The organism is Microbacterium sp., from assembly GCF_017305435.1.
GTDB lineage: Bacteria > Actinomycetota > Actinomycetes > Actinomycetales > Microbacteriaceae > Microbacterium.
In genome coordinates, this window is the sequence record NZ_JAFKIP010000007.1 from 225,522 (window position 1) to 282,696 (window position 57,175).

General features: G+C 71.1%; 50 protein-coding genes (2 of these 50 only partly in view). 25 read left to right on the forward strand and 25 right to left on the reverse strand.

Translation table 11 applies throughout. The features are described from left to right. The 8 genes from J0I43_RS13970 to J0I43_RS14005 all read left to right on the forward strand — a co-directional run. Positions 1–240, forward strand: the end of a protein-coding gene (locus J0I43_RS13970; protein WP_292865074.1) for an alpha/beta hydrolase. The gene continues 696 nt to the left of window position 1, outside the view; only the last 240 of its 936 coding nucleotides appear in the window; its start codon lies beyond the left edge, outside the window; it ends in the stop codon at positions 238–240. A 167-nt stretch (positions 241–407) separates the two neighbouring features. Further along, complete coding sequence (locus J0I43_RS13975) at positions 408–1,916, forward strand: ABC transporter substrate-binding protein (protein ID WP_292865077.1); 1,509 nt, start codon at positions 408–410, stop codon at positions 1,914–1,916. A gap of 12 nt (positions 1,917–1,928) precedes the next feature. Next, on the forward strand, positions 1,929–2,879 hold the full coding sequence (locus tag J0I43_RS13980) for an ABC transporter permease (protein ID WP_292865080.1): 951 nt from the start codon (positions 1,929–1,931) through the stop codon (positions 2,877–2,879). Beyond that, the gene (locus J0I43_RS13985; protein ID WP_292865083.1) at positions 2,876–3,757 is read left to right on the forward strand and encodes an ABC transporter permease; all 882 of its coding nucleotides are present in this window, start codon (positions 2,876–2,878) and stop codon (positions 3,755–3,757) included. Before J0I43_RS13980 ends, J0I43_RS13985 begins: the two co-directional genes overlap by 4 nt. After that, a complete protein-coding gene (locus J0I43_RS13990) occupies positions 3,754–4,563 on the forward strand; it encodes an ABC transporter ATP-binding protein (RefSeq protein WP_292865086.1) in 810 nt (269 codons plus the stop codon). Before J0I43_RS13985 ends, J0I43_RS13990 begins: the two co-directional genes overlap by 4 nt. Next, entirely contained in the window at positions 4,518–5,357 is an 840-nt protein-coding gene (locus J0I43_RS13995; protein WP_292865089.1) for an ATP-binding cassette domain-containing protein, read from the forward strand. Before J0I43_RS13990 ends, J0I43_RS13995 begins: the two co-directional genes overlap by 46 nt. A gap of 89 nt (positions 5,358–5,446) precedes the next feature. Then, entirely contained in the window at positions 5,447–6,505 is a 1,059-nt protein-coding gene (locus J0I43_RS14000) for a M4 family metallopeptidase (RefSeq protein WP_292865092.1), read from the forward strand. Beyond that, a complete protein-coding gene (locus tag J0I43_RS14005; protein ID WP_292865095.1) occupies positions 6,489–6,821 on the forward strand; it encodes a protealysin inhibitor emfourin in 333 nt (110 codons plus the stop codon). Before J0I43_RS14000 ends, J0I43_RS14005 begins: the two co-directional genes overlap by 17 nt. Here J0I43_RS14005 and J0I43_RS14010 read toward each other — a convergent pair. The 3 genes from J0I43_RS14010 to J0I43_RS14020 are packed head-to-tail and all read right to left on the reverse strand — an operon-like array spanning position 6,784 to position 8,614. After that, entirely contained in the window at positions 6,784–7,392 is a 609-nt protein-coding gene (locus J0I43_RS14010; RefSeq protein WP_292865098.1) for a GNAT family N-acetyltransferase, read from the reverse strand. The genes J0I43_RS14005 and J0I43_RS14010 overlap by 38 nt on opposite strands. 5 nt (positions 7,393–7,397) lie before the next feature. Continuing rightward, entirely contained in the window at positions 7,398–8,087 is a 690-nt protein-coding gene (locus tag J0I43_RS14015) for a uracil-DNA glycosylase (RefSeq protein WP_292865101.1), read from the reverse strand. Beyond that, complete coding sequence (locus J0I43_RS14020) at positions 8,087–8,614, reverse strand: phosphoribosyltransferase (RefSeq protein WP_292865104.1); 528 nt, start codon at positions 8,612–8,614, stop codon at positions 8,087–8,089. Before J0I43_RS14020 ends, J0I43_RS14015 begins: the two co-directional genes overlap by 1 nt. Before the next feature lie 32 nt (positions 8,615–8,646). On the opposite strand from J0I43_RS14020, the gene J0I43_RS14025 reads away from it, so the two are divergent. After that, positions 8,647–10,131: an MFS transporter gene (locus J0I43_RS14025; protein ID WP_292865349.1), complete on the forward strand. Its 1,485-nt coding sequence runs from the start codon at positions 8,647–8,649 to the stop codon at positions 10,129–10,131. A gap of 244 nt (positions 10,132–10,375) precedes the next feature. On the opposite strand, the gene J0I43_RS14030 is transcribed toward J0I43_RS14025, so the two are convergent. After that, a complete protein-coding gene (locus J0I43_RS14030; protein ID WP_292865107.1) occupies positions 10,376–11,179 on the reverse strand; it encodes an SDR family oxidoreductase in 804 nt (267 codons plus the stop codon). A 173-nt stretch (positions 11,180–11,352) separates the two neighbouring features. Between J0I43_RS14030 and J0I43_RS14035 the strand changes: the two genes are divergently transcribed. Both J0I43_RS14035 and J0I43_RS14040 read left to right on the forward strand, forming a co-directional pair. After that, positions 11,353–12,675 (forward strand): bifunctional o-acetylhomoserine/o-acetylserine sulfhydrylase, encoded by a 1,323-nt coding sequence (locus tag J0I43_RS14035; protein WP_292865110.1) that lies wholly within the window; start codon positions 11,353–11,355, stop codon positions 12,673–12,675. Positions 12,676–12,807: 132 nt separating this feature from the next. Beyond that, positions 12,808–14,010 (forward strand): homoserine O-acetyltransferase, encoded by a 1,203-nt coding sequence (locus J0I43_RS14040; protein ID WP_292865113.1) that lies wholly within the window; start codon positions 12,808–12,810, stop codon positions 14,008–14,010. A gap of 44 nt (positions 14,011–14,054) precedes the next feature. Here the strand turns inward: J0I43_RS14040 and J0I43_RS14045 are convergent, their stop codons facing one another. From J0I43_RS14045 to J0I43_RS14065, 5 genes are all read right to left on the reverse strand, one after another. Then, a complete protein-coding gene (locus J0I43_RS14045) occupies positions 14,055–15,284 on the reverse strand; it encodes an MFS transporter (RefSeq protein ID WP_292865116.1) in 1,230 nt (409 codons plus the stop codon). 113 nt (positions 15,285–15,397) lie between these two features. Beyond that, positions 15,398–19,951 carry a family 43 glycosylhydrolase gene (locus J0I43_RS14050; protein ID WP_292865120.1) on the reverse strand — a complete coding sequence of 1,518 codons (4,554 nt, stop codon included), beginning with the start codon at positions 19,949–19,951 and terminating at the stop codon, positions 15,398–15,400. A 159-nt stretch (positions 19,952–20,110) separates the two neighbouring features. Then, on the reverse strand, positions 20,111–20,482 hold the full coding sequence (locus J0I43_RS14055; protein ID WP_292865123.1) for a thiamine-binding protein: 372 nt from the start codon (positions 20,480–20,482) through the stop codon (positions 20,111–20,113). A gap of 34 nt (positions 20,483–20,516) precedes the next feature. Beyond that, complete coding sequence (locus J0I43_RS14060) at positions 20,517–21,773, reverse strand: hypothetical protein (protein WP_292865126.1); 1,257 nt, start codon at positions 21,771–21,773, stop codon at positions 20,517–20,519. 29 nt (positions 21,774–21,802) lie between these two features. Continuing rightward, entirely contained in the window at positions 21,803–22,642 is an 840-nt protein-coding gene (locus J0I43_RS14065; RefSeq protein WP_292865129.1) for an ADP/ATP-dependent (S)-NAD(P)H-hydrate dehydratase, read from the reverse strand. A gap of 73 nt (positions 22,643–22,715) precedes the next feature. Here J0I43_RS14065 and J0I43_RS14070 point away from each other — a divergent pair, with 73 nt between their 5' ends. Next, positions 22,716–23,795 carry an NADH:flavin oxidoreductase/NADH oxidase gene (locus tag J0I43_RS14070; RefSeq protein WP_292865132.1) on the forward strand — a complete coding sequence of 360 codons (1,080 nt, stop codon included), beginning with the start codon at positions 22,716–22,718 and terminating at the stop codon, positions 23,793–23,795. A gap of 105 nt (positions 23,796–23,900) precedes the next feature. Here J0I43_RS14070 and J0I43_RS14075 read toward each other — a convergent pair whose 3' ends face one another. The 3 genes from J0I43_RS14075 to J0I43_RS14085 form a co-directional block, all read right to left on the reverse strand. Beyond that, complete coding sequence (locus tag J0I43_RS14075) at positions 23,901–24,956, reverse strand: hemolysin family protein (RefSeq protein ID WP_292865135.1); 1,056 nt, start codon at positions 24,954–24,956, stop codon at positions 23,901–23,903. Continuing rightward, positions 24,953–26,335, reverse strand: a complete 1,383-nt coding sequence (locus J0I43_RS14080) for a hemolysin family protein (protein ID WP_292865138.1) — start codon at positions 26,333–26,335, stop codon at positions 24,953–24,955. The genes J0I43_RS14075 and J0I43_RS14080 overlap by 4 nt, the downstream gene beginning before the upstream one ends. Positions 26,336–26,746: 411 nt before the next feature. After that, complete coding sequence (locus tag J0I43_RS14085) at positions 26,747–28,216, reverse strand: GuaB1 family IMP dehydrogenase-related protein (protein WP_292865141.1); 1,470 nt, start codon at positions 28,214–28,216, stop codon at positions 26,747–26,749. Positions 28,217–28,326: 110 nt separating this feature from the next. Between J0I43_RS14085 and J0I43_RS14090 the strand changes: the two genes are divergently transcribed. Beyond that, the gene (locus J0I43_RS14090; protein ID WP_292865144.1) at positions 28,327–32,058 is read left to right on the forward strand and encodes a multifunctional oxoglutarate decarboxylase/oxoglutarate dehydrogenase thiamine pyrophosphate-binding subunit/dihydrolipoyllysine-residue succinyltransferase subunit; all 3,732 of its coding nucleotides are present in this window, start codon (positions 28,327–28,329) and stop codon (positions 32,056–32,058) included. A 126-nt stretch (positions 32,059–32,184) separates the two neighbouring features. Here the strand turns inward: J0I43_RS14090 and J0I43_RS14095 are convergent, their stop codons facing one another. Both J0I43_RS14095 and J0I43_RS14100 read right to left on the reverse strand, forming a co-directional pair. Further along, complete coding sequence (locus tag J0I43_RS14095) at positions 32,185–33,759, reverse strand: glycerol-3-phosphate dehydrogenase/oxidase (RefSeq protein WP_292865147.1); 1,575 nt, start codon at positions 33,757–33,759, stop codon at positions 32,185–32,187. After that, positions 33,756–34,328, reverse strand: a complete 573-nt coding sequence (locus J0I43_RS14100; protein WP_292865150.1) for a TetR/AcrR family transcriptional regulator — start codon at positions 34,326–34,328, stop codon at positions 33,756–33,758. Before J0I43_RS14100 ends, J0I43_RS14095 begins: the two co-directional genes overlap by 4 nt. Positions 34,329–34,362: 34 nt before the next feature. Here J0I43_RS14100 and J0I43_RS14105 point away from each other — a divergent pair, with 34 nt between their 5' ends. Next, the gene (locus J0I43_RS14105) at positions 34,363–36,039 is read left to right on the forward strand and encodes an FAD-binding oxidoreductase (protein WP_292865153.1); all 1,677 of its coding nucleotides are present in this window, start codon (positions 34,363–34,365) and stop codon (positions 36,037–36,039) included. A gap of 51 nt (positions 36,040–36,090) precedes the next feature. Further along, entirely contained in the window at positions 36,091–36,993 is a 903-nt protein-coding gene (locus tag J0I43_RS14110; protein WP_292865156.1) for a diacylglycerol kinase, read from the forward strand. Between the two features lie 24 nt (positions 36,994–37,017). Here the strand turns inward: J0I43_RS14110 and J0I43_RS14115 are convergent, their stop codons facing one another. Together J0I43_RS14115 and J0I43_RS14120 are read right to left on the reverse strand one after the other, a co-directional pair. Continuing rightward, positions 37,018–37,263: a zf-HC2 domain-containing protein gene (locus J0I43_RS14115; protein ID WP_292865159.1), complete on the reverse strand. Its 246-nt coding sequence runs from the start codon at positions 37,261–37,263 to the stop codon at positions 37,018–37,020. Then, positions 37,260–37,904, reverse strand: a complete 645-nt coding sequence (locus J0I43_RS14120; protein ID WP_292865162.1) for a sigma-70 family RNA polymerase sigma factor — start codon at positions 37,902–37,904, stop codon at positions 37,260–37,262. The genes J0I43_RS14115 and J0I43_RS14120 overlap by 4 nt, the downstream gene beginning before the upstream one ends. Before the next feature lie 109 nt (positions 37,905–38,013). Here J0I43_RS14120 and aroA point away from each other — a divergent pair, with 109 nt between their 5' ends. Genes aroA through bcp form a run of 3 tightly spaced genes read left to right on the forward strand, consistent with a single transcriptional unit; the run spans position 38,014 to position 40,941 of the window. After that, complete coding sequence (gene aroA / locus J0I43_RS14125; protein ID WP_292865165.1) at positions 38,014–39,369, forward strand: 3-phosphoshikimate 1-carboxyvinyltransferase; 1,356 nt, start codon at positions 38,014–38,016, stop codon at positions 39,367–39,369. Positions 39,370–39,393: 24 nt separating this feature from the next. Then, entirely contained in the window at positions 39,394–40,431 is a 1,038-nt protein-coding gene (rsgA, locus tag J0I43_RS14130) for a ribosome small subunit-dependent GTPase A (RefSeq protein ID WP_292865168.1), read from the forward strand. Between the two features lie 42 nt (positions 40,432–40,473). After that, positions 40,474–40,941, forward strand: coding sequence for a thioredoxin-dependent thiol peroxidase (gene bcp / locus J0I43_RS14135; protein ID WP_292865171.1), 468 nt, complete (start codon positions 40,474–40,476; stop codon positions 40,939–40,941). Positions 40,942–40,943: 2 nt separating this feature from the next. Here bcp and J0I43_RS14140 read toward each other — a convergent pair whose 3' ends face one another. After that, positions 40,944–41,324 carry a histidine kinase gene (locus J0I43_RS14140; RefSeq protein ID WP_292865174.1) on the reverse strand — a complete coding sequence of 127 codons (381 nt, stop codon included), beginning with the start codon at positions 41,322–41,324 and terminating at the stop codon, positions 40,944–40,946. 245 nt (positions 41,325–41,569) lie between these two features. On the opposite strand from J0I43_RS14140, the gene J0I43_RS14145 reads away from it, so the two are divergent. Further along, positions 41,570–41,818, forward strand: coding sequence for a WhiB family transcriptional regulator (locus J0I43_RS14145; protein WP_191718336.1), 249 nt, complete (start codon positions 41,570–41,572; stop codon positions 41,816–41,818). A gap of 6 nt (positions 41,819–41,824) precedes the next feature. On the opposite strand, the gene J0I43_RS14150 is transcribed toward J0I43_RS14145, so the two are convergent. From J0I43_RS14150 to J0I43_RS14160, 3 genes are read right to left on the reverse strand one after another with little or no spacing between them, the layout of a single operon-like run. After that, positions 41,825–43,312 (reverse strand): sensor histidine kinase, encoded by a 1,488-nt coding sequence (locus tag J0I43_RS14150; RefSeq protein WP_292865181.1) that lies wholly within the window; start codon positions 43,310–43,312, stop codon positions 41,825–41,827. 23 nt (positions 43,313–43,335) lie between these two features. Next, on the reverse strand, positions 43,336–44,661 hold the full coding sequence (locus J0I43_RS14155; RefSeq protein WP_292865183.1) for a P-loop NTPase: 1,326 nt from the start codon (positions 44,659–44,661) through the stop codon (positions 43,336–43,338). Next, positions 44,658–45,287: an SAF domain-containing protein gene (locus tag J0I43_RS14160; RefSeq protein WP_292865186.1), complete on the reverse strand. Its 630-nt coding sequence runs from the start codon at positions 45,285–45,287 to the stop codon at positions 44,658–44,660. Before J0I43_RS14160 ends, J0I43_RS14155 begins: the two co-directional genes overlap by 4 nt. A 96-nt stretch (positions 45,288–45,383) precedes the next feature. On the opposite strand from J0I43_RS14160, the gene J0I43_RS14165 reads away from it, so the two are divergent. Next, complete coding sequence (locus J0I43_RS14165; RefSeq protein WP_292865189.1) at positions 45,384–45,695, forward strand: helix-turn-helix domain-containing protein; 312 nt, start codon at positions 45,384–45,386, stop codon at positions 45,693–45,695. Position 45,696: 1 nt separating this feature from the next. Here J0I43_RS14165 and J0I43_RS14170 read toward each other — a convergent pair whose 3' ends face one another. After that, on the reverse strand, positions 45,697–46,305 hold the full coding sequence (locus tag J0I43_RS14170) for a hypothetical protein (RefSeq protein ID WP_292865192.1): 609 nt from the start codon (positions 46,303–46,305) through the stop codon (positions 45,697–45,699). Positions 46,306–46,458: 153 nt separating this feature from the next. Here J0I43_RS14170 and J0I43_RS14175 point away from each other — a divergent pair, with 153 nt between their 5' ends. Then, a complete protein-coding gene (locus J0I43_RS14175; protein ID WP_292865195.1) occupies positions 46,459–46,899 on the forward strand; it encodes an Rv3235 family protein in 441 nt (146 codons plus the stop codon). 193 nt (positions 46,900–47,092) lie between these two features. On the opposite strand, the gene J0I43_RS14180 is transcribed toward J0I43_RS14175, so the two are convergent. Further along, positions 47,093–48,316 (reverse strand): pyridoxal phosphate-dependent aminotransferase, encoded by a 1,224-nt coding sequence (locus J0I43_RS14180; protein ID WP_292865198.1) that lies wholly within the window; start codon positions 48,314–48,316, stop codon positions 47,093–47,095. A gap of 148 nt (positions 48,317–48,464) precedes the next feature. Further along, positions 48,465–51,263, reverse strand: a complete 2,799-nt coding sequence (gene secA, locus J0I43_RS14185; protein WP_292865201.1) for a preprotein translocase subunit SecA — start codon at positions 51,261–51,263, stop codon at positions 48,465–48,467. Positions 51,264–51,492: 229 nt separating this feature from the next. Here secA and J0I43_RS14190 point away from each other — a divergent pair, with 229 nt between their 5' ends. From J0I43_RS14190 to J0I43_RS14205, 4 genes are all read left to right on the forward strand, one after another. Further along, complete coding sequence (locus J0I43_RS14190) at positions 51,493–52,815, forward strand: hypothetical protein (RefSeq protein ID WP_292865204.1); 1,323 nt, start codon at positions 51,493–51,495, stop codon at positions 52,813–52,815. A gap of 104 nt (positions 52,816–52,919) precedes the next feature. Continuing rightward, positions 52,920–53,846: an efflux RND transporter periplasmic adaptor subunit gene (locus J0I43_RS14195; protein WP_292865206.1), complete on the forward strand. Its 927-nt coding sequence runs from the start codon at positions 52,920–52,922 to the stop codon at positions 53,844–53,846. Continuing rightward, the gene (locus tag J0I43_RS14200) at positions 53,843–54,595 is read left to right on the forward strand and encodes an ABC transporter ATP-binding protein (protein ID WP_292865209.1); all 753 of its coding nucleotides are present in this window, start codon (positions 53,843–53,845) and stop codon (positions 54,593–54,595) included. Before J0I43_RS14195 ends, J0I43_RS14200 begins: the two co-directional genes overlap by 4 nt. Continuing rightward, complete coding sequence (locus J0I43_RS14205; RefSeq protein ID WP_292865211.1) at positions 54,592–55,809, forward strand: ABC transporter permease; 1,218 nt, start codon at positions 54,592–54,594, stop codon at positions 55,807–55,809. The genes J0I43_RS14200 and J0I43_RS14205 overlap by 4 nt, the downstream gene beginning before the upstream one ends. A 142-nt stretch (positions 55,810–55,951) precedes the next feature. Here the strand turns inward: J0I43_RS14205 and raiA are convergent, their stop codons facing one another. Then, a complete protein-coding gene (raiA, locus tag J0I43_RS14210; RefSeq protein ID WP_292865214.1) occupies positions 55,952–56,620 on the reverse strand; it encodes a ribosome-associated translation inhibitor RaiA in 669 nt (222 codons plus the stop codon). 89 nt (positions 56,621–56,709) lie between these two features. Then, positions 56,710–57,175, reverse strand: partial view of a ComF family protein gene (locus J0I43_RS14215; protein ID WP_292865217.1) — the 3' portion only. The gene runs 269 nt beyond the window's last position; the window shows 466 of its 735 coding nt (coding positions 270–735); its start codon lies beyond the right edge, outside the window; the stop codon is at positions 56,710–56,712.

Sequence of the window (57,175 nt, forward strand, 5' to 3'; positions counted from 1 at the left end):
GCGCAGCAGTCCGCGATCCGGGGCGCCCTCACGGCATTCGGCTGGGACGACCTCGCCGACGTCACCGCCCCGATCACGCTCGTGCGGGGCGAACGCGGCTTCGTGACGCCGGCGGATGCCGCCGAGTTCCGCCGGCGTGTCCCGGCGGCCACGCTCGTCGACGCGCCGAGCGGGCACAACGTGCAGGAGGAGGCGCCCGTTCTCCTCGCGGCCCTCATCGGCGACATCGCCCGCAGCTGAAGCGACGCCCGGAGCGCCCGGAACGCCCGGGACGGCGTTCATGACGGCGGATGACCGGCGCGGGGCCTCGCACACGCCGGCCAGAGCCTAGGCTGTAACGCGCACCGAGTCCACGGACGCGCCACACAGCACCCGAACGCGCGCGCCCCTGCGAAAGGAACCCCCACATGCTCCGCCGCACCACCGTCGCTGCAGCCGCCCTCCTCGCGGCCGGCGCGCTGCTGCTCAGCGCCTGCACCGGCAGCTCCGCACCGTCCCCGAGCGGCTCCACCGCCGCGGCGGACCCCGACGCGTCCGTCGCGGTCCGGCTCGTCCTCGAACCGAGCAACCTCGACATCCGCGAGACGGCGGGCGCCGCGCTCGACCAGATCCTGATCGACAACGTGTACCAGGGCCTCGTCTCGCGCACGCCCGACCAGGAGATCGTCGACACGCTCGCCTCGAGCCACGAGGTCTCCGCCGACGGCCTGACCTACACCTTCACGCTGCGCGAGGGGGTCACCTTCCACGACGGACAGGAGCTCACTCCGCAGGACGTCGTCTGGTCGCTGCAGCAGGTCAAGGACACCGCGACCTACCGCGACTCCGATCGACTGAAGAACGTCTCGTCGATCGCGGCGAACGGGCAGGACATCGTCCTGACGCTCTCCGCGCCCGACTCGACCCTCCTGTGGAACCTCACCGGCCGCGCAGGGCTCGTCTTCAAGGAGGGCGACACGATCGACCGCAAGACGAAGGCCAACGGGACGGGCCCGTACGCCCTGACCGACTGGAAGCAGGGCGACTCGATCACGCTGAAGCGCAACGACGCCTACTGGGGCGACAAGGCGAAGGTCGCCGAGGTCGTGCTCGACTTCATCCCCGACACCCAGGCCGCCCTCTCCGGCGCCCTCGCCGGTGAGCTCGACGTCGTGACCGGGTTCGACGCGACCCTGAAGGACCAGATCGAGGCGAACGGGGCCTTCTCGCTCGTGCTCGGCCAGTCGACCGACAAGGGCACGCTCGCGATGAACTCGACGAAGGGTCCCCTCGCGGACGAGCGCGTGCGCAAGGCCATCCGCCAGGCGATCGACAAGAAGTCGATCGTCGAGGCCCTCGGCGCGGGTCAGACCCTGTACGGCCCGATCCCCGAACTCGACCCCGGCTACGAGGACCTCGAGTCGACGGCGCCGTTCGACCCGGATGCCGCGAAGAAGCTGCTCGCGGAGGCCGGGGCCGAGGACATCACCCTGACCCTCACGATCCCCTCCTTCTACGGAACGACCGTTTCGCAGATCCTCGTGTCGAACCTCGACGACGTCGGCATCACGCTGAAGGTCGACGCCGTCGAGTTCTCGGCCTGGCTCAACGATGTCTACATCAACAAGAACTACGACCTGAGCTTCGTGCTGCACACCGAGGCGCACGACTTCGAGAACTGGGCGAACCCGGACTACTACTTCACCTACGACAACCCCGAGGTGCAGGCGCTCTACGCGAAGTCGGTCGCCGCGACCGACCCCGATCAGGCCGCCGACTTCCTCAAGCAGGCCGCGAGGATCGTCGCCGAGGACCAGGCCGCCGACTGGCTCTACAACGGGGCATCCGTCGTCGCCGTCGCGCCGACCGTCACGGGATTCCCGACGGTGAACACGAACGAGCGGATGAACCTCGCCGACCTCGCCAAGAGCCGGTAACGAGACCGCCGGGTGCTCCGCTACGCACTGACGAGGCTGGCCCTGCTGCTGCTGGGCCTCGTCGTCGCCAGTGCGCTGATCTTCCTGACGCTGCGGGTTCTTCCCGGCGATGTCGCACAGCTCATCGCCGGGATGAACTCCACACCGGAGCAGATCGCCGGCATCCGGGAACGCCTCGGGCTCGACGCGCCGCTGCTCACGCAGTACTTCACCTGGATCGGCGGAGTCCTCCGCGGCGAGCTCGGGGCCTCGCTCGTCACGGGAGCGCCCGTCGCCTCCGAACTCGTCGAGAAGGCGCAGGTGACGATCCCGCTCGGGCTCATGGCGATGACGGTCGCGCTCGTCATCGCGCTGCCCTTCGGCGTCCTGTCGGCGCTCCGCCGCGGCCGCGCCGACGGCACGGCGCTGAGCGTCGGCGCGCAGACGCTCGCCGCCGTGCCGGTCGTCTGGGCCGGCATGATGCTCGTGCTCGTGTTCGCCGTGTGGCTCGGATGGCTGCCGGCGCAGGGGTTCCCCCGGGGCGGGTGGGACGATCCCGCGCTCGCCTTCCGCTCGCTGCTGCTCCCCGCGATCACGATCGGCGTCATCGAAGGCGCGATGCTCATGCGGTTCGTGCGCTCGGCGACACTGCAGGCGACGGGTCAGGACTTCGTCCGCACGGCGGCGGCGAAGGGGCTCACCCGCACGCAGGCGCTGCTGAGGCACGGCCTGCCGAACGTCGGGCTTTCGATCATCACGGTCCTGGGGCTGCAGGTGGCGGGCATCATCGTCGGCGCCGTCATCATCGAACAGCTGTTCAGCCTGCCCGGCATCGGCCGCATGCTCGTCGCCGACGTCGGGCAGCGCGACCTCCCCAAGGTGCAGGGAGAGCTCCTCGTCCTCACCGGATTCGTCCTCGTCGTCGGCTTCGTCGTCGACCTCGTCCACCGGGTCATCGACCCGCGGCAGCGGGAGGCCGAATGAGATCCCGGTTCGCGTGGCTCCGCCGCCTGTGGTCCCTCTCGACGGGCCGGTTCGGCATCGTCGTCGTCCTCGTCATCGGCCTCACCGCCCTCCTCGCCCGCTTCTGGACGCCCTTCGACCCGCAGAAGGTGGATGTCGCGAATCGGTGGGACGCCCCCGGCATCCCGCATCTGCTCGGCACCGACGGCTCGGGGCGCGACATCCTGAGCCTCCTCATGGCGGGCGCCCGGACGACCGTCTGGGTCGCGCTCGGCGCCGGGCTCGTCGCGACCCTCCTCGGTCTCCTGCTCGCCGCCCTCGGCGCTCTGACGACCCGCTGGGTGCGCGAGTCGGTCGCGGTGTTCGTCGACATCCTGATCGCGTTCCCCGTGCTCCTCATTGCGATGATGCTCTCGTCGGTGTGGGGCGGCTCGCTGTGGGTCGTGATCGTCTCGGTCGGGATCGGGTTCGGGGTCAACATCGCCCGCGTCACCCGACCGGAGCTGCGCCGTGTGCTGCACAGCGACTTCGTGACGGCCGGGCGGGCGTCGGGCCTCACCCCGTTCCAGAACCTCTGGCGGCACCTCCTGCCGAACGTCGCGCCGGTGTTCATCGTGCAGCTGTCGTGGGGAATGGCGGTCGCCGTCCTCGCCGAGGCCGGGCTCAGCTACCTGGGCTTCGGCGCTCCGCCCACGGAGCCCAGCTGGGGACTGCTCCTGAAAGACCTGCAGACCTACATCTCCGTGCATCCGCTGTCCGTCGTCTGGCCGGGGCTCGCGATCACCGTCACGGTGCTCGGGCTGAACCTCCTCGGCGACGGGCTGCGCGAAGCGACCGACCCCACCCTGTCGCGACGCCGCTCCCGCGCCGCGGCCCCTCAGCCGGCGGTGATCGCATGAGCCTCGACGTCCGGGACCTCGTCGTCGAGATCGACGGCCGCCGCGTCGTCGACGGCGTCTCGTTCGCGGTGCCCGACGGCGCGCGCGTCGGCCTCATCGGCGAATCGGGCTCGGGCAAGTCGCTGACGGCGCTCGCGATCCTCGGGCTCCTGCCGGACGGCGCGACGGCCTCCGGCAGCGTCCGGTGGGACGGGCGGGAGCTCATCGGCCTGCCCGACCGGGAGCTCGCGCGATTGCGCGGCGACGAGATCGGGATCGTCTTCCAGGAGCCGCGCACGGCGCTCAATCCCATCCGGACCGTCGGCCGCCAGATCGCCGAGTCGGCACGCATCCACGAGGGCCTCGGGCGACGGGCCGCGGCCGCCCGCGCCCTCGCCGAGGCCGAGCGTGTGCACCTCCCCGACCCGGCGCGGATCGTGCGCCGCTACCCGCACCAGCTCTCCGGCGGGCAGCGGCAGCGCGTCGCGATCGCGATGGCGCTCGCCTGCCGGCCACGGCTGCTCATCGCGGATGAGCCGACGACCGCGCTCGACGTGACGATCCAGGCCGAGGTCCTCGCCCTCCTCGGCGACCTGACGCGTCAAGGCGGGATGTCACTCGTCTTCATCACGCACGACCTCGCCGTCCTGTCGCAGATCGCGACGGACGCCGTCGTCCTCGACGAGGGACGCGTCGTGGAGCACGGTCCGCTCACGCGGCTCCTCACCGCACCGGCATCCCCGATCACGCAGGCTCTCCTGCGCGACGCGACGGCGACCGTATGGCGCCCGGCGGGCGGTCCGGGGATCGTGGAGGGGGCCTCGTGACGACGCTTCTGCAGGGCCGCGAGCTCGGCCGCACCTTCCGTCAGCGCGGCACACGCCTGTTCGAACGGTCCGGGGCGACCGTCGCCCTCGACGATGCCGACATCGACATCCGCGAGGGCTCGGCCGTCGGGATCATCGGCGAGTCCGGCTCGGGCAAGTCGACGCTCGTCCGGATCCTCCTGGGGCTGGATGCCCCGACGTCCGGCACCGTCGCCTTCGACGGCCGCGCGGTCGATGCGCGCGCGTCCGCCCGCTCGCTGCACTGGCTGCGCCGCGAGACGGGCATCGTGTTCCAGGATCCGTACGCGTCGCTCGATCCGCGGATGAGCGTCGGACGCATCGTGGGCGAGCCGCTCTGGGCCCTCGGCATCGACATCGACCGTCGCGCGCGCGTGCGCGAGGTGCTGGTGGACGTCGGACTCGACGCCGACATGGCGGCGCGCTACCCCCACGAGTTCTCCGGCGGGCAGCGGCAGCGCATCGCACTCGCCCGCGCGATCGTGCACCGCCCGCGCCTCCTCGTGGGCGACGAGCCGCTGTCGGCGCTCGACGTCACGGTGCGCGCGCAGATCCTCGAGCTGCTGCGCGACCTGCGCGCGAGCCAGAACCTCACGCTCGTGATGGTCTCGCACGACATCGGCGTCGTGCAGAACCTCTGCGACGAGGTCATCGTGATGAAGGACGGACGCATCGTCGAGGAGGGGCCGACCGAGAAGGTGCTGCTGCAGCCGCAGGTCGCGTACACCCGCCGGCTGCTGGCATCCATCCCCGTCATCGACCCGAATCGCGGCTGACGCGGCCTTCGGCCGGCCCGACTCCGGTTCGACTTCGGTTCGACCGGCATTCGGGTGGAGCGTCGGAGGGGCGGCGTAGGGTGAGCGCCATGCACGCGATCGTCCCCCCGTACCTGCTCTCCCGGCTCGCCGACACCGACGCCCCGCAGCTCGCGCGCGCCGCCGAAGCGGCCCGGGCGACCCTCGCCGTGACCCGCGAGTACCACCGCACGCGCGTGAACCTCGACGTCACCGTCGACGGCGACGCGCTCGTCTTCGAGGGCGCGCCGGCCCCCGACCGGGTCATCTCCGACGCGCAGCACCGCGAACGGCTGCCCGGCGTGCGCGTGCGCTCGGAGGACGACCGGGCGTCGACGGATGCCGCGGTGAATCAGGCGTTCGACGGGCTCGGCGAGACCTTCGCGTTCTTCTGGGACGCGTTCGCCCGCGCCGGGGTCGACGGCGCGGGCGGCACGCTCGAGGCCACGGTGCACTACGGCGAGAAGTACGACAACGCGTTCTGGAACGGCGAGCGCATGGTGTTCGGCGACGGCGACGGCGAGGTCTTCACGGGGTTCACGGGTTCGCTCAGCGTCATCGCCCACGAACTCGGGCACGGCGTCATCGAAGCCGGCGGCGGGCTCGACTACCAAGGGCAGTCGGGCGCGCTCAACGAATCCGTCGCCGACGTGTTCGGCGCGCTCACCGAGCAGCACGCGCTCGGACAGACCGCGGACGAGGCGTCGTGGCTGATCGGCGCGGGCATCTTCACCGCGGCCGTCCAGGGGGTCGCGCTGCGATCCATGGCGGCGCCGGGCACCGCGTACGACGACGACGTGCTCGGGCGTGACCCGCAGCCCGCGCACATGCGCGACTACGTCGCGACGAGCGAGGACAACGGCGGCGTGCACATCAACTCCGGCATCCCGAACAAGGCGTTCGAACTCGTCGCGACGGCGCTCGGCGGCCACGCCTGGGAACGCGCCGGACGCATCTGGTACCTGACGGTGACGGCCGGCACCCTCCCCCGCACGGCCGACTTCGCGGCGTTCGCCGCCGCGACCGCGCAGACCGCCGTGCGGGAGTACGGTGAGGACTCGGAGGAGGTCGCCGCCGTCCACACCGCGTGGGGCGCCGTCGGCGTGAGTATCGGTGACACAGGAGCCTGATCGGGGCGAGGGCACCGCCGCGGTCGCGGCGGTCACGGTGACCGTCGAGCGCTCCGGCGGCATCGCGGGCATGACACGCCGCTGGACCGTCGTCGCTCCACCGGCCGACCCCGCGCCGTGGCTGCGACTCGTGGAGGACTGTCCGTGGGATGATCCGGCGCCGCCGACGGCGCACAGAGCCGCCGACCGGTTCTCCTACCGGGTGTCGGCACGCGTGCCCGGAGCGGAGCACCGGGCCGAGATCGCCGAATCGGACGCCTCGGGCCCGTGGCGCGACCTCATCGACGCCGTACGCGCTTCTTCTTCACGGGCGTGAGCTGGCGCTGAAGATAGATCGTGCCGAGCCACCGGCCGAACTTGAAGCCGACACGGCCCATCCGGCCGACCTCGACGAAGCCGAGCTTCTCGTGCAGCGCGATCGAGGACTCCGCCCCCTTGTCGCTGATGACCGCGACCATCTGATGGATGCCCGCTTCCTCGGACGCGGCGATGAGCGCGACGAGCAGTGCCCGGCCGAGGCCCTTCCCCGTCGCCGCCTGGCCGAGATAGATCGAGTTCTCGACGCTGTAGCGGTACGCCGACTTCGACGACATGGGCTGCACGAGCGCGTACCCGAGGATCTGTCCGCTGGCACCTTCGGCCACGAGGAACGGCATCTCGTGCTTCTGGAGGAACTCGACCTTCTCGCGCCACTGCTTCAGCGTCCATTTCTTCTCGTCGAAGGTGACGACCGAGTTCGTGACGTAGTGGTTGTAGATCTCGCGGATGTCGGGGATGTCGCTCGGGCGCACGGCGCGGATCTCGTACGAGAACGGGCGCTCGGTCTCGATGCGGCGCAGGTGCACGGGCAGGCGCCGACGGGACTTCTCGTACTCCTCTTCCAGCATGCGCGTCAGCCTACGCGCCAGTCCACGGCGGTCGCGCCCTGCTCGGCGAGGAGCGCATCGGCGCGAGAGAACGGCTTCGACCCGAAGAATCCCCGGCTGGCCGACAACGGCGACGGGTGCGCGGACTCGATGATCGGCGTCGACCCGAGCAATGGCCGCAGGTTCGCGGCATCCCTCCCCCACAGGATCGCCACGAGCGGGCCGCCCCGCGCGACGAGCGTGCGGATCGCGTGCTCGGTCACCTTCTCCCAGCCCCATCCCCGGTGGGATGCCGGGGCGCCGGGCGCGACCGTGAGCACGCGGTTGAGGAGCATGACGCCCTGATCGCTCCACGCCGACAGGTCGCCGTGCGGCGCCGGGGCGATGCCGAGGTCGTCCTGGAGCTCGCGGTAGATGTTCTGCAGACTCCGCGGCAGCGGGCGGACGTGCGCGTCGACGGCGAACGACAGACCGATCGGATGCCCGGGCGTCGGGTAGGGATCCTGCCCGACGATCAGCACCTTGACGCGGTCCAGCGGGCGAGCGAAGGCGCGGAGGACGACATCGCCCGCCGGCAGATACTTCCGACCCGCGGCGGTCTCGGCGCGCAGTCGATCGCCGAGCGCAGCGATGTCGGGAGCGACGGGGGCGAGGGCGCTCGCCCAGCCCGCGTCGATCAGCCCCGCGGCCGCGAGCTCGTCGAGAGTATTCGCCATCAGGCGCTGGCGCCGGTGCGCGAGGTGGCCCCGGCGTCCTCCTCGGCGACCGTTCCGCGCGCCGACCAGGGGAAGTCGATCCAGCGGTCGGTCTCTCGCCACGTGTAGTCGGGGGATGCCACGGATCCGGGCTTGATGTAGATGCAGACCGAGCGGACGTCGGCGCCCGCCTCTTCGAGCATCGTGACGGCGAGCGCGAGCGTGCGCCCCGAGTCGGCGACGTCGTCGACGAGGAGGACGCGCTTGCCGGGCAGATAGCCGAGGTCGAGGTCGGGCGGGAGGAGCTCCGGCGCCTCGAGCACCGTCCCGATGCCGGTGTAGAACTCGACGTTGAGCGCACCGCAGCTCTTGACGCCGAGCCCGTAGGCGATCGCGCCCGCGGGCAGCAGTCCGCCGCGCGCGATCGCGACGACGACATCGGGCGTGAACCCGTCCCGAATGATCGCCCGGGAGAGGTCGCGGGTGGCCGCGCCGAATCCGTCCCAGGTGAGGATTTCGCGGTCTGCCGAAACGTCGTCTTCAGTCACGGTTCCAACCTAGACTGAACGCCGTGCCGAAGATGCCGACACCGCGTTCCGCCGCGGCCACGACCGCCGCCATCCGTTCGTCCGCCGTGGGTGTGACCGCGGGCCTCATCGGCTGGTTCGTTCTCGTAGAGCTCGTCTCCGGCATCCTGCAGGGCTACTACGTGCCGCTGTTCAGCGACATCGTCGTGAAGCTCGGCATCCACGATTCGGACGTCAACTGGTTCGAAGCGTCGCAGCTGCTGCTGTCGGCGCTCGTCGTGCCCGTCCTCGCGAAGCTCGGCGACATGTACGGGCACAAGAAGATCCTGCTGATCGCGGCGATCCTCACGGCCGGCGCGACGTGGTGGCTCGTCTTCGCGACGTCGTTCTGGTCGTTCCTCATCGCGTGGGCGCTGCAGGGCTTCTACGTCGTCTGGCTGCCGCTGGAGATCGCGCTGATCTTCGAACGCGGCCGCCGCCAGAGCCGCGGCGTGTCGACGACGCGCCGCGCGGCGGGCCTCCTCGTCGTCGGCCTCCAGGCGGGCGCCATCATCGGCGCCCTGGCGGCCGGGCGCATCTTCACGGCGACGAGCGGCGACCTCACGACGACCCTCATGGTGCCGGCGATCGCGGTCACCCTCATCGCGCTCGTGATCTGGTTCGGCGTGCCCGAGTCGACCCCCGAGCCCGGGCGCTCGCTCGACACGTGGGGCTTCGTGATCCTCGCGTGGGGACTGCTGCTGATCACCGGCGGTCTCGCGTGGATGCGCATGATCGGCGAGATGTCCCTCGGCGCCGGTGCGTGGGTGTGGGTGATCGCACTCGTGATCGCCGGCCTCGCGGTCTTCGTAGGGTTCGTGTTCTACGAGCTGCGACAGAAGGACCCGGCGATCGACATCCGCGTGCTGCGCCGGCCGGAGATGTGGCCCGTGCAGGCGACGGCGTTCCTCGTGGGCATCAGTCTGCTGGGCGCGCAGGGCCCGCTGTCGACGTATGCGGGCACCGATCGCTCCCTGGGCTACGGGTTGGGGTTGGATGCCACGGAGCGCTCCAACATCATCGGCGTCTACCTCGTGTCGCTCATCGTCGGCGCAGTCGTCTTCGCCATCACGTCACGCCGGCTGAGCCCGCGCATCGTGCTCATCGTGGCGGCGACGCTCGTCGGCGTGGGCTACGCGCTGTTCCTGCCGTTCCACCTCGAGCTCTGGCAGGTGCTCCTGAACCTCTGCATCGCGGGTCTCGGCTGCGGCGCGCTCGTCGGCGCTCTCCCCGCGGCGGCCGCGGCGGCCGCTCCGACGGGACAGACCGGCATCGCCTCGGCGCTCACGAACACGACGAAGACGATCGGCGGCACGTTCTCGTCCGCCGTGTTCGGCGTCGTCCTCGCGGCCGGTGCGGGCGCCGTGGCATCCCAGACCGCGGCATCCCTCGGCGGCTACCTGACGGTGTGGGCGATCTGCGCCGCCGGCGGCTTCCTCGCGGCGGTGCTGCTCCTGTTCGTGCCGAAGGTCGCGTTCGCCGACGCTCCGCCCGCCTGACCGCTCCGCCCGCTCCCCCTGCCTGAGGTCGTCCTCCCCGCCCCCTCGTCCCACTTGCGACGGGCGTCGTCCCACTCCGGGCAGACCTCGTCCCACTTACGGCTGGTTCAGGGTGCTCAAAGCGACCACTTCTGGGACATGGTCCTTCGGGGCATGCTCCTTCTGGGACATGGTCATCGGGGCACACCCCGTCTGGGACATGCTCTTCCGGGACATGGTCGGTGCAGACGTGCGCGAGGGACCGTCACGTCCGCGGGCGCAACGGCCCGCGCGCGAGCAGATGCTGCGCCGACTGCGCGACGGGGCGCATCGTCACGAGGTCGAGGTTCACGTGCCCGGGCGCGTTCAGGGCGTAGGCGATGACATCGGCGACGTCGGCGGCCACGAGCGGATGCTCGACGCCGTCATAGACACTCTCCGCCTGCGCCCGGTCGCCGCCCAGCCGATTGAGGGTGAACTCCGGCGTGTAGACCATGCCCGGAGCGATCTCCGTGACACGGATCGGCTCGCCGTTCAGCTCGAGCCGCAGCGCGTGCACGAGCATCGCCTCCCCCGCCTTGGCCGCGTTGTAGCCGGCGCCCCCCGGGTAGGCCGTCTGCGCGGCGGTCGAGGTCACGTAGAGCGCGTCGGCGTGCGGCGAGGCATCCCCGCTGTTCGCGATCCCCGCGCGCAGCAGCGGCAGGAGCGCCGCGGTCACGAGTTGGGCGGACAGCACATTGACCTCGAACATCCAGCGCCAGTCGTCGGGATCGCCGTCCTCGACGCGATCGGTGCCGCGCGCGCCGCCCGCGATGTGGACGAGCGCGTGCACGTCTCCGGTGGATGCCACGTGCTCGGCGAGCGCGGCGACGTCGGCCTCGCGGGTGAGGTCGGCCGCGAACGAGGCCGATCCGACCTCGGCATCCAGGGCGTCCAGTCGATCCGCGCGTCGCGCGACGCCGACGACGTCCCAGTCGGCCCCGCGGAGCGCCCGCACCACCGCCTCGCCGATCCCCGAGCTCGCCCCGGTCACCACTGCTCTTCTGTTCCGCATCGCAGGCGTCGTCATGGACCCACGCTACCCGTCGCCACCCCGACGACACGGCCCGGGGATTATGACGTCACATTTCCGGGACGTTGTTGACAGGACCGCACCGATCGTACTGTCGGTCGTGGCTCCGGCATCCCGCCCGAGCCGACCCGACAGGCCGCACAGCCCGAGAACCCCGCAGGAGCCCGACAATGTCCGCAACCGACGCCTGGCGTTTCGAGACCAAGCAGATCCATGCCGGCGCCGCGCCGGACCCGGTCACCAAGGCTCGTGCGACGCCGATCTACCAGACCACGTCGTACGTGTTCGACAACGCCGACCACGCCGCGAACCTCTTCGCGCTGGCCGAGTTCGGCAACATCTACACGCGCATCCAGAACCCCACGCAGGACGTTCTCGAGCAGCGCCTCGCGGCACTCGAGGGTGGTACAGGCGCGCTCGTGCTCTCCTCCGGCCAGGCCGCATCGACCTTCGCGGTGCTCAACATCGCCGAGGCAGGCGACCACTTCGTCTCGTCGAGCTCGATCTACGGCGGCACCTACAACCTCTTCAAGTACACGCTCGCCAAGCTCGGCATCGAGGTCACGTTCGTCGAGAACCAGGACGACCCCGAGGAGTGGCGCCGCGCCGTCCGCCCCAACACGAAGCTGTTCTACGCGGAGACGATCGGCAACCCCAAGATCAACGTCCTCGACATCCGCTCGGTCGCCGACGTCGCGCACGAGTCCGGCGTGCCGCTCATCGTCGACAACACGATCGCGACGCCGTACCTTGTGCGGCCGTTCGAGCACGGTGCCGACATCGTCGTGCACTCGGTCACGAAGTTCCTCGGCGGCCACGGCACGACGATCGGCGGCGCGATCGTCGACGGCGGCACGTTCCCGTGGTCGCAGCACTCCGACCGCTTCCCGGGCCTCACGACCCCGGACCCCTCGTACCACGGGGCGGTCTACACCGCCGCCGTCGGCGACGGTCTCGCGTACGTCATCAAGGCCCGCGTGCAGCTGCTGCGCGACCTCGGATCGGCCATCTCCCCGCAGAGCGCCTGGAACCTCATCCAGGGCATCGAGACGCTCTCGCTGCGCATCGAGCGCCACGTGCAGAACGCCCAGGAGATCGCCGAGTGGCTCGAGAACCACGACGACATCGCCACGGTGAACTACTCCGGCCTGCCCACGTCGCCCTGGTACGCCGCGGCGAACCGGTACGCGCCCAAGGGCGTCGGCGCGGTCCTGTCGTTCGAGCTCAAGGGCGGGGTCGAGGCCGGGCGTGAGTTCGTCAACGCGCTCGAGCTGTTCAGCCACCTCGCGAACATCGGCGACGTGCGCTCGCTCGTGATCCACCCGGCATCCACGACCCACTCGCAGCTCACCCCGGAGCAGCAGCTCACGACGGGCGTGACGCCCGGCCTCGTGCGCCTGTCGGTGGGCCTCGAGAACGTCGAGGACCTGAAGGCCGACCTCACGCAGGCCCTCGCCGCCGCCCGTCGGGTGTCGGAGGCCGCTCGCGCCTGACCCCTTCCTCGCCCGCGAGACTTCACTGGCGCGCCGAGACTGCACCCACCGGTCGCAGTCTCGGCGCGCCACTGCTGTCTCGCGGGCGTAATACGCCGTCCTGGCGGGGGCGGACGGGCGAGAATGGATGCCATGGACTGGCAGGCGTCGGAAGACACGGTGCCGTCGAGCCCGATCTCCGAGGCCGACGCGCGGCTGCTGCGCGCGCGGCCGCCGGCCAGCGGCGCGTGGCGGGACGGCGATCCCGCGGGCGGCCGGCGCTTCGCGCTCCTGGGCGCATTCCGCACCGAGAACGGTGAAAGCCTGCCGTTCGCGCGGCTCGCTTACGAGTCCTGGGGTGAGCTCAACGACGACGCCTCGAACGCCGTTCTGATCCTGCACGCCCTCACGGGCGACAGCCACGTGCGCGGCGACGCGGGGCCGGGGCATCCCACCGCCGGCTGGTGGCAGGACATCGTCGGCCCGGGCGCGGCGATCGACACCGACCGCTGGTTCGTCGTCGCCCCGAACATGCTCGGTGGATGCCAGGGCTCGACGGGAGCCGCCTCGATCGGCCCCGACGGACGCGAGTGGGGGCCGCGCTTCCCGTACCTGACGATCCGCGACCAGGTCGCCGCACAAGCGGCCCTCGCCGACGCGCTGCGCATCGATCGCTGGGCGGCCGTCATCGGCGGATCGATGGGCGGCATGCACGCGCTCGAGTGGGGCGTGGGCCTCCCCGATCGCGTGGAGCGGCTCGCCGTGCTCGCCGCTCCCCCGACCACGACGGCCGACCAGGTCGCACTCAACTCGGTGCAGCTGGAGGCGATCCGCATCGACCCGCGCTTCGCGGGCGGCGAGTACTACGACGCCGCCGACGGCGAGGGGCCGCACCGTGGTCTCGCACTCGCGCGGCGCATGGCGCTGTTGAACTACCGCAGCCCCGTCGAGCTCAACCTGCGCTTCCAGCGCTCCTGGCAGTCCGAGGTCAGCCCGCTCGGCGGCGGCGGACGCTTCGCCGTGGAGAGCTACCTCGACTTCCACGGCAACAAGTTCACCCGCCGCTTCGACGCGAACAGCTACCTCACCCTCGTCGAGGCGATGAACTCGCACGACGTCGGGCGGGACCGCGGCGGCGTCGAGGACGCGCTCGCCCGCGTCACCGCGACGACCCTCGTCCTCGGCATCGACAGCGACCGTCTGTTCCCCGTCGACGGGCAGGAGCGGATCTTCCGCGGCATCCGCTCGACCCTCGACGAGTCGACCGTGGTCCTTTCGAGCGACTTCGGCCACGACGGGTTCCTCATCGAGACGGATGCCGTCGGCCGGCACCTGCGCCGGCTGCTCGCGAGCTGACCCCACCTGCACAGCGGCCTCGTGCGCCCGGAATCGGCACGCGCCTACGAGAGAACGGCCGCGCCCGCAGCTTTCTGCCGCGCGTCGAGCGCGAAGCTCGCGAACGCGATGAGAAGGCCCGCCGCGGCGAGGACCGCGCCGACCCAGACGGGCGCGACGAAGCCGAAGCCCGCGGCGATGACGGCGCCGCCGAGGGCGGCCCCCGTCGCGTTGCCGATGTTGAGGGCGGAGTGGTTGAGGGCCGCGGCGATCGACTGGTTGTCGCCCGCGACATCCATGAGCCTCGTCTGGATGGAGGGGCTCAGCGCCGCCGAGACTACCCCGAGCGCGAAGACGAACACGACGAGCGTGACGATCCAACCGCACGCGAGGGCGAGGAGCACCTGCACGAGCGCGAGGATGCCGAGCCCCCACAGGAGCGTGCGGCGGAGGTTCCGGTCGGCGAGCCGCCCGCCGAGGATGTTGCCCACGGTCATCCCGACGCCCATCACGACGAGGACGATCGGTACGGCCCAGGCGGGGCTGCCCGCCACCTCCGTCACGATCGAGGCGATGTAGCTGTACGCGGCGAAGAAGCCGCCGAACCCGATCGCGCCCACGCCGAGCGTCAGCCACACCTGCGGAATGCGGAAGACGCCGAGCTCGGCGCGGAGCGTGCGCCCGGGGTCGCCCGCGTGTGCGGGCACGAACAGGGCGATGAGGATCGCCGCGAGGGCGAAGATCGCCGCGACGATCATGAACGCGACGCGCCAGCCGAACTGCTGCCCGAGACCCGTGCCGACCGGCACGCCGACGACGTTCGCGACCGTGAGGCCCGTCAGGACGAAGGCGACGCCCTGCGCGCGCTTGCCGGGGCCGAGGACATCCGCCGCGACGAGGGCGCCGATCCCGAAGTACGCGCCGTGCGGCAGCCCCGCCAGGAAGCGGGAGGCGGCGACGAGCTCGAACGTCGGCATGACGAAGGTGAGAGCGTTGAAGAAGGTCAGCGCGACCGCGAGCGTCAGCATGACGTGGTGGCGCGGATACTTGGCGACGGATGCCGCGATCGTCGGCGCCCCCACGACGACGCCGAGCGCATACAGAGTGATGAGCCAGCCCGTGCGGGCGATCGCGTCGGCGCTGTCGTGCGCCCAGGCATCCGGCAGCAGATCCGCGGAGATCTGCGGGAGCAGGCCCATCACGACGAACTCGGTCATGCCGATTCCGAAGGAGCCGATGGCGAGGGAGAGGAGCGCCATCGTTGCCGTCCTCTTCGATCGAGTCGAGGAGGTCACCGGGCAATGCTACCGGCCATCGGGGGCGACCCGGGCCGGATCCGCTGACCCGGCAGATCGGAAGGGCCAGGTCAGCGGAAGGCCGGCGGATGGGGATCCGCCGGCCTTCCCCGTCACTCGCGAGCGCGCCGGGGGCGCATCACGCGGATGCCCATGCCGATCGTGAGCAGCAGGGCCGCCAGGAGCATCAGCGCCAGTGGAGTCTGCGCTCCCGTCACCGCGAGCTGCCCGTCGGGCAGTACGGTGATCGACACCTGCGACAGCAGCGTCCCCGTCCCATCCCAGACGAAGAGCGTGTGCACGCCGACCGGCAGCGTCGCAGGGATCGCGACGTCGAAGGCCGTGCGGCCGGCAGCGTCGGCCACCGGGATACCCGTGATCCGGATCGGGTCGCTGTGCAGCTCTGCGCTCACCTGCTCGCCGGGCGCCAGCCCCGTGACCACCACGTACACGCCGTCTCCGCGCTCGACGGAGGACGCCGAGATCGACACGACGGCCTTCGCCGGCGCCGTCGGCGACGGCGTTGCGGTCGGAGTCGGCGTGGCCGTCGGAGTCGGAGTCGCCGTCGGAGTCGGCGTCGGCGTCGGCGTCGTCGGAACCTCGCGGGGAGCGACGCTCGAGAGGGTCGGCTTCACTGTCTGGAACAGCCCGTCCTCCCCGATCGTGAGCTTGTCGATCGTCGTCTCGCGGTGGGTGCCATCACCGCCAGGGATCCCAAACCGGTGGTACGCGATGTACCACTCATCGGTCCCGGGGACGTTGATCACCGAGTTGTGCCCCGTGCCGAGAATGCCCTGCGAGGTGTCCTTCTCGAGGATCACACCGCGGTACGTCCACGGGCCGTCGACACTCGTCGACGTCGCGTATCCGACGCGATAGTTCACCGACCCCGTGTCGTCGATCGAGTAGGTGAGGTGATACAGCCCGTCGCGATAGTTCACGAACGTCCCCTCCCGGTAGCCGGTCAGGCCGCTGATCGGCTTGATCGAGCCCGGGACGATGCTCTTCATGTCATCCGAGAGCTCGCCGTAGACCGGGTTGCCGTTCCCCCAGAAGAGGTAGTACTTGCCGATCGCCGGGTCGCGGAAGGCGGCCGGGTCGATCGCCTGCCCACTGTGGACGCTCTCCGCGTTGGTGATCATCGGCTGAGCCTCAGCGGTGAACGGCCCTTCGGGGCTGTCCGCCACGGCGACGCCGATCATCTTGCGGTTGGCGTTCGGCTCGTGGCCGCTGAAGTAGAAGTAGTACTTCCCGCCCTTCTCGATGATGGTCGGCGCCCACGCGTTGCCGGTCGCCCACGGTACGTTGCCGCCTGCCCCGTCCAGCGTGAGGAACGGCTCGGCGGAGCGCGTCCAGTCGACGAGGTTCTTGGACTTCCACACGTAGAAGTCCTTGCCGCCCCATCCGGGAGTGCCGTCCGTCGTCGCGTAGATGTAATAGGTGTCACCGAAGACCGCGATGTTCGGGTCTGCGTACAGCCCCGGCAGCACCGGGCTCTTCACGACGACGGCCTTCAGCGTCCAGACGACATCGTCCGCGCCGGGACGCGTCAGCGTCACCGCAGCCGGCGAACGCATGTCACGCACCGTGCCGGATGCCGGGTCGGTGGTGACCCCGGCGGCGGTGGCATAGACCGGGCGGAGCGCCGAGAGGTCGGTGCCCGGCTTGACGGGGAAGGTGACGGTGCGCGTCGCGGCATCCACCAACGGCGCCGTCTTGAGCACACTGGCATCCTGCAGGCTGACCGCGCCGAGGACGCCGGTGTTGCCGGACTGCTGCACGACCTCCGCGGGCGTGAGCGCGCGGTTGTAGATCGTGAACTGGCGGTACTGACCGGAGAAGTACCGGTCGGCGTTGTACAGCGACCGGCCGAGGTAGTTGGCCGCCGTGCTGCCGCCCCCGATGTCGCCCGGATCGAGCGTGACGTTCTCCTGCACGCCGACCTGCACGCCGTCGAGGTAGAGTCGCGCCGTCGTCCCCTGGAGCGTGTAGGTGAGCGTGACCCACGTGTCGCGAGGGAGGTTCGACCCGGATGCCACGGTCTGCTCGCCCTGCCAGTTTCCACCGGTGATGCTCGTGCGGTAGGCGTTGCCCGACGTGAACAGATAGCCGTTGCCCGCCCCGTTGGTGGTGTTGCCGAGTCCGTACAGGAAGTACGGCGTCTGCTGGCCTCCGGCGATCCGCAGCTGCGCCTGGATCGTGATGTCGCTCACCCCCGCGAGGATGTTGTTGGGCAGCGCGACGTAGTCGTCCGTGCCGTCGAACGTCAGGGTGCCGCCCGAGAGCGTCGCACCGCCGTTCACCGTGCCGTTCAGCCCGTTTCCGGAGGTGTCGGTCAGCGTCGTGCCGGAGCCCGTGAAGTCGTAGCTGAGGATCTCGCCGTCCTCGTTCGGCGTGACCGGCGTCGGGAGGTTCGCCCGCAGCGCGGAGAGCTCCGCCGCGGTGACCGACAGCACCGTGCCGTGACGCGGGCTCGCCGGCAGGCGGTAGCTCGCCGGCACCTGCCAGTCGGGGTCGCTCAGGCTGTCGCTGCCGAGCGGGATGTAGCCGCGGCCTCCGTACTCGTCGACGAAGAGGTAGTAGTTCGACCCGGAGGTGTCACCCGCGTTCGCCTTGAAGATGGTCGGACCCTCCACGGCCGCCGTCCCGGCGCCCCGGCCGATGCAGCTGTCGACGATCTTCCAGTTCGCATCGGCGGCGCTCCATCCGGGCGTCGTGTAGTCGTCGACGGTGGTGAGGCTGTCGGAGGACTCCTCGATGATGTCGCTGCAGCCGGTGACGCCGCCCTCGTCCTTCGTGAAGCGGTAGTAGGTGCCGTCATCCTTGATGACGGTCGAGTCGATCCGCGAGGCTTTGTAGTCCTGCCACACGCGCGGCTCGCTGAAGGTGACGAAGTCGCGGGTCGTCGCGTACATCATCGTCTGGTAGAAGCTGCCTTTGTGCTCCGGATCGTCGGCACCGAACAGCGAGGCCGCCCAGAAGACCACGTACGCACCGAGCTCGTCGTCGTAATACGCCTCGGGTGCCCACGTGTTGCCTGCGTTGTCGGGGCCGATCTTGACGTGGCGCTGCGCACTCCAGGTGATGAGGTCGTGCGACTCCCACACCTCGATGTACTGCGAGCCGTGGCGCTGCGCGCGCCCCCAGTCGCCGTCGCGACCGATCGACAGATCGGTGGCGATGAGGTAGAACGTGTCGCCCTCGGGCGAGCGGATGATGAACGGATCGCGCAGACCCTTCTCGCCGTACTCCGACGTCAGCGCGGGCTCACCGTTGTTGAGCTCGGACCACGACAGCGCGTTGTTGCCGTTGCTGGCGGCGAAGTAGATGTTCTCCCCCGCGACGCTGTTGCCGGTGAAGTACGCGAACGCGTAGCCCGCGTACGGCGCCTGTGCGGCCGCCGCGCGGACGGTCGCGGTGAGGGTACGGGTGCGCGTGGTCGAGTTCTTGGTGGCCGAGGCGGTGAGCGTCACCGTGGCGGCACTGCTCTTGCGCGTCACGACACCCGACGTCGAGATCACGGCGGGGTCGGACGACGCCCACGTGATCGGGAGGCCCTCGGAGCTCGTCGGAAGCGTCAGGTTGCCACGCACGTCGTCCAGACCAGGCACGACGATCGCGTCGACCGCGCGCTGGGCGTTGCCGGCATCGTCAGACATGGCGAGGACGGTCACGGGGAACGTCCGCGTCACCGAAGCCGATCCCCTCGCGATGGTCGCGGTCAGAGTGACGGTGGCATCGGCCTGGCCCGCGGTGGGGCGGGTGACCTGACCGGTCGACGAGACCACAGCGGGGTCGGAGGACTGCCACGAGACCGTGCCGCCGTTGACTCCCGCGGTCGGCAGCGCGATATTCGACGTGACCGCAGCGAGATCGCCCAGCGCGAGGAGGTCGCGATCGCGCGCCACGCGGGTCGCATCTTCGGGGACCAGTGCCGCGACGTCCGACGCGGAAAGGGCGCGGTCATAGATGCGGAAGTCGCGGATGCTGCCCGCGAGGCGACGGTCCGCGTCGTAGACCGAGCGGCCCAGGTAGTTGGCGGTGGTCGCACCCCCGCCGATCGCTCCGGGCGTCGAGGTGGTGTTGGTGTTGGTCCGCACCAGAGCGCCGTCGAGGTAGAGGGAACTCGTCTTGGTCGCGTTGTCCAGCGTGTAGGTGAGGGTCTTCCAGACGCCCCGGGCGAGGTCGGCGTTGCTGTTGACGCCCTGCTCCGTGCTCCAGTTGCCGGTGGCGATCGCTGCGCGGTAGGCGTTGCCCGTCGTGAACAGGTAGCCGTTGCCCACTCCGCCGCTCGTGTTGCCCATGCCCCAGATGAAGTACGCGCCCGACTGCTCCGTGCGCACGAGCACATCGGCGCTCACCGTGATCGAGGTCAGGTCGCGCATGAGGTCATCCGGCAGATCCACGAAGTCGTCGTTGCCATCCAGACGCACGCCCTCCGCACCCGTCAAGGTGGGGCCGTTGACGTAGGTCGCGTTGCGGCCGTTGCCCGACGAGTCCACCGCGGTCGTGGTCGCTCCTGTCTCGTCGAGCAGGTAGCGGACGACCAGACCGTCGTTCGTGTCGGCGACGGCGACGGCCGGAACGACCAGCGGCGCCAGGACGAGTCCGAGGGTCGTCGCCGCCGCGAGCACGACGCGGCGGCGGAACCTCGCGGGTCGGGTCACGGACGGGAGGGGGCGGGGTGCGGATGGAGTGGGCACCAGGCGAGGTCCTTTCGGGCGGGCGACGCTGCTTCTCGCCGACATCGGTGTCGGCGGGACAATGTTAGCGCTCACTTCCTGGTGGAACGCAACCCCTGAATCCTTATTGGATCAACCCCAAGGTCACGATTCGGTGACGTCCGGGACCGATCCGGCAAGACCGCGGCCGGCCGCGTCGATCGCGTTTTCGAGCCGTGCGACCTTGCCGTCGAGCTCGCCGGTGAAGCCCGGTCGAATGTCGGCTTTGAGCACCAGCGAGACACGTGACCCGAACGGCAGCACCGCTTCCGTCGCCGCTTTCACGACGGCGAACACCTCGTCCCACTCCCCCTCGATCTCAGTGAACATGGACGTCGTGCGGTGCGGCAATCCTGATGCGCGCACGACCGAGACCGCCGCAGCGACCGCGTCGTGGACCGAGCCGTCGCCGGCGGTGGGGATGCCGCCGGAGCCGCTGGGTGTGCCGCTGGGTGCGACGGAGAAGGCGATGAGCATGGGGAGACCTCCAGGGTGAGTGATGCAGTGCGGGTCAGAGCGAGGGGTTCACGGCACGGCGGGCGGGCACCGCGGCATCCGCCGCCGCGCGAAGCGGCACCTGCAGACGCGCGAGCCGGACGACGATCCACACGAACAGCGCGATCAGCACGAGGTTGCGCAGCGTCAGGATGACGACGGCGAGCGCGGCGGGAGAGAGGATGCCGTTGTACAGGATGGGGTACACGAGCTGCGTGAGCAGCGCCGCGCCGAGGGCGAGGAGCGCGGGCGGGATCCAGGCCGCACGACGCAGCACGATCCCGACGACCAGCGGCGGCACGAGCCAGACGAGGTACTGGGGTGAGCCGACCTTGTTGACGACGATGAAGCCGAGCACGAGCGCGAGCGCGAGCGCGAGCGCGGGGAACAGCGAGACGAACCGCACGCCGCGCACGGCCTTGACGGCGCCGAGCGCAGCGACCGCGGCCATCGCGACGATGAGCGCGGGCGTCATCGCCGCGATCACGACGTCGATGTCCGTCCCCGTGACCTGGAAGGTCAGCAGCTCGGACGAGTAGTACACGGAGAATCCCGGGATGCCCAGCAGCGCTCCCCACAGGTACGGGGTGGCGATCGGCGCCTCGACCTGCAGGCCACGCGCGGTCTGCTCGCCGATGAAGCCGAACGCGTGCGCACCGCCGCCCGCGGCGACCACAGCGATCAGAGTCAGCGCCGAGACGACGAGCGCGCCCCCGACGAGCGCGCCGCGCCGACGCAACACCTCGACCGAGACGACGGCGGCGGCGAGGACCGCGGCCGGCCACACCTTGATCCAGGTCGCGATCGCCAGGATCATCGAGGCGACCCAGGGGCGGCCGACCAGCCACAGGCATCCGATGATCACGAGGGGAACCGTGAAGCCGTCGAGTCGATAGAGGCCGACGGGGCCGAGCAGCGCGATGAAGCCGAGCCAGAACCAGGCCGCCGCGACGCGGGACGCCGAACGGCCCCGCCCGACGAGCATTGCGAAGGCGACGGCATCCATGAGGGTCACGAGGATCGCCCAGCCGATCGTGTAGCCGGCGATCCACGCGAAGGCGTGCGCGAGCACCATCGGCACGAGGGCCAGCTGGGGGTAGACCCACGCCTCGGTGATCCCGACGATGGCGCCTCCGTCGATCGCCTGCCGCGACCAGGGCTCGTACACGCGGTAGACATCGCCCATCGGCTCGTTCGGCAGGAGAAAGCCGAGCCAGGCGACACCGACGTGCACGACGGCGAACGCGATCCACAGCACAGCCCGCCTCGACACCCTCCCCATCCTAGGGAGCGGGTGCGAACTCACCCGCTCAGGAGGCCTCCGATGACGGATGCCACGGCGTCCGCGACGTCGAGCGCGGTGATCGGTCCCCCGCGCCGCGCGTCGGATGCCGCCGCGGCGGCCGCGCCGTGCACGAGCGCCGCGGTCGCCGCCAGCGGAGCGAGCGCCGCAGCATCCCGGGCACCCGCAGCCGCGACGAGGGCGCCGAGGATGCCGCCGAGCACATCGCCCGTGCCTGCCGTGGCGAGCCACGCCGTCGGCGCGGACACCCCCCGGACGACGCCGGAGGGGTCGGCGACGAGCGTGCGCGATCCTTTCAGCAGCACCGTCACGCCGAGGGCGGCGGCGGTGTCCGCCGCGGCGGCCGCCCGGTCCGCGTCGGCGCCCCGGAGGTCCACCGGCGCGAGGCCCGCCGCCTCACGCAGGCGCGCGAGCTCACGATCGTGCGGGGTGACGACGACCGGCGCGGCTCCGGCGCGGGCGGGGACGAGGTCGAGCGCCCCGGCATCCACGACGATCGGCACGTCGCCGTCCAGGATGGCGCGCAGATCCGCGGTCTCGGCGGGCGAGCGCTCCGCGGCATCCGTCCCCGACCCGATCAGCCACGCCTGCACGCGTCCCTCCACGGTGACGGCCTCCGGCCGGCGCGCGAGGACGAGCCCCGACGGGCGCTCGGGTCCGAGGTAGCGCACCATGCCGACGCCCGCGCGGTGCGCGGCCTCGACCCCCAGCACGGCGGCGCCCGGATAGCGCTGCGAACCGGTGCGCACGCCGAGCACCCCTCGGGAATACTTGTCGTCGGAGGCGGTTGGCCTCCTCAGGTGCCCCGCCGCGTCGCGCGCCGTCCAGTCGAGCGTCATGGCGGTCACCCTACTCGCGATCACCGCCGTCGCCCCACCGTCCCGGCGGCTCGCCCCACCGAATCGGAGCCCCATGAGCCTGCTGCTGTCCCCCATCGACCTGGGCGGCCTGACGATCCGCAACCGCCTGTGGGTCGCCCCGATGTGCCAATACTCCGCGCAGGACGGCATCCCGAACGACTGGCATCACGTCCACCTCGCGCAGTTCGCCTCCGGCGGCGCGGGCGTCGTCATCGCCGAGGCGACCGCCGTGACGCCCGAGGGCCGGATATCCCCCGAGGACGTCGGGATCTGGAACGACGCGCAGCGGGATGCCTGGGCCCCTATCGCCGCGGCGATCCGGTCGCGCGGGGCGGTCCCCGGCATCCAGCTCGCGCATGCGGGTCGCAAGGCGTCGACGTGGTCTCCGTTCGCGGGGGCTCGCGGCTCGGTGCCGGAGAGCGAAGGCGGCTGGCAGACGGTCGCGCCGTCGGCGGTGGCGTTCGAGGGGTTCGCCGACCCGACCGCGCTCGACCTTCCGGGCATCGACCTGCTCGTCGACGCGTTCGCCGCCGCCGCCGTCCGCGCCGTGCACGCCGGGTTCGCGCTGCTGGAGCTGCACGCGGCGCACGGCTACCTGCTGCACCAGTTCCTCTCGCCCCTGTCGAACCTGCGCACCGACGAGTACGGCGGGTCGCTCGAGAACCGCGCCCGGCTGCTGCTGCGCATCGTCGACGCCGTCCGCGCGGCAGCGCCCGAGGCCGTCCTGACGGTGCGATTCTCGGCGACCGACTGGGCCGACGGCGGGTGGGATGCCGCGCAGACCGCGACGGTCGCAGGGTGGGCCGCCGAACGGGGCGCCGTCTTCTTCGACATCTCCAGCGGAGGCCTCGTCGCCCACCAGCAGATCGTCACGGGGCCGGGCTACCAGGTCCACCTGGCGTCCGAGGTCCGCTCGGCCTCGGGGGTGGCGACCGGCGCCGTCGGCGAGATCACCTCCGGCCCGCAGGCCGAGGCGATCCTCGCGGCGGGCGATGCCGACGTGATCCTCGCGGGTCGCGAGTGGCTGCGCGACCCGCACTTCGCGCTGCGCGCCGCGACCGAGCTCGGCGAGGCATCCGCGGTCGCATCGGAACTCTGGCCGGTGCAGTACCAGCGCGCCATCCCCCGCTGAGCGCGCGGAGTTCAGCGGCGTTCGGTTGCCGCTCGGTTGTCACTCGCGCCGGGAATCTCGCGGAGGTTCCCGGCGCGAGTGACAGGTGAATCGCACTCCCCCGTGTCAGAAGCCGCGACGGGTCGCGTCGTGCACTTCGCCGACGAGCTCCTCGATGATGTCCTCGAGGAAGAGCACTCCCGTCACCTCGCCCGTCTCGTCGCGCACCTGTGCGAGGTGGCGGCTCGATCGGCGCATGAGGGCGAGCGCGTCCTCGAGATCGGTCGACTCCGCCACCGGCACCATGTGGTGGATGCGCTTGGGCTGGATCGGCTCGGCGAGGTTCGCCTCGGCACCCGGGCCCTCGGCGGCGCGCAGCACGTCCTTCAGGTGCACGTAGCCGAGGGGGGCGCCCGCGGCATCCACGACGACGTAGCGGGAGAAGCCGTGCTTCGCGACGGCGCGCTCGATCTCGTCGGGCGTCGTGCGCTCCGGCAGCGTCACGAGCTCGCTGAGCGGCACGGCGACATCCCGCGCTTTCTTGTCGGTGAACTCGAGAGCCGCCGTCACAGCCCCCGACGCGTCGTCGAGGACGCCCTCGATGCGCGACTGCGCGACGATCGTCGCGACCTCGTCGAGCGTGAAGGTGGATGCCGCCTCGTTCTTCGGTTCGACGCGGAAGAGGCGCACGATGTGGTTGGCGATCCAGTTGAGCGCGACGATGATCGGGTAGAACACCTTCGACACCCACACGAGCGGAGTCGCGAGCAGCAGCACCGCGCGGTCGGGGAGCGAGAACGCGAGGTTCTTCGGCACCATCTCGCCGAACACGACGTGCAGGTACGAGACGAGCAGCAGCGCGATCGCGAAGGCGACGCCGCCGATGACGGCCTCGCTCCAACCGGTGAGCCCCAGCGGACCCTCCAGCAGGTGGTGGATCGCCGGCTCGGAGACGTTCAGGATCAGGAGCGAGCAGATCGTGATGCCGAGCTGACACGTCGCGAGCATGAGAGTCGCGTGCTCCATGGCGTACAGCGCCGTCTTCGCGGTCTTGGAACCCCGCTCCGCGAGCGGCTCGATCTGCGAGCGCCGCGCGGAGATGACGGCGAACTCGGCGCCGACGAAGAACGCGTTGAACGCGAGCAGCACGACGAGCCACGCGATTCCGGCCCAATCGTTCATCGGAGCTCACCCCCGTCGGTGGGCGTGCGTCCGACGGCATCGGCTCCGGCGGTCGCCGCGGCATCCGCGCCGGCATCCGCGCCGTCCGGCAGGGGGTTCGGGGTGAACTTCACCCGGTCGACGCGGCGGCCGTCCATGCGCACCACCTCGAGCGTGCCGTCCTCGATCACGGCCGTGTCGCCGACGACGGGGATCCGCTCGAGGGTCGACATGAGGAAGCCGCCGACGGTGTCGTAGACATCGCTCTCGGGCACTCGGATGCCGGTGCGGTCGAGCACCTCGTCGGGGCGCAGCTCCCCCGGGAAGACGACCGCGCCCGCGACGCGAACGATGCCGGCGCGTGAGCGGTCGTGCTCATCGAGCACTTCGCCGACGATCTCCTCGACGAGGTCCTCCAGGGTGACGACGCCGGCGGTGCCGCCGTACTCGTCGACGACGATCGCCATCTGGTAGCCCTTGGCGCGAAGCTCCGCCATGACGGCGTCCAGGTGCACCGCTTCTGGCACGCGCAGCGGTTCCTCGGCGATCGCGGCGGCAGGGACGTCGGCGCGGCGATCCCGCGGGACGCTCACGGCCTGCTTGAGGTGCGCGATCCCCGTGATGTCGTCCATCGACTCGTCGTAGACGGGGAAGCGGCTGTGCCCCGTGCGGCGTGCGAGCTGGATGACGTCCTCGACGCTGTCGCCCGCGGCGACCGCATGGATCGAGGGGCGCGGCGTCATGACGTCGGCCGTCGTCAGGCGGGCGAAGGTGAGGGTGCGGTTCAGGAGCGACGCGGTGTCCTGCTCGAGTACGCCGGCGCTCGCGGAGCGACGGACGAGGCTCGACAGCTCGTCGGCCGTGCGGGCTCCGGAGAGCTCCTCCTTCGGCTCGATCCCCATACCGCGCAGGATGCCGTTGGCGCTGCCGTTCAGGACGACGATCGCCGGGCGGAACACGGTCGTGAAGCCGACCTGGAACGGCATCACGAGCTTCGCGGTCTGGCGCGGGACCGCGAGTGCGAAGTTCTTCGGCACGAGCTCGCCGAGGATCATCGAGAACATCGTCGCGACGGAGATCGCGACGACGGTCGAGATCGCGCGACCCGCGGCATCCGGCACCCCCCACGCCGTGAACACGGGACTCAGCAGGTTCGACAGCGCCGGCTCCATCGTGTAACCGGTGAGGAGGGTCGTCAGCGTGATGCCCAACTGCGCGCTGGAGAGGTGCGTCGAGGTGATCTTGAGCGCGGAGATCGTGAGCGACAGTCGCGACTCGCCCGCCGCCTGGCGGGCTTCGAGGTCGGCACGGTCGAGGTTCACGAGCGCGAACTCGCTCGCGACGAACAGACCGGTCCCGATGGTGAGCAGGAGCCCCACGCCCAACATGACGTAATCCATCACGCGTCACCCCCGATCAGGGCCGGGGAGGGTCGGTGGGGCGATCGTCTGCAACTAGGAGGGTCGTCCATTGTGTGATCGATTGTACGGCACCCCGCCCCCGGGCAGGCCGTGGGTGCGTGGGTGGTGGTCGGCGCCCGCGGCGCCAGACTCCTGTTCGGGCGCCACCGATCGATGGAGCCCGAACAGCGAAGTGGCGCCCGCGGATGCGGCGGGAGCCGCGCGCGCCGTCACCAGGACGCCGGCCCGATTCGAAGTCCCGCGGGAGGCCGCGCCCTGCGCGACGGCAAGCCGTCTGCGACGAGGATGTCGTACAGCTCGCGAGCGTCGCGCAATGCCGGGGTGCAGTTCTCTGCCGCCGCAGCAGGAAAGTGTCGCCCGACGAGCGCGACACAGCGTAACCCCGCGCGGCTACCAGCTGACGGGGAGCGCCTTGCCCTCTTCGTAGCCCGCGGCCGACTGCAGGCCGACGGTCGCGCGCTCGTGGAACTCCGCGACGGTGGATGCCCCGGCATACGTGAACGAGGAGCGCACCCCCGACGTGATCATGTCGACGAGGTCCTCGACCGACGGGCGCAGGGGATCGAGGTAGATCTTCGACGACGAGATGCCCTCGGCGAACAGCTCCTTGCGCGCACGCTCGTACGGGTCGAGCCGCCCGAACCGGCCGTGCACGGCCTTCGTCGAGGCCATGCCCCACGATTCCTTGTACACACGTCCGCCGTCGTCGGCCTGCAGCTGCCCGGGCGCCTCGATCGTGCCCGCGAACCAGGACCCGATCATGACGGATGCCGCGCCGGCGGCGAGCGCGAGCGCGACGTCGCGCGGGTAGCGCACCCCGCCGTCGGCCCACACGTGCGCGCCGAGCTCGGCGGCCGCCTGCGCCGTCTCGAGCACCGCGGAGAACTGCGGGCGCCCGACGGCGGTCATCATGCGGGTCGTGCACATCGCGCCGGGCCCGACACCGACCTTGAGGATCGACGCGCCCGCGTTCACGAGGTCGCGCGCCCCCTCGCCGGTGACGATGTTGCCGGCCGCGATGGGGATGCCGAGTCCGAGGCCTGCCACGGTCTGCAGCGCCCGCAGCATCCCCTCCTGGTGGCCGTGCGCGGTGTCGACGACGAGCACGTCGACACCCGCCGCCGCGAGGGCGCGAGCCTTCGCGGCGACGTCGCCGTTGATGCCCACGGCGGCGGCGACGATGAGTCGGCCGTCCGCGTCGACGGCCGGGCGGTAGAGGGTCGAGCGCAGCGCGGTGCGCCGCGAGAGGGTGCCGACGAGATAGCCGTGGTGCAGGACGCACATCGTCTCGGCCTCCGCCGCGACGATGAGGTCGAACGCGTGCCGCGCACTCTCGACGTCGTCGGCGTCGATCGACGGAGTGCGCCCGCGGGCGAGGTCGCCGAGCTGGGCGTCGGGGAGCGCCGTACCCAGGCGCGCGGCCGGCACGACGCCCAGGATGTCGTCCACGTGCACGCGCACGGCGGCGCGCTGCGCATCGCCGCGCACGACGACGATGCCGTGCCCCTCGGTGGCGGGCACGAGCGCCGCCGCGTCGGCGACCGTCGCGGAGGCGGGCAGCACGAGCGGCGTGTCCCACGGGACGGGCTGCTCCTTGACCCAGCGGATGGCGGCGTCGATGTCCTGCAGCGGCATGTCCTGCGGCAGCACGCCGAGGCCGCCGCGGCGCGCGAGCGCGGCGGCCAGCCGCGGACCGGTCACGGAGTTCATGTTGGATGCCACGAGCGGAATCGTCGCGGTGGAACCGTCGCCCGGCGACAGGTCGACGTCGAGCCGACTCGTGATCGCCGAGCGGCGCGGCACGAGGAAGACGTCGGAATAGGTCAGATCGACCGTGGGCTGAGCGCCGGAGAAGTGCATAGGTCTACGGTACCCACTCACATGCATGGGATACCCTTGATGGCAGTGTGCATACGGCCCGTCCGCGGTCGGCACCAACTGATCTTCATCGACGAAAGCAGGCGCTAACCGTGTCCAGTCAGGTGACCGGCGTGGGAACTTCGAACGACGGCGATTTCGGGGCCAACGAGTGGCTCGTCGCCGAGATGTACGACCAATTCGTCAAGGATCGCGGCTCCGTCGACGAGTCCTGGTGGCCGGTGCTGGAGGCCTACGAGAAGACGCAGCAGGATACCGGGGCCGCCGCGCCCGCGGCATCCACCCCCGCTGCGCCCGCTGCACCCGCGACCTCCCACCCCGCCGCATCGCCCGCGGCGACGGCGGAACCCCGCCCGGTCACCGCACCCGTCCCGGTCATCGGCGCACAGCCGGTCGCCCGCACGACGACGCGCCCGGCGGCCCCGCAGCCCGTGCCCGCCGAGGCGCCCAAGGCGCAGCCCGGCACCCTCGCCGAGGCCCGCGAGGACGTCGTCACGCCGCTGCGCGGCATGCCGAAGACGCTCGCGGCGAACATGGACGAATCGCTCACGGTGCCGACCGCGACCAGCGTCCGCACGGTCCCCGCGAAGCTCATGATCGACAACCGGATCGTGATCAACAACCACATGTCGCGCACGCGCGGCGGCAAGATCAGCTTCACCCACCTCATCGGCTGGGCGCTCATCCAGGCGCTCAAGGCCTTCCCCAGCCAGAACGTCTCCTACGCCGAGGTCGACGGCAAGCCGTCCGTCGTCGCACCCGCGCACATCAACCTCGGCATCGCGATCGACCTCCCGAAGCCCGACGGCACCCGCGCGCTCATGGTGCCCTCGATCAAGCAGGCCGAGTCGCTCACGTTCACCGAGTACCTCGCGTCCTACGAGGACCTCGTCAAGCGCGCCCGCGGCAACAAGCTGACCGCCGCCGACTTCCAGGGCACGACGGTCTCGCTCACGAACCCGGGCGGCATCGGCACGGTGCACTCGGTGCCTCGCCTCATGAAGGGCCAGGGCTGCATCGTCGGCGCCGGCGCCCTCGAGTACCCCGCCGAGTTCCAGGGGTCGAGCGAGAGGACTCTCGTCGAGCTCGGCATCGGCAAGACCATCACACTGACCTCGACCTACGACCACCGCGTCATCCAGGGCGCCGGATCCGGTGAGTTCCTGAAGATCGTGCACGAGCTGCTCATCGGCCAGCGCGGCTTCTACGAGGGGATCTTCGCGGCCCTGCGCATCCCGTATGCGCCGATCCACTGGTCGAACGACATCAACGTCGACCTCGCCGAGCGCGTCGACAAGCAGGCGCGCGTGCAGGAGCTCATCAACTCCTACCGCGTGCGCGGCCACCTGATGGCCGACATCGATCCCCTCGAGTACGTGCAGCGGACGCACCCCGACCTCGAGATCGAGAGCCATGGGCTCACCTTCTGGGACCTCGACCGCGAGTTCGTGACGGGCGGCTTCGGCGGCAAGCGCACGATGAAGCTGCGGGACGTCCTGGGCGTCCTGCGCGACTCGTACTGCCGCACGATCGGCGTCGAGTACATGCACATCCAGGACCCGGCTCAGCGCACGTGGTTCCAGGAGAACGTCGAGGTCAAGTACCAGAAGCCCAGCCACGACGAGCAACTGCGGGTGCTCGACAAGCTCAACCAGGCCGAGGCGTTCGAGACGTTCCTGCAGACGAAGTACGTCGGCCAGAAGCGCTTCTCGCTCGAGGGTGGCGAGTCGCTCATCCCGCTCCTCGACGAGATCCTGCAGGGCGCCGCGCGCGGAGCGCTCGACGGCGCCGCGATCGGCATGGCCCACCGCGGCCGGCTCAACGTGCTCACCAACATCGCCGGGAAGACGTACAGCCAGATCTTCCGCGAGTTCGAGGGGTCGGTCGCGATCGGCTCCAAGTCGGGGTCGGGCGACGTCAAGTACCACCTCGGCACGGAGGGCACGTTCGTCTCGGATGCCGGCGCGGAGCTGCCCGTCTATCTCGCAGCCAACCCGTCGCACCTCGAGACGGTCGACGGCGTGCTGGAAGGCATCGTGCGCGCCAAGCAGGACCGGAAGCCGATCGGGTCGTTCTCGTGGCTGCCGATCCTCGTGCACGGCGACGCGGCCTTCGCCGGTCAGGGCGTGGTCGTCGAGACCCTGCAGATGTCGCAGCTGCGCGGCTACCGCACGGGCGGCACGGTGCACGTCGTCGTCAACAACCAGGTCGGTTTCACGACGCTCCCCCAGGACGGCCGGACCTCCATCTACGCGACGGATGTCGCGAAGACCATCCAGGCGCCGATCCTGCACGTGAACGGCGACGACCCCGAGGCCGTCGTCCGGGTCGCAGAGCTCGCCGTGGCCTACCGCCAGGAGTTCAACCGCGACGTCGTGATCGACCTCGTCTGCTACCGTCGCCGCGGTCACAACGAGGGCGACGACCCGTCGATGACGCAGCCCCTCATGACGAACCTCATCGAGGCGAAGCGCTCCGTGCGTCGCCTGTACACCGAGTCGCTCGTCGGTCGCGGCGACATCACCGAGGAGGAGTACGAGAACGCGAAGGCGGACTTCCAAAACCGCCTCGAGATCGCGTTCGCCGAGACGCATGCGGCGGAGACCGGCGCGACCGGCATCGTGTCCCCCGTTTCGGGTGAGATCGACCAGGCGGTCGGCGAACCGGAGACGACCGGTGTCGCCGTCGCGGTCGTGAACCAGGTCGGCGACGCCTTCGTGAACAAGCCCGAGGGCTTCACGGTGCACCAGAAGCTCCAGCAGCTGCTCGACAAGCGCCTCGACATGAGCCGCAACGGCAACGTCGACTGGGCGTTCGGCGAGCTGCTCGCCTTCGGGTCGCTCCTCATGGAAGGCACGAACGTGCGCCTCGCCGGGCAGGACGCGCGCCGCGGCACATTCGTGCAGCGTCACGCCGTCTTCCACGACCGCGCCAACGGTCAGGAATGGCTCCCGCTCGCGAACCTGGGCGAGAACCAGGGCCGCTTCTACGTCTACGACTCGCTGCTCAGCGAGTACGCGGCGATGGCGTTCGAGTACGGCTACTCCGTCGAGCGGCCCGACACCCTCACGCTGTGGGAGGCGCAGTTCGGCGACTTCGCGAACGGCGCCCAGTCGGTCATCGACGAGTACATCTCGGCGGCCGACCAGAAGTGGGGCCAGCAGTCCTCCGTCGTGCTGCTCCTGCCGCACGGCTACGAGGGTCAGGGGCCGGACCACTCGTCCGCGCGGATCGAGCGGTACCTGCAGATGTGCGCACAGGACAACATGATCGTCGCGCGCCCCTCGACGCCGGCATCCTATTTCCACCTCCTGCGCCGGCAGGCCTACGCGCGCCCGCGCCGGCCGCTGATCGTCTTCACGCCGAAGGCGATGCTGCGTCTGCGAAGTGCGACCAGCCCCGTCGAGGACTTCACGACAGGCCGCTTCGAGCCCGTGCTGGACGACGCGCGCGGCATCGACAAGAGCGCCGTGAAGCGCGTGCTGCTGCACTCGGGCAAGATCCACTGGGACCTCGTCGCCGAGCTCGAGAAGAACCCGAACCCCGCGATCGCGCTCGTCCGCGTGGAGCAGCTGTACCCGGCGCCGATCGACGAGCTCAACCGAGTGATCGACAGCTACCCGAACGCGGAGCTGGTCTGGGTGCAGGACGAGCCGGAGAACCAGGGCGCGTGGCCGTTCATCGCCCTCGAGGTCGTCAAGCATCTGCACGGACGCACGATCCGTCGCGTGTCGCGTGCCGCCGCCGCCTCGACGGCGACCGGTTCGCCCAAGGTGCACGCTCGCGAGCAGGCCGCGATCCTGGAGAAGGCGCTCACGCTCTGACCGTGTGACGCCGGCCGCGCGCGCCACGCCACGAACTCCGCAGGAACAGACGAACTCCGCACCCGAACACCGGTTCGCGTGCGGAGTTCGTCGCATACTGCGGAGTTCGTCTCCGGCGGCGGGCGCTCACTCGGCGACCGGATCGATCCCTGCGCGGGCGAACGCGTCGCGCGCGGCGTCGGCGGATGCCTCGGCATCCGCCGCGACGAGTCCGAGGCGCGTGCGCCGGTGCAGCAGATCCGCGACGCTCAACGCGCCCTCGACGCGCACGCCCCATTCGAGCTCGGCCGGGGTGACCCCGCACGCGGCGGACGGCCCCGCGGCTGACCCTCTCTCGCCGAGTCCGGCGACGAAGGATGCCTCGGCACCGTAGCGCCGCACGAGACGTGCCGCCGCGCGGATCTCGCCCGTGCGCTCGCGCGGCCAGGCTCCGACGAGCGGCAGGTCCGCCGTCAGCGAGGGGCGGGCCGTGGGCAGCGCGCGGCGGCGGACGGCGGCATCCACACTGTCCTGCGCCATGCGCCGATAGGTCGTCAGTTTGCCCCCGACGACACTGAGGACGCCGTGGTCGTCCTCGATGACGGCGTGCCGCCGCGACAGGTCGGCGGTCTCCCCGCCGCCTGCGTGCACGGACCGCAGGAGGGGTCGAAGCCCCGAGAAGGTGCCCCGCACGTCGGCCCGAGTGAGCGGGTCGGCGAGCACGGTGCTCATGGTGTCGAGGAGGAAGTCGATCTCGGCGGCGTCGGGGCGCGGGTCGTCGGTGATCTCGTCCGCCGCGACATCAGTGAGGCCGATGTAGCTGCGCCCGTGCAGCGCCGGCACGCTGAAGACGAACCGGCTGCGCGACCCCGGGACGAGCGCCGTGATCGACACATCCGCACCGCCCAGCCGTGCGGAGTCGACGACGAGGTGCGTCCCGCGACTGGGTTCGAGCGCCACCGCATCGGTGAGGGACCCCGCCCACACCCCCGTCGCATTCACGACCGCGCGGGCACGGACCGTGAACGTCGCGCCGGTGACGGCGTCGCGGAGCTCCGCGCCGTCACCGCGCAGGCGCTGCGCGGTGACCCGCGTGAGGATCCGCGCGCCGAAGCCGGCGGCCGTGCGTGCCACCGCGACGACGAGTCGAGCGTCATCGACCAGCTGGCCGTCCCAGCCCCGGATGCCGCTGTGCAGCCCGTCGACACGGACGGCGGGTGCGAGGTTCCGCACGGCAGCGGCGCTCAGCCGCGACGGCGCCGGCAGGAGCGCGCTCGGCGTGCCGACGCCGCGGCGGAGCGCATCGCCGAGCGCGTACCCGGTGCCGACGAATGCGCCGCGCGAGCGCGCATCGGTACCGTGCAGCGGCAGCACCTGCGCGAGCGGCCGGGTCAGATGCGGCGCGATGCGCGTCATGAGCAGGTGCCGTTCTGCGGCACTCTCCCAGGCGATCCCGATCTGGCCCGACGCGAGGTAGCGCAGCCCGCCGTGCACGAGCTTCGACGACCAGGCGCTCGTCCCCGAGGCGAGGTCCCCCCGTTCGACGAGCACGGTGCGCAGGCCCCGCGACGCGGCATCCAGCGCGACGCCGGCGCCCGTGATGCCGCCGCCGACGACGAGCACGTCGATCTCGGCGCCGTCCGCGACCTCCTCGATCTCGCGTATGCGCCGCGCGGCATACAGTGCCGTCGAGCCCGGGGTCCGCCCGCGCACGCGGCTCATCCGCGCACCTCGAGCAAGCCCCGCACGGCGGCGGCGAGCTCGATTCGCCAGCCATCGGCATCCATCCACTCCTCGACGAGGGGCGCCGACTGCACGGATGCCTGCAGCACGAGCAGCAGCATCGCCGCGCGGGGGCCGACCGGGCCGGGCCGGACGAACCCGGCCTCCTGACCCGAGCGGACGTGCGCGGCGAGCGCCGCGTGCACGAGGCGCTGGCTCGTGCCGAGGCGCTCCAGGATGTAGCGGGCGAACAGCTCCGGATCGGTGTCACGCAGTCGGTCGACGATCGGCAGCGCGCGTACGCGGTCGGCGGCATCGACGAGCATCGCGACGAGCCCCTCGAGGTCGGGGGCGTGTGTGTGCGCCGGGACCTGCGCGACGACCTCCCGCGTGACGAGACTCGCGAACAGCGCCTGTGCGTCGGGCCAATACCGGTAGATCGTCTGACGCGACACGCCGCTGCGGCGCGCGATGTCCGAGATGCTCGTCCGCCGGATGCCGTGCTCCAGCGTCTCGGCGAGCGCCGCGTCGAGGATCGCGGTCGCTGTGTCGGACTCCGCATTCTCCATGTGACAAAAGTACACAGCCTGTCATACTGTCGCCATGACTTCTTCGCCGACGCCGCCGGAGCCGACCCCGCGCTTACCGGAGCGACCCGCCGCCGGGGCGAGCATGATCTGGGACCTCTGGGGCGACGGCACGCGCGACGCGCACCTCCCCCGCGGCGCCCGGACGATCGCGAAGACGCTGCTGAAGGGCACGCCGCGTCCCGTGCCGCGCCGCGACCCGGCATCCGTCGTCTTGTCCGCGTCGCGACTCGACGACGCCGACCTGGCCGCTCTCGCCGCCGCGGCGCGCGGCGAGGCCGCGATCGACACGTCGGACGCCGTCCGCGTCCTCCACCTCGGCGGCAAGAGCACGCCCGATCTGCTGCGCCGACGCCGCGACGACACCGCGATCGCCCCCGACGGGGTCGTGCGCCCCGAGAGCCACGACGAAGTGGCGGCGGTCCTCGCGGTGTGCGGGGCGCGCGGCATCGCAGTCGTGCCGTTCGGCGGCGGCACGAGCGTCGTCGGCGGCCTCGAGCCGGATGCCGGACCGTTCCGTGCCGTCGTCAGCCTCGACCTGTCCCGCACCGCCGCCCTGCTGGCTCTCGACGAGGTCTCCCTGCTCGCGACGTTCGGCGCGGGCACGAGCGGACCGCAGGCCGAAGAGCTGCTCGCGCGGCACGGTCTGACGCTCGGTCACTTCCCGCAGAGCTTCGAGCACGCGTCCCTCGGCGGCTTCGCGGCGACGCGCTCGAGCGGCCAGGCCTCGCGGGGCTACGGGCGGTTCGACGAGCTCGTGCATGCGCTGCGCGTCGCGACACCGGCCGGCACACTCGCGCTCGGCATCGCCCCCGCAAGCGCCGCCGGGCCGGATCTCCGTCAGCTGATCCTCGGGTCGGAGGGGGCGTTCGGCGTCATCACCGAAGTGACCGTGCGGGTGCGCCCCGTCCCGGCGCACACGGCGTACGGGGCGTGGACGTTCCCGGATTTCGCCTCGGGCGCCGCGGCGTTGCGCGAACTGACACAGGCCGGCATCCGCCCCACCGTGCTGCGGCTGAGCGACGAATCCGAGACGCGGGTGAACGCCGTCATGGGCGGACACCTTCTGCGCATGACGGGTGCGCTCGCGGTCGCGACCTTCGAGGCGTCCATCCCCCGCGAGGCCGAGCGGGTCCGAGGCGAGACCGACGCGGTCTTCGTGCGGCACGGCGCGAAGCCGCGCGGCGAGGATCCGGCCCGATCGTGGGAGCGCGGCCGCTTCTCGGCACCCGTCCTGCGCGACAGCCTGATGGACATCGGGGTCCTCGCCGAGACGCTCGAGACGGCGACGGTCTGGTCCTCCCTCCAGGCCCTGAAGGCCGCAGTGACGACGGCGCTCGAGGCCGCCCTCGGCGCACGGGGCACCGCGCCGATCGTCATGTGCCATATCTCGCACGTGTACCCCGCGGGCGCCTCGCTCTATTTCACCGTCGTCGCCGCGCTCACGGACGACCCGCTCGCGCAATGGGCGGATGCCAAGGCGGCGGCCTCCCGCGCGATCGCCGCCGCGGGGGGCACGGCGACGCACCATCACGCCGTCGGGCGTGACCATCGCAGCGGAATGACCGCCGAGATCGGTGCGCTCGGCATCGAGGTGCTGCGTGGCGTGAAGCGCACACTCGATCCGCAGGGCATCATGAACCCGGGCGTGCTCATGCCGCCGCCCGCCACCGAAACCACGACCGGGCCCTGATCGCACCTCGACGCTGCTCGAGGAGAGCTCCCGCCGACCGAGGAGGACGCCATGGATGTCGCGCTCCTGACGAATCCCGCCGCGCGTGGGGGCGCCCACACGGGCGCCGCCATGCGCACCGCCGAAAGGCTGCGCGCCGCGGGCCACCGCGTGAGCGTGATCTCCGGCGGCAGCGCCACCGAATCGTCCGAGCTGCTGCGGGCGGCGCTCGATCTCGGCATCGACGCCGTCGTCGTCGCCGGCGGCGACGGCACCGTCGCGCTCGCGATCCAGATCCTCGCGGGCGGCGACGTGCCCCTCGGCATCGTGCCCTCCGGCACCGGCAACGATCTCGCGAACGCGCTCGGTCTTCGCGACCTCGACGCCGACGCGGCAGCGGATGCCGTGATCGCGGGCACGACCCGCACGATCGATCTCGCCCGGGTGACGCGCACCGACGGGTCGACGGTCCTGTACGGCACGGTGCTGGCGAGCGGATTCGATTCGAGGGTCAACGACCGTGCCAATCGCATGCGCTGGCCGCGCGGTCACATGCGGTACAACATCGCGATCCTGATCGAGTTCCTGACCCTGCGCGGCATCCCGTTCGACATCGAGCTCGAGCTCGCGGACGGCGGGTCCGAGCGGCTCCGGGGCGACCTCGTGATGGCGACGGTCGGCAACGGACCCAGCTACGGCGGAGGCATCCCGATCTGCCCCGACGCCGACCTCGAGGACGGGCTGCTCGACGTGACACTCGTGCGCCCGGCGGGGCGACTGAAGCTGCTGCGGCTGCTCCCCCGCGTGTACCGCGGCACGCATACGGCGCTCGCGCAGGTGTCGACCTATCGTGTGCGCGTGGTCGGGCTGTCCTCGCCGTCGGTCACCGCCTACGCGGACGGCGACCCGCTCGGAGCCCTGCCGCTGCGCATCGACGTCGCGCCGAGGGCACTTCGGGTCTTCAGCCTCGCGTGAGCCGCACGCGGCGGAGGCGTCCGCTCAGTGGTGAGTGGCCTGTTCGGCGCGCAGGCGCGAGAGCACGAGATCACGCAGCTGTTCGGGTGCCGTCTCCTTGCACGCCCGCGCGATCACCGTCGTCAGCGTGGTCGCGACGAGAGCCTCGTCGCGGCACTCGGGGCAGTTCGCCAGATGCTCGGTGATGTCGGAGTGCTGCGTCTTGCAGACCTCGTTGCGGAGGTACTCCTCCAGATCCTTGCGCGCCTTGTCGCAGCCGCAGTCGCTCATTTCCTGCTCCTCGATTCCGTCGCGGGCTGCGGCACATCGATGCCGCGCTCCCGCGCATAGTCGGCCAGCAGATCACGCAGCAAGCGTCTGCCACGATGCAGACGGCTCATGACCGTGCCGATGGGGGTCTTCATGATGTCCGCGATCTCCTGATACGCGAAGCCTTCGACGTCGGCGAGGTACACCGCGAGGCGGAAGTCCTCGGGGATCGACTGCAGCGCGTCTTTGACGACGGATGCCGGCATGTGATCGATCGCCTCGGCCTCGGCCGAGCGGGCGCTGGTCGCCGTCGTCGATTCCGCCCCGCCGAGCTGCCAGTCCTCGAGCTCGTCGATCGTGCCCTGATAGGGCTCACGCTGCTTCTTGCGGTACGTGTTGATGTACGTGTTGGTGAGGATGCGGTACAGCCACGCCTTGAGATTCGTGCCCTGCGTGAACGACGCCCACGACGCGAAGGCCTTGACGAAGGTCTCCTGCACGAGGTCGGCGGCGTCCGCGGGGTTGCGCGTCATGCGCATCGCCGCGGCGTAGAGCTGGTCCATGAACGGCAGGGCCTGCTCTTCGAACTGCGCACGCGGGTCGTGTTCCGTGGCCGCCGGAGTGTTCTGGGTCTGCGGCGCCCCGGCCGCCTGCTCTTCCATCGCGGCCCAGTCTACGTCCGGCGGTTCCGCCAGAACGGGGGAGAGCGTCGATGTCAATGGGTGTCCTCGGATTCGGGGCTGTCGGAGCGGTTCGTTAGGGTAGAACCCGATGACCGCATCCGGGTATTCCCACTCTCCGTCGGCCTCTTCCGAAGCCGGCTCGTCGCCGTGGGCGGCGCCCGTCGGCGAGAGCCCCCTCCTCGCCACCATCGAGGTGCCCGGCTCGAAGTCGCTGACGAACCGCAAGCTCGTGCTCGCCGCGTTGGCCGATTCGCCCTCGACGCTCACGGCGCCGCTGCACTCCGACGACTCCGCCCGGATGATCGACGCGCTGCGCACCCTGGGAGCCGAGATCGAGGAGATCCCCGGCAGCGGACGGTTCGGCACCGACCTGCACATCAATCCGCCCGCGGCCTTCCGCGGCGATGTCACGATCGACTGCGGCCAGGCGGGCACCGTCATGCGCTTCATCGCCCCGCTCGCGGGCCTTGCCGAGGGCGACGTGACGATCACGGCCCATGCGAGCGCCCTCCACCGCCCGATGGGCGAGATGATCAAGGCGCTCCGCACGATCGGGGCGGACGTCGACGACGGGGGCAACTGGGCGCTGCCGTTCACGGTTCGCGGCCGCGGCCACATCCGCGGCGGCGAGGTGACGATCGACGCGAGCGGCTCCAGCCAGTTCGTCTCGGGGCTGCTCCTGGCGGCGCCGCGCTTCGACGTGGGTCTTCATCTCATCCACTCGGGCGAGCGGCTCCCCTCGGTTCCGCACATCGACATGACGGTCGAAACGCTCGCCCGCCGGGGCATCCAGGTGGAGCGCCCGTCGCCGAACGAGTGGGTCGTTCCGGCCGGGGTTCCGCGGGGGCGGGATGCCGCCATCGAGCCCGATCTCTCCAACGCCGCCCCGTTCCTCGCCGCGGCGCTGCTGACCGGCGGGTCCGTCACGATCCCCGGCTGGCCGGCGACCTCGACGCAGCCCGGAGCGCTGCTGCCGGAGATCCTCTCCCTCCTCGGCGCACGGACCGGCCGCCGCGGCGGCGCGCTCACCGTGACCGGCACGGGCCGGATCGCGGGCGTCGACCTCGACCTCACGGCGGCCAGCGAGCTCACCCCGACACTGTTCGCCCTCGCCGCCTTCGCGGACGCTCCCACGACGCTCCACGGCATCGGCCACATCCGCGGGCACGAGACCGACCGCATCCAGGCGCTCATCGACAACCTGCGGGCGCTCGGCGGCGACGCGCAGGAGCTTCCCGACGGCATCCGCGTCACTCCCGTGCCGCTCCACGGCGGCCTTTGGCGCGCCCACCACGATCACCGGATCGCGACGGCGGGCGCCCTGATCGGCCTGCGCGTGCCCGGCGTCGAAGTCGACGACATCGGCACGACGGCGAAGACCATGCCCGAGTTCCCCCAGTTGTGGGCGCAGCTGCTCGACGAGCACGGATCCACCGCGGCATGACGCGGGGCGAGGGCCGGGCGTGACATGAGCTGGCTGGACGATCTCGACGACGAGCCCGAGTTCGACGAAGCCGACATTCGCGTGCGGCCGAACCCCAAGGCCAACCGTCCGCGCACCAAGCGCCGCCCCGCCCACGCCGACGCGCATATCGCGCGCGTCCTGGGCGTCGACCGCGGTCGCTACACCGTTTTGATCGACGAGGACACCGAGGACGAGCACACCGCGCTCGCGACACGGGCGCGCGAGCTGCGGAAGCAGCCGATCGTCACGGGCGACCGAGCGCGCGTCGTCGGCGACGTCTCCGGCGACGAGGGCACGCTCGCGCGCATCGTGGGCATCGAGGAGCGCACGTCGCTGCTGCGTCGCAGCGCCGACGACACCGATCAGGTCGAGCGCGTCGTCGTCGCGAACGCCGACCAGATGCTCATCGTGGTCGCAGCGGCCGACCCCGAGCCACGCCCGCGCCTCGTCGACCGGTATCTCGTCGCAGCGCTGGATGCCGGCATCCACCCCCTCCTCGTCGTCACCAAGACCGACCTCGCCGATCCGACCTCCTTCCTCGCGCACTTCGACGGGGTCGACGACCTCGTGGTGTTCACGAGCGGGCAGGACGATATGCCGACCGACGAGATCGGCCGGCACCTGATCGGCCACTCCACCGTCTTCGTCGGGCACTCCGGCGTGGGCAAGTCGACGCTCGTCAACGCGCTCGTGCCGAGCGCCGCGCGCGCCACCGGTCACGTCAACGAGGTGACGGGGCGCGGTCGGCACACGTCGAGCTCGACGGTGTCGCTGCGCTACCTCTCCCCCTCCGGGCGCGGCTGGGTCATCGACACGCCGGGCGTCCGCTCGTTCGGTCTCGGTCACGTCGACCCCGCGAACATCCTGAAGGCGTTCAGCGATCTCGCTCTCGTCGCGGAGGAATGCCCCCGCGGCTGCACGCATCTGCCGAGCGCGCCCGACTGCGCGATCGTGGAGGCCGTCGCCGAGGGCCGGCTCGGCGAGCGCGGCGCGGCGCGGCTGGACTCCCTGCAGCGCCTGCTCGAGACGTTCTCCGCCTGACGGCGTCCGCCGTTCCCGGGGCGTGTCCGTAGGCTGGATGCCATGACGCAGCTGCAGCCCGGATCCCCCGCCCCCGACTTCACCCTCGTCGATCAGGACGGCGAGGAGTTCTCGCTGCACGATCTGCGCGGCCGGAACGTCGTCCTCTTCTTCTACCCCGCCGCGATGACCCCGGGGTGCACGACGGAGGCCTGCGACTTCCGCGACTCCCTCGCCCCGCTCGAGGCGGCAGGGTACGCGGTCGTCGGGATCTCGCGCGACGAGCCGGCGAAGAACGCGGAGTTCCGCGCACGCGATGCCCTCACCTATCCCCTGCTGAGCGACCCCGACCACGCCGTCCACGAGGCCTACGGCGCGTGGGGCGAGAAGATGAACTACGGCAAGAAGATCGAGGGCGTCATCCGTTCGACGTTCGTGCTGGATGCGAACGGCACCGTGGTCCACGCCCTCACGGGCGTCAAGGCGACGGGACACGTCGCGCGCGTGCGGAAGCTCCTCGGCGTCGGCTGAGCTCAGCGCGGACGGGCGCCCGCACGCCGCACGGCGGCGAACAGCAGCACGAGTCCGACCGCAGCGGGAAGCGCCACGGCGAGGGCGAACCCGAATGCGGGCGCGGGTCCCGTGACCGCGCCGAGCGCGACGGCCAGCATCAGCAGCTGCGTCACGATTCCGCCCGACCGCCCCCACGATCGCCCCCGCGCGGTCGCGACACCGAACGCGGCGACGGCGGCCGCGCCGACAGCCGTGAGGACGACCAGGGCGATCGAGCTCGTGACGTCGGCGGTGTCACCCCCGATGAGAGCGACGATCTCCCAGCCCGCCACAACGACGAGCCCCGACGCCTCGAGCCCCAGAAGGGCGGCGGACAGGCGGTCGGGAGCGCTGGTGGGCATCGGCGAAGTCTCCTCGGTTGCACGTTCGGTTCGCGTGGCATCTCAGGCGATCCACAGCAATCCCGCCCGGGAAATCGCAGTTCACCCTTGATTCATCCGAATGTGCATGGGACGATAGATCACGCAGTGTGCTCCCACAGCGAAGTGGGGCGAGCGAATCCGCTCGCACACCCACCAGGGTATCGGACGCCCGAAGTCCCGCCCTCACCCGCACGTCACCTTCCCGCATCAAGGAGCACCCCACTATGGATTGGCGCGACAAGTCCGCCTGCCTCACGGTCGACCCCGAGCTGTTCTTCCCCGTCGGGAACACCGGGCCCGCCGTCGAGCAGATCGAAAAGGCCAAGGCCGTCTGTGCGCGCTGCACGGTGACCGAGATCTGCCTGCAGTACGCCCTCGAGACCGGTCAGGACTCGGGCGTGTGGGGTGGCCTCTCCGAGGACGAGCGTCGCGCGCTCAAGCGCCGCGCCGCCCGCGCCCGCCGCGCTTCCTGAGCCCCCTCACGTGCGCTCGAGGTAGCGCATCGGGATCTCGATCGTCACCTCGGTGCCCGATCCGACCAGCGTGTGCCAGTCGATCGTGCCGCTGAGCTCGCCCTGGATGAGGGTGCGTACGATCTGCGTGCCGAGGCCGCGCCCGACCTGACCCTCGGGCAGCCCCACGCCGGTGTCGCGCACCTTGACGCCCAGGAACTCCGGCGTGCGCTCGGCGATGATCTCGACCTCGCCCTCGCGGTCGGCGAGACCGTGCTCGACCGCATTCGTCACGAGCTCGGTGAGCGCGAGCGCGAGCGGCGTCGCGTACTCGCTCGGAAGCGTCCCGAAACGCCCCGTCTTGAGGGTGCGGGCACGAGTGTTCGGGGATGCCGCGACCTCCGCCACGAGCTTCAGGACCCGGTCGAACACGTCGTCGAAATCGACGTTCTGAGCGAGGCCCTCCGACAGCGTGTCGTGCACGACCGCGATCGCCGACACGCGCCGCATGGCGTGGGTCAAGGCATCCCGCGCTTCGTCCGAATGCGTACGACGCGCCTGGATGCGCAGGAGGGACGCCACGGTCTGCAGGTTGTTCTTGACGCGGTGATGGATCTCACGGATCGTCGCGTCCTTCGTGATGAGCTCCTGCTCCTGGTGACGGATCTCCGTCACGTCACGGCACAGCACGATCGCGCCGATCCGGTGGCCCCGATCCTTGAGAGGGATCGTCCGCAGCGACACCGTCACCCCGCGCGCCTCGATGTCGGCCCGCCACGGGGCACGGCCGGCCATCACGATCGGCAGCGATTCGTCGAAGTCCCGCCCCTTGGGCAGGATGCCGGATGCCACTTCGAGCAGCGACTCGCCCTCGAGCTCGTCGTCGAATCCCAGCCGATTGAAGGCGGACAGGGCGTTCGGGCTCGCGAACGTCGTGATCCCGTCCACGTCGATGCGGATGAGTCCGTCGGACGCGCGCGGTGCGCCCCGGCGCGGCGACGTCGGCGCGGTGAGGTCGGGGAAGTCGGCGGCGGCGACCATGCCGAAGACGTCGTCGGCGCAGTCGTTGAAGGTGATCTGCTGCCGCGACGGCGTGCGGGCTTCGCCCAGGTTGGTGTGCCGGGTCAGAACGCCGAGGACGGTCGGGGGCGTATCCGCCGTCCCCCGCGCACGCACGATCGGCACGGCGCGCACGCGCGTCGGCGTCTCTTCGAACCAGTCCGGCGACGCGGAATCGACGATCTCGACGCGGGTGAAGGCGTCGCGCACCTGCGTGCGCCACTGGGGCCTGACGAGATCGCCGACGATGTCGCGGTAGAAGAGCGTCGCCGCGCCCGAGGGGCGCGTGTGGGCCACCGCGATGAACGAGTCGTCCGCCGTCGGCACCCAGATCACGATGTCCGCGAAGGCGAGGTCGGCCAGAAGCTGACCGTCTCCGGCGAGCCGGTGGAGCCACTCCACATCGGCCTCCGACGAACGTCCCTGGGCGTACACGAGATCGCTGAGCGTCGACACGGCACCAGCCTATTGGGCCGTGCTCAGGCGGTGCGCGCATCGCCGCGCGCGGTGCGCCGCAGGGAGAAGGCCGAGCCCTCCCGCTCCCGCTCGCGATCCCGCCGCCGCGCGCGTCCCGGCTGCGCCGGAGCGGCCGGGGGCTCGATCGCCTCGCCGACGAACCTCCGGACCGCCCCGGCGAGCGCAGAGCGGCCCGCGACGTCGGCGACCGGTCGGGCGGCGAGGGTCGCGGCATCCGCCGCCTTCGGGTCCCACGGCACGAACCACACGTCGCGCGCGGACGCGTACCGCTCGAGCGTGCGTCGCACCTGACCACGTGCGTCCATGCCCAGGGTCGCGGTGCGGGTCTTGTTGACGACGACGCGCACAGGACGCGCGCCGATGACGGCGCGCAGCTCGGCGTGCGCGCGGATGAACCGGGAGACGCCGACCGGGTCGGCCGCGACGACCGCCACGACGACATCCGCCGCCTCGAGCGCCGCCAGCGTCGCCGCGTTGCGGCGCGGGCCGTCCAGATCGCTCACGATCTCCTCGTCGCGCTCGAGGGATGCCGCGACGTCGACGACGATGTCGTCCGCCCATTCCCGCGTCTGCTCGAGCGCGGCGCTCACACGCGCGTGCGAGAGCTCGGGCCATCGCGCGGGGCGGTTGATGCCGGTGAGCACGTCGATCTCGCCGAGCGGACTCGCGATCCGGGCGAGCTCCGCCGTCGTCAGCGTGCCGCGGCCGGCTTGACGACACGCGGCGGCGAAGCCCGGGCCCTCGTCGGCGAGCCCCGTCATCATGGCGATCGACGGGGCGTGCGCGTCGGCATCCACGAGCCCGACGCGTCGTCCGTCGCGCGCGAGCTCGCAGGCCAGCTCGATCGCGATGCGGGTACGCCCCGGCGCGCCGGCCGCGCCCCAGACGGCGATGATGCGCCCGCGCGGGCGCTCGGGGGCGGATGCGTCGACGGCGACCGCGGCCAGCAGGTCGTCCGCAGCCACGTCGGGCGCGTACGACGCGACGCCGAACACGGCGGCGGTACGACGGGCGGCGGGGGTGTCGCAGAGCGCGGCGATGCGCACGCCGAACCGGTCGCAGACGGCCACGAGGTCGGCCGTCAGTGCGTCCCGCTCGGCATCGACGACGAGGACGTCCGCGCGGGCGAGTGCACCGAGGACCTCGGCGGCTTCGCGCCCCGCGATCGCATCGACGGCAGCGGCGGCGGGCGCCGACCGGTCGACGACCGCCGCGATCGACGCGCCGGCATCCTGCAGCAGATCCGCCAGCTCGCGGCCGCGGGCCCCGGCTACGGCGACGACGACCGACGGTGCGGAGCGGCCGGCGCCCCGGGCGGCTGCGCTCATCGCCCGGCCGCCGCGGTGGGAACGATCGACAGGCTCGCACCGCCCGAGATCGCCGCGAGGGTGTCGGGGACGTCGGCGCGCCCGATCACGAGTTCGACGGCAGGTCCCGCCGATCCCATCATCGACTCGTCGCTCGTCACAGAGACGACGGTCGCGGTGGGGACGAGGATGCGCGGCGCGTCGAACGTGCCGCGCTCGAGCTGCGGTGCGGCCCAGACCTCGACCGTCGAGCCGGGCGCGACGGCGGCGGGGATCTCCGTCGCGCTGTGCACGACGACCCGTGTCGTGCGCGCGCTCTCGGCGGCGCCGACGGCTCCCCGCGGGACGAGCTCGCCCGCCGTGATCGTGCGCGTCGCGATCGAGCCGGGCTCGAGCGTGGCGGGTGTCGCGTACGCGTCCTCGAGCTGGCCGAGCGCGACGTCCACCACGCGCAGATCGTCCGACCCGACCGTGTCGCCGGGCACGAGCGTGCGCGCCGCGGCGAAGACCGGGACCGTCTGACGCGCCGCGGCGACGACGAGCCAGACCCCGACGACGCTGACGACGACGAGGAGGATGCCGAGGAGGAACCGGATGTCGGCCCAGAATGCACGCGGGCGGGGACGCGCTGAGGTGTGGTCGCTCATGACCCCATCGTGACGCGCCGGCGGCCCGCGCGCCCGGGTTATCCACAGGCTGGCGCCGCGCCCGGAAGAGCGTCCGACGCGGCGCATAATTGCCTCATGCCCGAATCCCGCACGCCCGAACCTCCGACATCGGAACCCGCGGATACCGGCGACCGTCTCTACACCCCCGCGGAGGTCGCGGAGATGCTGCAGCTCTCGGTCGACGAGGTGATCGCGCTCGTCCTCGATGCGCGGCTGCGCGGCGTCAAGGTCGGATCGCCGGCTCGCTGGCGCGTCGAGGCCGCGAGCGTCGAGGGCTACCTCGACGACCAGGCCGAGGAGGCGCGGCGGATGGCGCTGTGGCGCGAGTCGAACGCCGCCAGCTTCCCCGAGCTGTGGGGGCGCGGCGCGGTGCGCCGGGGGGACTGAGTCAGTCGAGGTCGGATGCCTCGGCGAGGCGCACGAGGACGATCGCCGCGAACGGGACCACCCGGTACCCGGTGACGTTCTCCGCGCGCCTCGGGGCGCCGCGGTCGTGCACCGCGAGATCGAGATGATCCGCGCCCGCGCGGTCGATCGTGCCCGCGAGCTCCCGCCCGTCGCTCGTCTGCACGGTGACGGCGACGCGGCGGCGGACGAGGTCGCGCAGGACGAAGCCGAGCCCCATGCGCTGAGCGAGCGCCGGACCGGGGTCCGCCTCGCGCACGCTCACGAGCACGGCATCCATCGGCGCGCCGATCCCCGTGAGGGCGCTCAGCGGCACGATCACCGCCTGTGCGCCGAGCGGTCCGCCCGCCGGCGTCGACACGGCCGCGAACCAATCCGCGCCGACGCGGGCGATCCGCCCGATGACGGTCGTTCCGTCGGCGAGGTGCGCGGCGACCTCCCGCGGCTGCCGAGACAGGGCGACGAGGCGCTCGCGCAGCACGACACGCGACAGCCGCAGCCGTTCGGCCTCGGTGTCCAGCGCGGCGCGCTCGGCCTCCCATTCGGAGTCGAGCTGATCTTCCAGGTCTTCGAAGAAGCGATCCCAGCGCACCCCGCGAGCGTACGTCGGCGGGCGGGACGCGCGCGTCGACTATCCACAGGTGAGGGGATTCTCATCCCACGGCACCCTCTCGCGTGTTGTACTCGGTTCCGTCGACACGGGAGCCGGTCCCGATCGACACGATTTCGGCCGAAGGAGGTCGCCATGGTCCCGCCGAATCCCGGTACCGCACGCCGCGGGGCGCGTTCGTCCTCGGCGCTCGAGGTCGCGGAGTACTTCGCGCCGCAGCGGACGCCGACAACGAACCTGCCCGACCCCGTGCCGCTGCTCGCGAACCTCACGATCGGCGTCCTGGAGGTTCTGGCGGGCGTCCGCGAGGTCGATCAGCTCGCCCGCTGGCTCGGCGAGGATGCCTACCGTGCGCTGCTGACCCGCGCCAACCTGTCCGCGCGGGCGCGCAACGCGCGCGGCGTCACACCGGCCCGGCCGGCGTACCGCATCATCTCGACGCGCTGCTCCTCGCCGGCGGACGGCGTCATCGAAGGCGTCGTGATCACGGCCGGCCCGGCGCGCACGCGCGCCGTCGCCGTGCGCCTCGAGGGCTGGGACGGCCGTTGGCGCGCCACCTCCCTCGCCGCGCTGTGACACGAGCCGGGTCAATGCTGCGCAGCAGCGTTGAGGCGGCTGCGTGTCAGGTTGAGTAGCCGCGCTCGTGTGCGCGGCGTATCGAAACCTCCCACACCCCCGCCACCGAGCGCCCGGGCCACGGCCCGGCCAACAAGCGCCGAGGCCACACCCCGGTGATCGAGTGCCGGCGCGCAGCGTCGGTGTATCGAGATCACTGCCGATACGACGCGAGGAAGTTGCCGAGCCGCTCGATCGCCTCGGTCAGCACGCGCGCCTCGGGCAGCGTGACGATCCGCAGGTGATCCGGTGTCGGCCAATTGAAGCCCGTCCCCTGCACGAGCAGCACGTGCTCGGCGACGAGGAAGTCGTACACGAGCTTGGCGTCGTCGCGGATCTCGTACACCTCGGGATCCAGGCGCGGGAACGCATACAGCGCCCCCGCGGGCTTGTGGCAGGACACGCCGGGGATCGCTTCGAGGCCCTGCCACGCGGCATCCCGCTGCTCGTGCAGCCGCCCCGTCGGCGCGATGAGCGCGTCGATCGACTGCACGCCCGACAGCGCCGCCTGCACGGCATGCTGCGCCGGGACGTTCGGGCACAGACGCGTCGAGGCGAGCAGCTGGATGCCTTGGAGGAACCCGGCCGCGTGCGCCTTCGGCCCCGTGATGACCATCCATCCGGAGCGGTAGCCCGCGACGCGATAGGTCTTGGACAGCCCGTTGAAGGTGAGGCACAGCAGATCGGGCGCGAGGGTCGCCAGCGGGACGTGCTCCGCGTCGTCGAAGAGGATCCGATCGTAGATCTCGTCGGAGAGGAGGAGGAGCTCGTGCTCGCGCGCGATCTCGACGATGCCCTGGAGGACCTCGCGGGAGTAGACGGCGCCCGTCGGATTGTTCGGGTTGATGACGACGATCGCCTTGGTGCGGTCGGTGATCTTCGCGCGGATGTCCTCGAGCGAGGGCTGCCAGCCGTCCTCGTTGTCGCAGAGGTAGTGGACGGGCGTGCCTCCGGCGAGGCTCGTCATCGCCGTCCAGAGCGGGTAGTCGGGCGCGGGGATGAGGACCTCGTCGCCCGTGTCGAGAAGCGCCTGCATCGTCATCGTGATGAGCTCGGAGACGCCGTTGCCGAGGTAGACGTCGTCGGGGTCGAACTTCGGGAAGCCGGGGACCTCCTCGTAGCGGGAGACGACCGCGCGGCGCGCCGACATGATGCCGCGGCTGTCGCTGTACCCGTGCGCGTGCGGCACGGCCTCGATCATGTCGCGCACGATCTGGTACGGCGCCTCGAACCCGAAGATCGCAGGGTTGCCCGTGTTGAGCTTGAGGATCCGGTGCCCGTCGGCCTCGAGCCGGTCGGCCTCGACCAGGGCGGCCCCGCGGATCTCGTAGAGGACGTCCTTGAGCTTGGTCGACTGGTCGAGGATGCGCGGGGTCATCCGATCAGGATATCCCCGCGGCATCCGGGCCAATCGCCGCCCGCTGGACCGTCCGGACGGGCAGATCTCGACACACCGCGCGACGCGCGGCACTCGATCTGAGTCGCAGCCGGGTCACCGCCGCTGCGGGGCCGTGACCCGGCTCGACTCACTTCTTCTTGCCCGCGGCGCGGCGGTCGGCGCGGTTCTGGGGGGCGGATGCCGGGGAGCCCTCCGTCCGCTGACCGAACGCACCCCGGGGCGCTTCCGCCGCGGGAGCCGCAGGGGCTGCGCTCGCGGCCTGGCGGAGCTTCGACGTCACCGCCTGCTGCACCTGCCCGCGGTCGTTGCGCACCTCGACGTCGCCGCCCTCGCCGGGCGCCGTGTATTGGAGCTTCTGCGCCTCGACGGACGGAGCCTGCAGACCCTTGGCCTGGACCTCGCTCTCGACCTGGCCCTCGCCCTGCTGACGCACCTCGACGTCGAGGTTGTAGAGGAAGCCGACGGACTCCTCCTTGATCTGCCCCATCATCGCCTGGAACATCTGGTAGCCCTCGCGCTGGTACTCGATCAGCGGGTCGCGCTGGGCCATCGCGCGCAGGCCGATGCCGTCCTTGAGGTAGTCCATCTCGTACAGGTGGTCGCGCCAGCGACGGTCGAGCACCTGCAGCACGACACGGCGCTCCAGCTCGCGCATCGCGGGCGTGCCGAGCTTCTCCTCGCGGGCGGCGTAGGCGATCTTCGCGTCGGAGAGGATCTCGCGCTTGAGGATCTCGGGCGTGACGCGCCCCTTGTTGCCGCTCTCCGCGACGACCTCGTCGATCGTGACGCTCACGGGGTACAGGGTCTTCAGCTCCGTCCAGAGCGCGTCGAAGTCCCAGCTCTCGGTGTGGCCCGACCCGGTGTGGTCGTCGATGACGGCGCTGATGGCGTCTTCGATGAAGTGGTCGACGCGCCCGGAGAGGTCGTCGCCCTCGAGCATGTGACGACGGTCGGCGTAGATCGCCTCGCGCTGCCGGTTGAGGACATCGTCGTACTTCAGGACGTTCTTGCGGATCTCGGCGTTGCGGGCCTCGACCTGGCTCTGCGCACTCTTGATGGCGCGCGAGACCATCGTCGACTCGATCGCGACGTCGTCGGGGAAGTTCGTGCGCGCCAGGATCGCCTCCGCGGCGCCGGACTGGAAGAGGCGCATGAGGTCGTCGGTGAGCGACAGGTAGAAGCGGCTCTCGCCCGGGTCTCCCTGACGGCCCGACCGTCCGCGCAGCTGGTTGTCGATACGGCGCGACTCGTGGCGCTCGGTGCCGAGGACGTAGAGACCCCCCGCCTCGACGACCTTCGTCGCCTCCTCGGCGACGGTGTTGCGCTGGGCCGTGTACACGGCATCCCACTCCGCCTCGTACTCCTCGGGCGTCTCGACGGGGTCGAGGCCCTTGGCCTTGAGCTCCTGCACGGCGAGGAACTCGGCGTTGCCGCCGAGCATGATGTCGGTGCCGCGGCCGGCCATGTTGGTGGCGACGGTGACGGCCCCCAGGCGCCCCGCGCGGGCGACGATCTCGGCCTCGCGCGCGTGGTTCTTCGCGTTCAGGACCTCGTGCTTGATGCCCTTCTTGGCGAGCAGACGCGAGAGGTACTCGCTCTTCTCGACCGAGACGGTGCCGACGAGCACGGGCTGGCCGCTCTCGTGGCGGCGGGCGATGTCCTCGACGACCTGGGCGAACTTCGCCGGCTCGTTCTTGTAGACGAGGTCGGACTGGTCCTTGCGGATCATCGGCTTGTTGGTCGGGATCGGCACGACGCCGAGTTTGTAGGTCGACATGAACTCGGCCGCCTCGGTCTCGGCGGTGCCGGTCATGCCGGCGAGCTTGTCGTACAGGCGGAAGTAGTTCTGCAGCGTGACGGTCGCGAGCGTCTGGTTCTCGGCCTTGACCGGCACGGCCTCCTTCGCCTCGATGGCCTGGTGGATGCCTTCGTTGTAGCGTCGCCCGACGAGGATGCGCCCCGTGTGCTCGTCGACGATCATGACCTCGTCGTTCATGACGACGTAGTCGGTGTCGCGCTTGAAGAGGGCGAGAGCTTTGATCGAGTTGTTGAGGAACGAGATCAGCGGGGTGTTCGCCGACTCGTAGAGGTTGTCGATGCCGAGGTAGTCCTCGACCTTCTCGATGCCGGGTTCGAGGACGCCGATCGTGCGCTTCTTCTCGTCGACCTCGTAGTCGACGCCCGCCTCGAGGGTCTTCGCGATCTTCGCGAACTCCACGAACCAGCGGTTCGCCTCGCCCGAAGAGGGGCCGGAGATGATGAGGGGCGTGCGCGCCTCGTCGATGAGGATCGAGTCGACCTCGTCGACGATCGCGAAGAAATGGCCCCGCTGGACGAGGTCCTGCTTCTGCCACGCCATGTTGTCGCGCAGATAGTCGAAGCCGAACTCGTTGTTCGTGCCGTAGGTGATGTCGGCGTCGTACTGCTGACGGCGCACGTCCGGGGTCTGGCCCGCGACGATCGTGCCCGTCGTCATGCCGAGCGCACGGTAGACGCGGCCCATGAGCTCGGACTGGTACGACGCGAGGAAGTCGTTCACCGTGATGACGTGGACGCCCTTCGCAGCGATCGCGTTGAGGTATACGGCGAAGGTCGCCGTCAGAGTCTTGCCCTCACCGGTCTTCATCTCGGCGATGTTGCCGAGGTGCAGCGCCGCGCCGCCCATGATCTGGACGTCGTAGGGCCGCTGACCCAGTGTGCGCTTGGCGGCCTCTCGGACCGCGGCGAACGCCTCCGGCATCAGCTTGTCGAGCGACTCGCCGGCCTCGTGGCGGGCCCGCAGCTCCGCCGTCTCGCCACGCAGCTCCTCGTCGGTGAGCTGCGCGTAGTCCTCTTCGAGGGCGTTCACGGCCTTCACGACCTGCTGGAGCCTGCGAAGGATGCGTCCTTCACCGGCGCGGAGCAGTTTCTCGAGCGGGCTGGCCACGGAGGATCTCCATCTGTCGGATGCGGGCGGCGTCACGGTCTCCCGGCGCTGCGCACGGGAGGCACAGCACAACGGCCCATGTTACCTGTCCGTGACTTTGATTCGCCTGTGCGCCGAATTGTCCTGTGCGCCGAATGTCTTGTACGCCGACTCGTCCTGCGCGCCGGGAATCGGCTGTGCACCGCACCGCGGCCGGTCGGTCGCCCCGGACGCCGCATAGGATCGAGCCATGGCCGGTTTCTGGGGCGCACGCAAGAAGGAGCGCGAGCAGCTCGCCGCGCAGGATGCCGAGTTCGGGCGCCGCGCCGACGCGGCCCTCGTCGCAGCCGACGAGCGGCTGCGCACGACGCAGGACGAGCTCGCCTTCGCCGAGATCGAACTGGGCTCCGACGCGACACGCGACCTCCGCGATGCGCTGACGGCCGTCCGCACGCATCTGCGCGAGGCGTTCCAGCTCAACCAGCTGAACCACGACGAGATCCCCGACACCGCCGAAGAGGCGCGCACGCGCAACACCCGCATCATCCAGCTGTGCGATTGGGCCGAAGACCTCCTCGACGATCGGCTCTCGGCCCTCGCCAGTCCGGTCGAGCGCGCGCGTCGCGCGCCCGAGATCATCGACGGCATCCGAGCGCAGGTCGCTCGCGACGCCGAGCGCATCCCGCGCATCGAGACCGCGCTCGCGCGCCTCGGGGAGAGGTACTCCCCCGACGCCCTCCGCAAGATCGCCGGCAACACCCGCGAGGCCGCGCAGCTGCTCGAGTTCGCGACGCACGGCGCCGACGTCTCGACCGCGCGGCGCGAGAGCGGCCAGCGCGAGCAGGCGAACCTCGCCCTGGAGACGGCGATCGAGGCCGGCCGCCGCGCGACGACCCTCCTCGACGCCGTCGACGCGTTCGAGGTCGAGGCGCTGCGCGCCGAGTCGACGCTGGATGCCATCGTCGAAGACTCGCGCGACGACCTCGCCGCCGCGCGAGACCTCCGCGCCGTCCCCGCCGTCGCCACCGCGATGACGACGCTCGAGCAGGAGCTCGGCGCGCTCACCCCGGCCGGATCCAAGCCCGACCCCTTCAGCGAGCTGACGCGCCTGCGCGCCGCGAACGCGGCCCTCGACTCGGCCGTGGCGAAGGCGCGCGAGCGGGCGGAACGCCCCGTGCCGCCCGAGGGACACGTGCGGCACGCGATCGACGACGCCGACCGCCAGCTCGGCGTCGCGCGCAGCGTCATCTCGGGCCACCGCGGCTGGATCGGCGCCGACGCGCGCACCCGTCTCGCGGAGGCGGAGCGGCTCAGACTGGATCTCGCGCAGCTCGCCGCGACCCCGATCGGCGAGGACGATCGCGAGCAGGCCCTCGCCGACGCACGTCGCTGCGGGCAGCTCGCGGCCGAAGCCCTGCAGCTCGCGCAGCGCGACATCGACTCGTCACGGCCGAACGACGGCGGCTGGGGCGGGCAGGGTGGCGGCGGACGGCGCGGCGGTGGCGGCGACATCGCCAGCGGCATCCTGGGCGGTCTCGTGATCGGCTCGATCCTCGACGGCATCTTCGACTGACGCGCGCGGGTTCGGTTCGCACGAATCATCCTCACGGCGGACGTCACGCCGGCCCGCGTCCCGTAGGTTCGAGTCAGACGCCCCATCCCCCATGAGGAGAACCGATGCTCGTCTGGCGCCGCTGGATCTTCCCCCTTCTCTTGCTCGTCGTCTGCGCCGCGATCGCGACCGCGCTCGTGAAGCTCGCCTTCTTCCCGGATCGAACGGATGCCGCGTCGATCGCCCCCGGGGGCGAGGTGACCGCGCCCGTCGTCACGGCGGAACGAGGGAGCATCACCTCGGTCCTCACCGTGGACGGGACGGTCGCCCGCGACGAGGCGATCACCGTGCGGGCTCAGGTCGAGGGCACCGTCACCGCGGTCGCGGTGAGCGCCGGACAGAGCGTCGCGGCCGGGCAGGTCCTCTTCACGGTCAAACAGGTCGAGACGGAACGCCGGATCGACGTCACCGCCCCCGAGGCAGGCGACCTCACCTCGTTCGAACTCGTCGCGGGGCAGTCCGTCGCGCTCGGCGCGGAGGTCGCGAAGCTCAGCCCCGCACGCTTCCACGTCGTGGGCAAGGTCGATCCGGTGCTGCTCTATCGGTTGGTCGGTGCTCCCACCGACGCGCAGGTGACGATCCAAGGCGGCCCGGCACCCTTCACCTGCACCGGGCTGCGCGTCCAGGTCGCCGAAGACGGCACGACGAGCATGGTCTGCGCCGTCCCCGGCGACCAGCAGGTGTTCGCCGGCCTCAAGGCGAGCCTCGTCGTCCAGATCGGCACCGCGACCGACGTCCTCGTCGTGCCGGTGACGGCGGTCACCGGCGGCGCAGGCACCGGCACGGTCTGGGTCGACGCCGGCGGGGCCGCCGAGGAACGCGCCGTCCAGCTCGGCCTCACCGACGGGACATCCGTCGAGGTCACAGGCGGCCTCGATGAGGGCGAGACCGTCCGCCAGTTCGTCCCGGGAACGACCGCGGGCACCGAACCGGTCTGCTACGACGACGGCGTGGGAGGCACCTACTGCGAAGCCCCCGGGATGAACTGGTGAGCCTCGTCGCACTCCGCGGCGTCACGAAGCACGTCCGCCTCCCCGACGACACGCGCCTGGACATCCTCCGCGGCATCGACCTCGAGGTGGGTGGCGGTGACCACGTCGCGATCGTCGGACGCAGCGGATCGGGGAAGTCGACACTCTTGAACATCCTGGGCATGCTCGACCTCCCCTCGAGCGGGTCGGTCGAGTTCCGGGGGCGTCCGATCGTGCAGGAGTCCGGACGGCGCATGCGGCGAGGCGCCCTCGACCGACTGCGCGGGCAGGAGGTCGGCTTCGTCTTCCAGCAGTTCAACCTCCTTCCGGGGCGAACAGCGACCGACAACGTCGCCATGCCGCTCGGATACGCCACCGGGCGACCGTTCTGGCGCCGTCGCCGCCTCGCGGAAGAGATGCTCGACCGCGTCGGCCTGAGTCATCGTCTGGAGTCGCCGCCCGAGCAGCTCTCCGGCGGCGAGCAGCAGCGCGTCGCGATCGCGCGCGCGCTCGTCCGTCGACCCGCGCTGATCCTGGCCGACGAGCCGACAGGGGCGCTCGATGTGGACACGGGCGAGGCGGTGATGGGCCTTCTCGATGAGATCGCATCGGAGACGGAGGCGGCCCTCGTCACGATCACTCACGACCTGCACGTCGCAGCGCGGGCGCGCCGCCACTATCGCCTCGACATGGGCGTGCTCAGCGAGGTCGACCTCGACGCGGCATCCCGCGGGACCGCCCTCGGCGCCGTCACCGGAGCGACGGAGTGAGTGGCTTCGTCGGCGCTCTCAGCGAAGCGTGGGCGGAGCTTCGCCACCACAAGCTGCGCGTCCTGCTGAGCCTGGTGGGGATCGCCGTCTCCGTCGCGGCGATCGCCGCCGTGCTCGCGCTGGGCGACTACATGCGCCAGAGCCAGGTCGAACAGTCCGACCGGTACGGCGGCCGCGAGGCGACGATCTCGGTGTCAGCGGGTCGCCTGGACGGTTCATCGATGGATTGGAAGGCAATGGATGCCGCGGTCCAGGCAGCGGCGTCGCGGTTCGGCATCGCGCACGTGACGCGCCGGGCCGACCAGCTGTCGACGACGGCGAGCGCCCAGACCGTCGACTACGTCCGGCCGGTGACGGTGCGTCTCGCCGACCCGGAATACGCCCTGATCCACCGGACGGAGCTCTTCGCGGGCCGGTGGTTCGACGCGGCCGACGCGCACTGGCTCGCGCCGCCGATCGTCCTCAGCCAGCCGCTGTGGCAGGCGCTCGGCGCGCCCTCCCTCGGCGCCCACCCGACCGTCGACCTCGTGGGGCCGCTCGCCGGGACCTATCGGGTCGTCGGCGTGACACCGTCGCAGTGGCAGGGCGACACCGAGAAGGCCATCACGCTCCTGCCCGGCACCTACCTCGCACACACCGAGAATCTCGCCCCCGGCGATTCCCTCACCTGGGAGCTCTGGGTCGGCCCCGACCACGTCAACGCCATCGGACCCGAGCTCGCCGCACAGCTGCGCGCTGCGGTCGGAACCGACGTGCAGGTGAGCGTCACCCGCTCGGACTGGGCCACGCGCCCCGAAACTCAGCAGAGCGCCCAGATCTTCGAGCTCACGACAGGACTGATCGCGGGTCTCGTGCTCCTCCTGGGCGGCCTCGGTCTCGTCAACATCCAGCTCGTCGCGATGCGGCAGCGCATCCGCGAGATCGGCGTTCGGCGCAGCTTCGGCGCGACGAGCGCACGGATCTTCACGACGGTCCTGTTCGAGAACGTCGTCGCGACGGCCTTCGCGGGCATCGCCGGCATCGCCCTCGCGATCATCGTGCTGCGGATCCTGTTCTCCCTCGACGTGCTGCCTCCGCTGCAAGACGTCCCGCCGTTCCCGCTGCGCGCCGCGCTCATCGCGCTCGCCGCGGCCGTCGGGATCGGCGCGATCGCCGGCTTCCTCCCTGCTCTCGCCGCCGTCCGGGCGAAGGTCATCGACGCGTTGCGCATCTGAGCCACCCGATGCCCGACGCGAGAGGTCGCGACACGCGGTGCATCGTCGATCGGATGCGGCGTGTCGCGGCCCCTCGCGGTGACGCGCCCACACGCGGAACGGGGGCCGGATGCCTCGGCATCCAGCCCCCGTTCTTCACAGCTCAGGAGGCGAGTTCCTCCTCCGCGGCGGGCGGCGCGCTCGCGAGGAGCGAGATGACGCCGTAGTCCCAGCCCTTGCGGCGGTAGACGACACTCGGGTGGTCCGTGCGCGCATCGATGAAGAGGAAGAAGTCGTGCCCGACGAGCTCCATACGGTCGACGGCCTCCTCGACCGTCATCCACTCGGCGTCGAAGTTCTTCGTGCGGATGACGACGGGCGTGTAGTCGTCGTCGGCGTCGCTCTCGCCGATGATCGGCACCTCACCGGTTGCGACGGCGCGAAGGACATCGACCGACGCGGGCTGCACATCGATGCCGGCGAGCGAGCCGCTCCCCTTGTCGAGCTTCGCGCCGCGGGGGTGGTTGCGCGCGTCGACGCGCTTGTCCTTCGCGCGGCGCAGCTGTTCGGCGAGCTTGTCGACCGCGAGGTCGAGTGCGACGAACTTGTCGCCGTCCGTCGCTTCCGCGCGGACGACCGGCCCTTTGCCGGTCACGGTGAGCTCGACCGTCTCGTCCTCGCGACTGCCGTTGTGGTACGCGCGGTGGGTGACCTTGACATCGAGACGCTGCGCGCGCGGCGCCAGGTTCTCGATGCGGACGGACTTCTCTTCGGCGACGGTGCGGAACCTGTCCGACACGCTCACACCCACGCCGACGATGCTGGTTTCCATCCTTGACCTCCTTGTTCCGGCTCTCCCGGTCAAGGGAGAACCTGAGTTCGCCTTGGTCCCTCCCACGCTATCGGGGCGCCTCCGAGATGTCACCTGCCATTTCCCGTGACTAACGCCTGCGTGTGCTCTGCGCCGGCTGTGGCCGAGCGGCGAGGGGTGGATGCCACGGTCGCCGCCCCCAGGACATGCGCGCCCGCCGCGGTCAGTGCCCGCGTCGCCTCGCCCAGAGTCGCGCCCGTCGTCACGACGTCGTCGATCACGATGACGCGGAGCCCCGCCGCGGCCGGCGTGTGCATCGCCTCCGCGACCCGGGCGCGCATCGCCCCTGCGACGTTATCCGCGCGCTCCGCGCGCCCGAGCCGGCGCTGATCGGCCGCGCCCGCTCCGACGACCAGGAGCCGTCGGAGCGGGAGGTGCGCACGCCGCGCGATCGTCTCGACGACCCGGTATCCGCGGCGCCGCATCGCGCCGGGCGAGGTCGGAACCGGCACCAGCACGACCGGGCCCGCGCTCGCCGCGGCGAGCGCGGCCTCGACCGCCGCGCCCAGCGCGGGG

What these genes read in the sequence shown, in the direction of transcription:
- J0I43_RS14010 (WP_292865098.1), bottom strand. Translation starts at nt 7,392, where the DNA reads ATGCTGGAAGAGGAGTACGAGAAGTCCCGTCGGCGCCTGCCCGTGCAC.
- J0I43_RS13975 (WP_292865077.1), top strand. Translation starts at nt 408, where the DNA reads ATGCTCCGCCGCACCACCGTCGCTGCAGCCGCCCTCCTCGCGGCCGGC.
- J0I43_RS14180 (WP_292865198.1), bottom strand. Translation starts at nt 48,316, where the DNA reads ATGACCCCGCGCATCCTCGACCAGTCGACCAAGCTCAAGGACGTCCTC.
- J0I43_RS14145 (WP_191718336.1), top strand. Translation starts at nt 41,570, where the DNA reads ATGGATTGGCGCGACAAGTCCGCCTGCCTCACGGTCGACCCCGAGCTG.
- J0I43_RS14100 (WP_292865150.1), bottom strand. Translation starts at nt 34,328, where the DNA reads ATGGAGAATGCGGAGTCCGACACAGCGACCGCGATCCTCGACGCGGCG.
- J0I43_RS14140 (WP_292865174.1), bottom strand. Translation starts at nt 41,324, where the DNA reads ATGCCCACCAGCGCTCCCGACCGCCTGTCCGCCGCCCTTCTGGGGCTC.
- J0I43_RS13985 (WP_292865083.1), top strand. Translation starts at nt 2,876, where the DNA reads ATGAGATCCCGGTTCGCGTGGCTCCGCCGCCTGTGGTCCCTCTCGACG.
- J0I43_RS14065 (WP_292865129.1), bottom strand. Translation starts at nt 22,642, where the DNA reads ATGACGCTCGACTGGACGGCGCGCGACGCGGCGGGGCACCTGAGGAGG.
- J0I43_RS14120 (WP_292865162.1), bottom strand. Translation starts at nt 37,904, where the DNA reads ATGGAAGAGCAGGCGGCCGGGGCGCCGCAGACCCAGAACACTCCGGCG.
- J0I43_RS14095 (WP_292865147.1), bottom strand. Translation starts at nt 33,759, where the DNA reads ATGAGCCGCGTGCGCGGGCGGACCCCGGGCTCGACGGCACTGTATGCC.
- rsgA (WP_292865168.1), top strand. Translation starts at nt 39,394, where the DNA reads ATGAGCTGGCTGGACGATCTCGACGACGAGCCCGAGTTCGACGAAGCC.
- J0I43_RS14085 (WP_292865141.1), bottom strand. Translation starts at nt 28,216, where the DNA reads ATGCACTTCTCCGGCGCTCAGCCCACGGTCGATCTGACCTATTCCGAC.
- J0I43_RS14080 (WP_292865138.1), bottom strand. Translation starts at nt 26,335, where the DNA reads ATGGATTACGTCATGTTGGGCGTGGGGCTCCTGCTCACCATCGGGACC.
- J0I43_RS14075 (WP_292865135.1), bottom strand. Translation starts at nt 24,956, where the DNA reads ATGAACGATTGGGCCGGAATCGCGTGGCTCGTCGTGCTGCTCGCGTTC.
- J0I43_RS14040 (WP_292865113.1), top strand. Translation starts at nt 12,808, where the DNA reads ATGGACTGGCAGGCGTCGGAAGACACGGTGCCGTCGAGCCCGATCTCC.
- J0I43_RS14165 (WP_292865189.1), top strand. Translation starts at nt 45,384, where the DNA reads ATGCCCGAATCCCGCACGCCCGAACCTCCGACATCGGAACCCGCGGAT.
- J0I43_RS14155 (WP_292865183.1), bottom strand. Translation starts at nt 44,661, where the DNA reads ATGAGCGCAGCCGCCCGGGGCGCCGGCCGCTCCGCACCGTCGGTCGTC.
- J0I43_RS14105 (WP_292865153.1), top strand. Translation starts at nt 34,363, where the DNA reads ATGACTTCTTCGCCGACGCCGCCGGAGCCGACCCCGCGCTTACCGGAG.
- J0I43_RS14160 (WP_292865186.1), bottom strand. Translation starts at nt 45,287, where the DNA reads ATGAGCGACCACACCTCAGCGCGTCCCCGCCCGCGTGCATTCTGGGCC.
- J0I43_RS14190 (WP_292865204.1), top strand. Translation starts at nt 51,493, where the DNA reads ATGGCCGGTTTCTGGGGCGCACGCAAGAAGGAGCGCGAGCAGCTCGCC.
- J0I43_RS14070 (WP_292865132.1), top strand. Translation starts at nt 22,716, where the DNA reads ATGAGCCTGCTGCTGTCCCCCATCGACCTGGGCGGCCTGACGATCCGC.
- J0I43_RS14000 (WP_292865092.1), top strand. Translation starts at nt 5,447, where the DNA reads ATGCACGCGATCGTCCCCCCGTACCTGCTCTCCCGGCTCGCCGACACC.
- J0I43_RS14115 (WP_292865159.1), bottom strand. Translation starts at nt 37,263, where the DNA reads ATGAGCGACTGCGGCTGCGACAAGGCGCGCAAGGATCTGGAGGAGTAC.
- J0I43_RS13990 (WP_292865086.1), top strand. Translation starts at nt 3,754, where the DNA reads ATGAGCCTCGACGTCCGGGACCTCGTCGTCGAGATCGACGGCCGCCGC.
- J0I43_RS14015 (WP_292865101.1), bottom strand. Translation starts at nt 8,087, where the DNA reads ATGGCGAATACTCTCGACGAGCTCGCGGCCGCGGGGCTGATCGACGCG.
- aroA (WP_292865165.1), top strand. Translation starts at nt 38,014, where the DNA reads ATGACCGCATCCGGGTATTCCCACTCTCCGTCGGCCTCTTCCGAAGCC.
- bcp (WP_292865171.1), top strand. Translation starts at nt 40,474, where the DNA reads ATGACGCAGCTGCAGCCCGGATCCCCCGCCCCCGACTTCACCCTCGTC.
- J0I43_RS14195 (WP_292865206.1), top strand. Translation starts at nt 52,920, where the DNA reads ATGCTCGTCTGGCGCCGCTGGATCTTCCCCCTTCTCTTGCTCGTCGTC.
- raiA (WP_292865214.1), bottom strand. Translation starts at nt 56,620, where the DNA reads ATGGAAACCAGCATCGTCGGCGTGGGTGTGAGCGTGTCGGACAGGTTC.
- J0I43_RS13995 (WP_292865089.1), top strand. Translation starts at nt 4,518, where the DNA reads ATGGCGCCCGGCGGGCGGTCCGGGGATCGTGGAGGGGGCCTCGTGACG.
- J0I43_RS14035 (WP_292865110.1), top strand. Translation starts at nt 11,353, where the DNA reads ATGTCCGCAACCGACGCCTGGCGTTTCGAGACCAAGCAGATCCATGCC.
- J0I43_RS14175 (WP_292865195.1), top strand. Translation starts at nt 46,459, where the DNA reads ATGGTCCCGCCGAATCCCGGTACCGCACGCCGCGGGGCGCGTTCGTCC.
- J0I43_RS14110 (WP_292865156.1), top strand. Translation starts at nt 36,091, where the DNA reads ATGGATGTCGCGCTCCTGACGAATCCCGCCGCGCGTGGGGGCGCCCAC.
- J0I43_RS14055 (WP_292865123.1), bottom strand. Translation starts at nt 20,482, where the DNA reads ATGCTCATCGCCTTCTCCGTCGCACCCAGCGGCACACCCAGCGGCTCC.
- J0I43_RS14030 (WP_292865107.1), bottom strand. Translation starts at nt 11,179, where the DNA reads ATGACGACGCCTGCGATGCGGAACAGAAGAGCAGTGGTGACCGGGGCG.
- J0I43_RS14025 (WP_292865349.1), top strand. Translation starts at nt 8,647, where the DNA reads ATGCCGACACCGCGTTCCGCCGCGGCCACGACCGCCGCCATCCGTTCG.